Consider the following 43,288-nt stretch of genomic DNA (forward strand, 5'->3'; position numbering starts at 1 on the left):
CCGCCGCCCGTCCGCCCGCCCGTCGGCCCGCCGACCGCCCCGCCGACCGCCCCGCGGGCCGCGACCCGCCGGGGGCCGCGCTGACGGGCCGCCAGTAGGCCACGCTGCGTGGCGACTTCACGCCACAGCGAGAAGTCGCCAGGTCCAATGGTCGAAGCGGGGCCGGGGATGGGGCAGTCTGGTGTTCAGCGCGGAACACGTACCGGCTCCGCGCACCAGCGACAGATCGGCGGGCTCGACCAGCGTCGTTCGATCCCACGGGCCCCCGGAGCGTTACCCCGCTCCGGGGGCTCTCGCCGTGCCCGCGGGCCGTGTGCGGTATGCCACACGGGGGTGCTTCATGGCATGAACTTTGCCCGCGCTAGCGTTGTCCCCCGTTGCAGCTGCTCCCCCCGGGCGTGCTGGAGGGAGAGACACCGTGGATCCGAATGCCGTCATCGGGCCGGCCTGGTACTGCGCGCTGGCACTGGCCGCGGTCCTCGGCGACGCCTTCCTGCCCTTCCTGCCCAGCGGGACGCTGGTGATCCTGGCCGTGCTGAAGACCGGGCAGGTCGGCGGCTCGCCGCTGCTGCTCGCCGCCGGGGTCGCCGTCGCCTCCTTCCTGGGCGACCTGCTGCTGCTCAACCTGGCCCGGCGCGGCGCGCCCGCCGTGCACCGCCGACTGGCCCGCCGCCCCCGGCTGGCCGAGAGCGTCGAGCGGGTGCAGCGGGCCCTGACCGGCCGCCACACCAGCCGGGCCGCCGCCGCGATCGTGATCATCGCCCGCTTCGTCCCGGCCGGACGGACGGTGCTGGACCTGGCGGTCGGCCACTCCACCCACCACCGGCCGTGGACCTTCCTGCGCTGGTCGGCGGTGGCCGCCGTGGTGTGGGCGGCCTACATCGTCTCCCTGGGCTGGCTCAACCAGCACTGGTTCGACACCGCCTGGCTGAGCCTGGCCATCTCCTGCCTGGCCGCCACCGCGATCAGCTCCGCCGTGGTGCAGCTGGTCCGGCGCCGCCGCCGGCTGGCCGTGCTGGTCGAGGGCGACTGACCGGGGGCCACCTCCGCGACCTCGGCGTTCTCTGTCTCAGGACGGCAACAAGACCCCCGCCCCGGGAGCCGACCGAAGCTTTACCGCGTGATGACCGGTTGAGGGCGGACGGCGTTGGACCGGCCCCCTCGGGCGTGCCATCCTTGCGATGGCGATACCGTCAAATTGTCCGATTTTGCCAGAAGTTGACCTCCGGGACCGCGCGTCGGCACCCGGAGTTCCTTCTGTATCGCGCCCACCGTGGCAGGGGAGACCATGAGCACCATCTCGCGCAGGACAGTGCTGACCGCCACCGCGGCGACGGCGGCCCTCGGCGCCGTCGCGGCCTGTTCCAGCGGGGGCGGCTCCGCGAACCGCCCCGGCTCGGACGCCAGGTCGGCCGGCGGCTCCGGTTCGCCGCAGCCCCCGGTGAAGGCGACCCCGCTCGGCGACGGCTCCACCGCCGACACCGGGACCCAGCCGCACCAGCCCGCCGTCGAGAAGCTCAAGCCCGGCGAGGCGCCGCCCCAGTTCGTGGTCTTCTCCTGGGACGGCGCCGGCGCCACCGACGACGGCCAGTTCAGCCGCTTCCTCAAGCTCGCCGACGAGCACAGGGCGAGCATGACCTTCTTCCTCTCCGGCATCTACACCCTGCCGAAGGAGAAGTCCTCCCTCTACCACCCGCCGCAGCACCCGGCCGGCGCCTCGGACATCCCCTTCCTGTCCGACAACGCCGTCCGCAACACCATCAAGCTGATCAGCCAGGCGTGGCTCTCCGGCCACGAGATCGGCACCCACTTCAACGGGCACTTCTGCTCCACCCGCTCCGACCACAACGGCGTCAACAAGTGGAGCCCGGAGGACTGGGAGAGCGAGATCCAGCAGGCGGTCTCCTTCGTCACCGAGTGGCGCACGAACACCGGCTTCACCGACGTCGACCCGCTGCCCTTCGACTACAAGAAGGAACTGATCGGCGGCCGCACCCCCTGCCTGGAGGGCCAGAAGGCCCTGCTGCCGACCGCCGCGAAGCTCGGCTGGAAGTACGACGCCAGCTCCCCCGGCGGCCTGCAGATCTGGCCGCAGAAGGTCCAGGACGGCAAGATCTGGGACTTCCCGCTCCAGGGCATCCCCTTCCCCGGCCACAGCTTCCAGGTCCTGTCGATGGACTACAACATCCTCGCCAACCAGTCCGGCGGCTCCACCAAGGGCGACCCCGGCAAGTACGGCCAGTGGCGCGACCAGGCCCGCGACGCGTACCTGGCCGGCTTCAACCGCGCCTACACCACCAACCGGGCCCCGTTCTTCGTCGGCAACCACTTCGAGCAGTGGAACGGCGGCATCTACATGGACGCCGTCGAGGAGACCCTCAAGCAGATCGCCGACAAGCCCGACGTCCGCCTGGTCTCCTTCAAGCAGCTGGTCGACTGGCTGGAGGCCCAGGACCAGTCCACCCTCCGCAAGCTCCGCACCCTCAACGTCGGCCAGGCCCCGAAGGACGGCTGGCAGGCGTTCCTGGGCGCGTAGCGGAGCGCACCGCCGAGGACGGCGCCCCCGAGCGCGTCGACGGGCCGACCCGGCCCGCCGACGGCGTCACCCTGGCCGGCGTGCGCGCCGCCACCGGGCCGCCGGTCCTGGCCTGACGGCACCGGCCCCGAACGGGCCCGAGGGGCCCGGCCGTTCGACGGCCGGGCCCCTCGGCGCGTGGCGCTCAGCCCTTGGTGTTCGGGATCTGCCAGTCGATCGGCTTCTGGCCGAAGCCCTCCAGCGCCGCGTTGATCTGCGAGAACGGCTTGCTGCCGAGGAACAGCTTCGCGGACAGCGGCGAAGGGTGCGCGCCCTGCACCACCACGTGCCGCTCGGTGTCGATCAGCGGCAGCTTCTTCTTCGCGTAGCCGCCCCACAGCACGAACACGCAGGGCTCCTCGCGGGCGCTGACCGCCTTGATCACCGCGTCGGTGAACTTCTCCCAGCCCTTGTTCTTGTGCGAGTTGGCCTCGTGCGCGCGCACCGTGAGCACCGCGTTGAGCAGCAGCACGCCCTGCTCGGCCCACGGCATCAGGTACCCGTTGTCGGGCACGGTCAGGCCGAGGTCGGTGCCGAGCTCCTTGTAGATGTTGCGCAGCGACGGCGGGGTCTTCACGCCCGGCAGCACCGAGAAGCTCATGCCGTGCGCCTGGCCGTTGTCGTGGTACGGGTCCTGGCCGAGGATCAGGACCTTGACGTCCTCGTACGGCGTGGCCTCCAGCGCGGAGAACTCCTGCCCGGCGGGCGGGAACACCTCGTGCTCGGCGCGCTCGGCGGCCAGGAACTCCGTCAGCTGCGCGTAGTAGGGCTTGCCGGTCTCCTCGGCGAGCACCGCCCGCCAGGACTCGGGCAGTTCCGGCGCGCCGCCCGTGGACGTCTCGGCCAGCTCCGTCACGTTGTACCTCCCACCGGCCGCGCCGCACGGCGGCCGCTCTCGCTCGTCCCGTTGCGCGGGCCCGTCCCGGACCCGCCGCGGTGAACGCTACACAGTCGGGCCGACAGCCCGCCCGGCCCGCCGGCGGCGGGGGCGCGGATCACCCCTGCCGGGCGTCCTGCCGGGCCGCTATCTTTGGGCGGGGCCGGAGCGGACCCCGGGGGAGCGGACGTCCGCGGCCCACGGGGAGGGGGAACGGCGGTGCTCGGAGCGTCCACGGACGGGAGCGGTGGCGGCAGCGCGGCCGCGGCCGCCGTCAGGGGGCGCTCTCCCGGCGGCAGTTGACGCCCGGCCGGGCCGGGGCTGCGGCCGGTCGACCCGGACGCGATCGAGTGACGGTCCGTTCGAAGGCCCGCCGCGGGGCGGCTGCTCCCCGGTCGGGCCGCACCGCGTGCCGGGAAGGCCCTGGTGGACGCGACACGAGCACGGAGGAGAGCGCGATGCGGCGATTGGGCAGGGCCGGGCGGGGGCGGCGACTCGCCGTCGCGGCGGCGGTCGGCGCCGTCCTGTGGGGCTGGGCGGCGGGGCCCGCGGCGGCGGAGAGCTCGATCCGCGCGCAGGAGTGGTTCCTGGACGCCATGCAGGCCGAGGAGATCTGGAAGACCAGCACCGGCCAGGGCATCGTCGTGGGCCTGGTCGACAGCGGGGTGCAGGCCGACGCCCCCGACCTGGCCGGCCAGTTGCTGCCCGGCACCGACCTGAGCGGGCTGCCCGGCGGCGTGCTGTCCGACCCGATCGGCCACGGCACCCACACCGCCAGCGACATCGCCGGCACCGGCAAGGGCCTGAACGGCAAGGGGGCCTACGGCCTGGCGCCCGGGGTCAAGATCCTCCCGGTCAAGAACACCACCTCCGACATGAACCCCGCGATGACCCAGGACCAGTACGTGGACCAGCTGTCCCGGGGCATCGTCTACGCGGCCGACAACGGCGCCAGGATCGTCAACGTCTCGCAGGGCACCAACGTGCTCACCCCCGCCAACCGCAGCCAGCTCCAGGCGGCCGTCAACCACGCCATCGAGCGCGGCGCCCTGGTGGTCGCCTCGGTCGGCAACGAGGGCAAGCAGGGCAACGCCCTGGTTTACCCGGCCGCCCTGCCCGGCGTCGTCGGCGTGTCCGGCAGCGACCGGGACGGGAAGTTCTGGGAGGAGTCGCAGCACGGCCAGCAGGTGGTGCTGGCCGCCCCGGCCACCGACATCTACGGCGCGTGCACCGGCCCGTCCGGGTACTGCAAGGGCAACGGCACCTCCGACTCCACCGCGCTGGTCTCCGCCTCCGCCGCGCTGCTCTGGTCGGCGCACCCCGACTGGACGGCCCACCAGGTGCTGCGGGTGCTGATCAACACCGCCAGCGACCCGCAGCACCGCAACGAGTTCCTCGGCTACGGCGTGGTCCGGCCCCAGGTCGCGCTGACCGCCCCCGGCGACCCCGGCCCGGCGGACGTCAACCCGCTGCCCACGGTGGCCTCCTCGCCGTCCGCCTCCCCCGGCGCGGACGCCCAGAGCCCCGGCGGTGCGGCGAGCGCCTCGCCCGGCGCGGCCCCCGAGCCGTCGGCCGCGCCGCAGAAGTCCTCGTCCGGCTCGGGGAGCCTGCCACTGGTCATCGGCGGCGTGGTGGCGGTCCTCCTGGTGCTGGCGGTGGTGGTGGTCCTGCTGGTCCGCCGCGGGCGCCGCTCCGACGCCGAACCGCTGCTGCCGGACGGCCCGCAGCCGTACGGCGCGCCGCAGCCCCCGTACGGGACGCAGCCGCCGCCGTACGGAACCCCCCGGCCGCCGTACGGCACCCAGCCCGGGTACGGCGCACCGCAGCCGCAGCCGTACGCCGCCCCGACCGCGCCGACCGCCCCCGCCGCGCCGTACGCCCCGCTGCCGCAGCAACAGCAGCCCCCGCAGCAACCGCCCGCCCCCCACGGGCAGCCCCCGCAGCAACCGCCCGCCCCCCACGGGCAGCCCCCGCAGCAGCCGCCCGCGCCCTACGGGCAGCCGCCGCAGCCGCCGCAGCAGCCGCCGGGCGGGGGCCCGTACGGGGGCTGACGGCGGGGCCGGTCCGGACGGCGGGCGGCCCGGGGTGTCCCGGGCCGCCCACCGTCGGCGTCCGGGCGGGCGGCGGGCGGTCACCGGCGCCGGACGCCCCTGTGTCCGTCCGGCCCGGACGACTAGGCTGACGGCGTTGGGGCAGCCTGTGGCGCCCGACCGGCCAGTGGTGTCCGGTCGGAGCGATCACGAAGATCGTTCGACCTGTGCAAGACCAAGGAGACACCCACGTGGCAGACCGCAAGCCCATCGAGACCTGGCTGACCGACATGGACGGAGTCCTCATCCACGAGGGCGTGCCGATCCCCGGGGCCGATGCCTTCATCAAGCGGCTGCGTGAGTCCGGGAAGCCCTTCCTCGTGCTCACCAACAACTCGATCTACACCCAGCGCGACCTGCACGCCCGCCTGGCCCGGATGGGCCTGGACGTGCCCGCCGAGCACATCTGGACCTCCGCGCTGGCCACCGCGAAGTTCCTCGACGACCAGCGCCCGGGCGGCACCGCGTACGTGATCGGCGAGGCCGGCCTGACCACCGCGCTGCACGACGTCGGCTACGTGCTGACCGACACCGCCCCGGACTTCGTCGTGCTGGGCGAGACCCGGACGTACTCCTTCGAGGCGATGACCAAGGCCGTCCGCCTGATCAACGACGGCGCCCGGTTCATCGCCACCAACCCGGACGAGACCGGCCCGTCCGCCGAGGGCGCGCTGCCCGCGACCGGCGCGGTGGCCGCGCTGATCACCAAGGCGACCGGCGTGGAGCCGTACTTCGTCGGCAAGCCGAACCCGCTGATGATGCGCGCGGGCCTGAACGCGATCGGCGCGCACTCGGAGAACAGCGCGATGATCGGCGACCGGATGGACACCGACATCGTCTCCGGCATGGAGGCCGGCATGTCGACCTTCCTGGTGCTGACCGGCCTGACCCAGGCGGCCGAGGTCGACCGCTTCCCGTACCGGCCGACCCAGGTGGTCAACTCGATCGCCGACCTGGTCGAACTGGTCTGACCCCGCTCCCCGCAGGGCCCCCGGCGCGCCGCGCCGGGGGCCCTCGCCGTGCCGGGCCGCGGGCGCCGGCGCCGCCCCGTCCGCGAACCGGGCGTGACCGCCCGGCCCCGGACCGTCGCCCCCGGTCCGGGGCTCCTCAACACGGCCTTAAGCCGCCCGTAACTACCCTGACGTACCGTCAGATCGGCCGCTCCGAGTGGCTAGCGTCCCGGACACACCCTCTCTCCGCACGACGCAAGGGAGCCCTCGATGGCCTCCGTCCGCCGCACCGCCCTGCCCCTGCTGGCCGCCGCCGCCCTGCTCGGCGGCCCGGCCGCGCTGCCCGCCGCCGCCGACGCCCCGCCCCCGGCCCCGGCCCCGGCCGGATCGCCCACCGCCCCGCCCGCGCCCGCGCCGTCCTCCTCCGAGCTGGCCAGGACCGGCGGCGACGCGACCACCGACGGCGTGCTGCTGTCGCTGGGCTCGGTGCTGCTGCTGGGCGGCGCGGCCTGCGCGGTGCTGCGCCGGCACCGCCCCGGGGACGACGGCTGACCGGCCGGGGCTCGCGGACCGGGTGGCCTCCGTCGCTCCGGCGGACCGGGGTGGTTGAGTTGAGGGCATGAGCAGCACGCCCTCCGCCCCGTTCCGCGTCGGCCTGATCGGCTACGGCCTGGCAGGTTCCGCCTTCCACGCCCCGCTGATCGCCACCACCCCCGGACTCCAACTGGACGCGGTGGTCACCGCCAACCCCGACCGCCGCGCCCAGTTGCACCGCGACCACCCCGGCGCCCGCGCCCTCGACACCCCCGAGCAGCTGTTCGAGGACGCCGACCGGTTCGACCTGGTGGTGATCGCCTCCCCCAACCGCACCCACGTCCCGCTCGCCCGCACCGCCCTGCTGGCGGGCCTGTCCACCGTGGTCGACAAGCCGCTCGCCGCGACCAGCGCCGAGGCCCGCGACCTGTGCGAGTTCGCCGAGAAGTCCGGCCTGCTGCTGTCGGTGTTCCAGAACCGCCGCTGGGACGGCGACTTCCTGACCGCCCGCCGGCTGATCGAGGAGGGCCGGCTCGGCCGGGTGCACCGCTTCGAGTCCCGCTTCGAGCGCTTCCGCCCGAAGCCGAAGCCGGGCTGGCGCGAGCTCGCCGACCCGGCCGAGGTCGGCGGCACCCTGTACGACCTCGGCAGCCACCTGGTCGACCAGGCGCTCACCCTGTTCGGCCCGGTCGAGACGGTGTACGCGGAGATCGACGTGCGCCGCGACGGCGCGGTGGTCGACGACGACGCCTTCCTCGCCCTCACCCACACCGGCGGCGTCCGCTCCCAGCTGTGGACCAGCGCCCTGGCCCCGCTCGCCGGGCCCCGCCTGCGCGTCCTCGGCGACAGCGCCGGCTACGTCAAGTTCGGCATGGACCCGCAGGAGGCCGACCTGCGGGCCGGCCGCCGCCCGGGCGGCCCGGAGAGCCACTGGGGCGACGACGACCCGGCCGCGTACGGCCTGCTCGGCAGCGACGGCGACGCCGAACCGGTCACCACCGACCCCGGCGACTACCCCGCCTACTACGCGGGCATCGCCGCCTCGCTGGCCGACCGCACCCCGCCCCCGGTCGACCCGCGCGACGCCGTCGCCACCCTGGCCGTCCTGGAGGCCGCCCGCGCCTCCGCCGCGACGGCCTCCGTGATCCGCCTCCCCTGAAACCCGCCGACGGCGGGGCCGGACGCCGGTAACCACCGCCTCCTGCCCCGCCGTTGGCACACTCCCGGTTCGGGCACCGCGAACCGCCCTTGTCGACACCGGCGTTGACGCACCGCTCGCCCCGGGCACCGGTGAACACCCGCCGCAGCACAGCCGTTGGCACACCGTCCGGCCCCGACACCGAGAACACCCCTTGCCCACAGCCCCGTTGGCGTCCCACTCACCCCAGGCACCGGTAACCACCCGGCCCCGCACCAACATTGACACGCCCCGCCCCGGAAGCCGCGAACCACCGCCTCCCGGCCCGCCGTTGCCGCACCTCCCGACCCGCGCCCCGGGAACCATCCGGCCCCGTCCGGCCGTTGTCGTACCGCCGGATCCGAACACCCCGCCCCGAGGAGGCCCGCCCCGTGCCCGTCGCGCCGCTCCTCCTCGCGCTGTTCCAGGTCCTCACCGGCGACCTGCTGACCGGCCCGGGTGCGCTGACCACGGCCGCGCTGCTGCTGTTCGCCGCCGCCGTCGCCGGCACGCTCACCGCGGCCCGCCGTTCCGGCGCCCGCACCCCCGCGGCCGTCCACGCGGGCGTCCTGCGCCGCCGCGCCTACCGGACCGCCTACCTGCGTCCGCGTGACCCGGACGCCGCGGGCCGCGCCCGCCCCCGCGCCCCGGGACGGCTGCCCGCGGCCGCCTGAGGGGCCCGTCCGCCTCCGCAGTCCCGCGAACCTCCCCGACCCCGCCGGAACCGGGAGCCCCGTGCTCCCCGGACCGGGGCCGGGAGTCCGCCGCTCCCGCCGTCCCCGTCGGGGGCGCGGGGAACTGCGCGAGCCACCGTCCGCCGTCCCCGCCCCACCGGGCCGGGACGCCCCCTCCGCGCGTCCGCCCTCCGAGCACCGTCGCCCTGCCCCGCCGACTCCCGGAGAGCCCGCCGTGTCCGTCCTGAGCGTCCTCGACCCCGCCGTCCGCCTCGCCCACGCCGCCGTCGCGGCCCTCGCCACCGCCGTGCCCACCGCGGTGGCGATCGTCCTGTTCACCCTGGCCGTCCGCGCGGCCCTGCACCCGCTGGCCCGTTCCGCGGCCCGGGCCGAACGGGCCCGGGCCCGGATCGCGCCGCAGGTCGCGCGGCTGCGCGAGCGGCACGCGAAGGACCCGGCCCGGCTGAACCGCGAACTGCTGGCGCTGCAGCGCGCCGCGGGCACCGGCCCGTTCGCCGGGCTGCTGCCCGCGCTGCTGCAGGCGCCGTTCTTCTCGGTGATGTACCGCCTGTTCACCACCGCCCCGGGCCACCTGCTGGACGCGACCCTCGCGGGCGTCCCGCTCGCCACCCACCCCGCGGCGGCCCGCACCCCGGCGCAGTTCGCGGTGTTCGCCGTCCTGGAGGCGGCGCTGCTCGCGCTGGCCTGGTTCAACGTCCGCCGCGCGCAGGGCGCGGGCACGCCCGCCGCCGGCACGCCCGCCGCCGGGCCGCTGCGCTGGCTGGCCTTCGGCACCCCGCTGTTCGCCCTGCTGCTGCCGCTGGCCGGGCAGCTGTACCTGCTGGCCTCCACGGCCTGGACGGCGGCCGAGCGGTGGTACCTGCACCGCCCGGCCGCCGCCGCGGCCGGTGCTCAGGCGGTGGGCCGCCAGGCCGCCAGGTGAGCGTCGATCTCGCCGGTCAGCCGGCGCTTGCCCGCCGCGTCCAGGAAGGACGCCTCGACGGCGTTCCGGGCCAGCGCCGCCACCCCGGCCTCGTCCAGGCCGAGCAGCTTCGCGGCGACCGCGTACTCGGTGTTCAGGTCGGTGCCGAACATCGGCGGGTCGTCGCTGTTGATGGTGACCAGCAGGCCGGCGTCGACCATCTGCCGGAGGGGGTGGTCCTCGATCCGCTCGACCACCCGGGTCGCCAGGTTGGAGGTCGGGCAGACCTCCAGCGGGATCCGGTGCTCGCCGAGGTGGTCGACCAGGGCCGGGTCCTTGACCGACTGGGTGCCGTGGCCGATCCGCTCCGCGCCGAGCACCCGGATCGCGTCCCACACCGTCTCGGGGCCGGTCGACTCGCCCGCGTGCGGCACGCTGTGCAGTCCGGCCGCCCGGGCCCGGTCGAAGTACGGCTTGAACTGCGGGCGCGGCACCCCGATCTCGGGGCCGCCGAGCCCGAACGAGACCAGCCCCTCGGGGGCCAGGTCCAGGGCCAGCCGGGCGGTCTCCTCGGCGGAGGCCAGCCCGGCCTCGCCGGGGATGTCGAAGCACCAGCGCAGCACGATGCCGAGGTCCTTCTCGGCGGACAGCCGGGCGTCCTCGATCGCCTCCATGAAGGCGACGTCGGGGATGCCCCGGCTGACCGACGAGTACGGGGTGACGGTCAGCTCGGCGTACCGGATGTTCTGCCGGGCCATGTCCTGCGCGACGCCGTAGGTCAGCGCGCGGACGTCCTCGGCGTCCCGGATCAGGTCGACGACGCTCAGGTACACCTCGATGAAGTGCGCGAAGTCGGTGAAGGTGAAGTACTCGGCGAGCGCCTGCGGGTCCACCGGGACCCTGCTGCGACCGGCGTGCCGCGCCGCCAGCTCGGCCACCACCCGCGGCGAGGCCGACCCCACGTGGTGCACGTGCAGCTCCGCCTTCGGCAATCCGGCGATGAACGCCTCGATCCCCTGGACACCCTCGACCACGGCACGCTCCCGTCTACTTCACCCGGACCCGGACAGACCTCGCATGCTAACCCGCGCGCCCGGCCCGGCCCGTCACCAGCGGGTGGCCATCGTCGCCAGCGCCGACTTGGCGTCGTCCTTGGCCATCTGCGGGTTCCAGGTCGGGTCGCCGGCCACGAACACCGTGATCTCGACGGTGCCCTTGCGCGCCAGGTAGTAGGTGTACGGCGCGGGGGCGTAGGAGCCCTGGTCGTCGGGGGCGAAGGTGACCTTGCCCTCCTCGGCGTAGACCTCCTCGGCGCCCGGCACGGCGGGTGCCTGGACGGCGTGCACGCCGGTGAACTTGCTGCCGTCGTCGGTGCTGTAGGTCGGGCAGCGCTGGGAGTCCGTCCTGGCGGTCTGGATGTCCTTGTGCGCGGTGGCCACGGTGGCGTACTGGCCCGCGCTGGTGCTCAGGAACATCGAGTGGCTCTCGTGGTCCTCGCGCAGGTAGCGCTGCACGTAGGCGGTCAGTCCGTCGATGGTGCCGTCCTTCTTGGCGAAGCAGGAACCGTCCATCGGGTAGTCGTCCAGGTCGGTGCTGTCGTCCCCGTTGCTGACGTAGCCGGCGCCCGCGTCCTCCGGGTTCAGCACCAGCTTGCTCAGCTTGGCCTGCGCCGCCTTGTCCCCGCCCGCCGCGGCACCGCCCGCCGCGGGGCTGGACTTGCTGCCCCGCTCCGGGTCCTTGGGCTTGGCCTTCCCGGTCGGGCTGGCGTGGGCGGTCGGGCTCGCCGCCGTGCTGTGCGGCGCGGACGCGCCGGAGAGCCCCGGGTCGGACGAGGCCCCGTCGTCGTTGCAGGCCGTCAGCACCAGCGCGGCCGCCCCCAGTGCCGCGATCCGCAGAGCGGTCTTTCGCGCACGCACCGTCATGTCCGTCAACTCCCCCGTGGAAAACAGGCGTTCGACCCCCCTGGCCACGCCGATCGGTCGCCCACCCTAGTCCAGGCGGCCGGGCGCACCCGCACCAGGACGAATCACCCCGGACCGGCTCCCGTCGCCCGTCCTGACGGCCCGTCACGACCGTGCGCCGCCGCCGGGACCCGCAGGTCAGCGCCGTGCCGGCGCTCCCGCCCGGGCCCGGCGGACGGACCCGGCGGGCGGGCGCCAGTTTTTACCCGGAATTTGCCGCCGGGAGGGGGACGCCGGGCCGGGCCCGGGGTCCGGTCAGCCGCCCAGGGCCGTGCTGACGGTGTGGATGAGCAGGCCCGCCAGCGCGCCCACCACCGTGCCGTTGATCCGGATGAACTGCAGGTCGCGGCCGACGTTGGCCTCGATCTTGCGGGAGGCGTCGGCGGCGTCCCAGCCCGCCACGGTCTCGGAGATCAGCGAGGTGATCTCCTCCCGGTAGGTGGAGACCACGTACTCGGCGGCGTCCAGCAGCCAGCCGTCGGTCTTCGCCTGGAGCTTCGCGTCGGTGGCCAGCCGCCGGCCGAGGGCGCGCAGCCCCTCGGTGAGGCGGCGGCGCAGTTCGCTGTCCTCGTCCTCGGCGGCGTTGAGCACCAGGGCGCGGACGGCCGCCCAGGAGGAGGCGATCAGGTCCTGCACCTCGGGACGGGCCAGCAGGTCGGCCTTGGCCCGCTCGACCCGGTCGATGGTGGCGGGGTCGTGCTGGAGTTCCCGGGCGAAGTCGGCGAGGAAGTTGTCGAGGGCGCCGCGGGCCGGGTGGACCGGGTCGTCGCGGACGTCGGTGACGAAGCGCAGCAGTTCCTTGTAGACGCGTTCGCCGACCTGCTGGTCGAGGAACTTGGGCGTCCAGCCGGGGGTCTTGGCGGTGACCCGGGCGACCACCTCGCCGTGGTGCTCGACCAGCCAGTCGTGGCCGCGCACCGCGACCAGGTCGACCAGGCCCTTGTGCCCGCCGTCCGCGACGATCTTGCCGAGCAGCCGTCCGGCGGGTTCGGCGACCGAGGTGGCGGCGGCCCGCCGGGTGACCGCCTCGGCGACCACGGCCTGCACGTCCTCGTCGCGGAGCACCGCGAGCAGGCCGCGCAGCGCGGCGGCGGCCTCCCGGGTGACGCGTTCGGCGCTGCCGGGCGCGGAGAGCCACTCGCCGAGCCGCCGGGCCACCCCGATCCGGCCGAGCCGGGCCCGGACCACCGGGGCGGACAGGAAGTTGTCGCCGACGAAGTCGCCGAGCGAGCGGCCGAAGGCGTCCTTCTTGGTCGGGATGATCGCGGTGTGCGGGATCGGCAGCCCGAACGGGCGGCGGAACAGCGCGGTGACGGCGAACCAGTCGGCGAGCGCGCCGACCATGCCGGCCTCGGCGGCGGCCGCGACGTACCCGGCCCAGGCGCCCGCGCCGGACGCCTGAGCCCAGGTGGCGAGGGCGAACACCAGCGTGGCCAGGGCGAGCAGCCCGGTCGCCACGCTCTTCATCTTCCGCACACCGCGCCGCTTCTCCTCGTCGGCGGCGGTGAAGCTGACTCCTGGGGCCGTCTGGTCCGTGCTCACCCCGTCAGCCTGGCACACCGGGCGGGCGAAACGGCCGCCACCCCGCGAAATCCGCGGCCCCCCGTGCCTCAGCCGCCCCCGCCGAGCACGATCCGCCGCACGCCCTCCCAGCGGGCCGGGTCGGTGACCCGGCGCCCGTCGAGCAGCACCCGCACGCCCGGGAAGTCGGCCGCGCCGAGGTCCCGGTACTCGGGGTGGTCGGCCTGGACGACCAGCGCGGCGGCGGGCTTGCCCTGGTCGGGCGGCAGGCCGAGCGCGGCCAGTTCGTCCGGGGGGTAGAGCGGGTCGCTGACGCCGACCTCGGCCCCGGCCGCGCGCAGCGCCTCGACCAGCGGGAACACCCCGGAGTAGGCGGTCTCCTTGACCCCGCCCCGGTAGGCGGCGCCGAGCACCGTCACGGCGACGCCCTCCAGCGGGCCGAGCGCGCCCTCCAGCAGCCCGACCGCGTACGCCGGGACCCGCTCGTTGGCCTCGCGGGCGGCGCGCACCACGGTGGCGTCCGGGTCGTTCCACAGGTAGAGCCGGGGGTAGACCGGGATGCAGTGGCCGCCGACCGCGATGCCGGGGCGGTGCAGGTGGCTGTAGGGCTGGGAGTTGCAGGCGTCGATCACCTCGGCGAGGTCGACGCCGACCCGGTCCGCGTACCGGGCGAACTGGTTGACCAGCGCGATGTTGACGTCCCGGTAGGTGGTCTCGGCGAGCTTGGCGAACTCGGCGGCCTCCGCGCTCGACAGCTCCCACACGCCGTTGCCGCGCGGCAGGTCGGGGCGCGGGTCGAAGTCGAGCACCGCCCGGTAGAACTCGGCGCCGCGCCGGGTGGAGTCCCCGTCGATGCCGCCGACCAGCTTGGGGTAGCGCCGCAGGTCGGCGAAGACCCGCCCGGTGCGGACCCGTTCGGGGCTGAACACCAGCGCGAAGTCCCGTCCGGCGGCCAGCCCGGAGCCGGCCTCCAGCCGCCGGGCGAAGCGGCCGCGCACGGTGCCCACCGGCAGGGTGGTCTCGTAGCTGACCAGGGTGCCGGGGCGCAGTCCGGCGGCGACGGCGTCGGTGGCGGCGTCCAGCAGCCCGAAGTCCGGGGTGCCGTCGGGGCCGGTGACCAGCGGGACGACGATCACCACGGCGTCGGCCCCGGCGGTGGCGGCGGCGGTGTCGGTGGTGGCGCGCAGCCGTCCGGCGGCGACGGCCCCGGCGAGCCGCTCGGCGAGGTGGGCCTCGCGCGGGAAGGGCGGCCGTCCGGCGTTGACGGCGGCGACCGTGCCGGGGGCGATGTCGGCGCCGGTGACCAGGTGGCCCCGGCCGGCGTACTGGACGGCCAGCGGCAGGCCGATCTTGCCGAGGCCCACCACGCAGACGTCCAGCACGCGGACGTCCGGCCCGCGGACGTCCGACTCCCGGACGTCCGACTCCCGGACGTCCGGCTCCCGTTCGGGGCTCACCGGGCGGTCCCCTTCAGGGCGGCGGCCAGGCCGTGCCGCCGGGCCCGGCGCAGCGCGCGCTTGACGGCCCACCGGGCGCGGCGCAGCGGTGCGGGCACCAGGCGGCGCCAGCCGTCCGGGCCGGGGGCGCGGCCGGTCTCGAACAGGGCGTCGGGCAGGCCGAGCCGCCGGTCGCGGAACATCGGGTAGGCGGCGTAGAGCTTGGAGCCGCGGCGGACGGGGGCGGCCTCGCCGTGGTCCTGCTCCCAGGCGATCAGGTCGCACAGGGCGAGCAGTTCGCCGCGCCGGGCCAGCGCGAGCCGCAGCCGGGCGGGGACGGGCAGGGTGCGGAACACGGCGGGCGAGCAGTGCCGTTCGGTGAACCGGCCGATCTCCTGGACGATCCGCCGCTGCATGGCGGGCGGCTCGTCCAGGAAGGGTGCCTGGAGCAGTTGCGGGACGTCCCAGCTGAAGTAGCGGGCCCGGACGGCGTCCCGGGCGGGGCCGGGCAGGGTGGACCGGTCGAGCACCTCGTGGGCGGCGGTGAAGCCGCGCAGCCGGTCCATCGGCCCGGCCCGGTGGGTGACGTTGGAGCGGTCCCGGCGCAGCACCAGGTGGTAGTAGTCGTAGTCGGCGAGGACGGAGACCTTGCGGGCGTGCAGCAGCGCGCCGAGGGTGAACGGCTGGTCGGAGTGGATGACCAGGTCCTCGCGGCGGCGCAGGCCGTGGTTGGTGACCAGGTCGCGGCGGAACAGCTTGGTGTCGCCGAGCGCCCAGGCCAGCGCGGAGTCGGTGAAGCCGACCCGTTCGGCGGTCCGGTCGAAGATGCCCTGCGGGACGATCCGGCCGTGCTCGCCGACCTGCTTGGGGATCAGCACGTCGGAGTCCCAGCGGTCGGCGGCGTCGACCATCCGCTCCAGCGCCTCGGACCCGAGCCAGTCGTCGGCCCCGAGGTAGAGCAGGTAGCGGCCGCGGGCGAGTTCGGTGCCGCGGTTGGTGGGCTTGGCGGGGCCGCCGGACGCGGGCTGCCGCAGGGTGCGGAACAGCCCGGGGTGGGCGGCGGCGTAGCGGGCCAGCTCCTCGGTGCTGCCGTCGCTGGAGCCGTCGTCGACGGCGACCACTTCCATCCGCTGGCGCCCGATGCTCTGGCCCACCAGCGAGTCCAGGCAGGCGGTGAGGTAGGGCATGGTGTCGTGGACGGCGATCACCACGCTGACGTCCGGTACGTGCTCGGTCACGAGGTGTCAACTCCCGTACCGGCCGACTGGTCACTGTGCTGACTCGAACGAGTGAGGGCGGGCCGGCCGGGGCGGGTCAGGCCACCGGCGCGGCGGGGGCCGTGCCGCTGCCGGCGTAGATCCGGGCGATGACGTCCTCGATCGCGGGTTCGCGCACCGACAGGTCGACCAGCGGGTAGCGCTCGGCGACGGCGGCGACGATCGGGGCGGCGCTCCGCTTGGCCGGGAAGGCCAGCCACTGGCGCGGGCCCTCGGTGCGGGCGACCCGGACGCCGGGCAGGTCGATCGGCGGGTGCGCCTCGGCGAGGTCGACCACCAGGGTGCGTTCGCTGCCGCCGATCTCGTGCAGCCGCTCCAGCGGGCCGTCCAGGACGAGCCGGCCGTGGTCGATCACCATCACCCGGCCGCACAGCTGCTCGATGTCGGTGAGGTCGTGGGTGGTGAGCAGCACGGTGGTGCGCCGCTCCCGGTTGGTCTCGCGCAGGAACTCGCGGGCCTTCGCCTTGCTGACGGTGTCCAGCCCGATGGTGGGTTCGTCCAGGTACAGCACGCTGGGGTCGTGCAGCAGGGCGGCGGCCAGGTCGCCGCGCATCCGCTGGCCGAGCGAGAGCTGCCGCACGGGGGTGTCCAGCAGTTCGCCCAGGCCCAGGAGTTCGACGCACCGGTCGAGGTTGGCCCGGTAGCGGGCGTCGGGGATCCGGTAGATCCGCCGGGCCAGTTCGTAGCTGTCGCGCAGCGGCAGGTCCCACCACAGGGTGGTGCGCTGGCCGAACACCACGCCGATCCGGCGGGCGAGTTCGGCCCGCCGGGCGGCCGGGTCGACGCCGGCCACCCGCAGCCGGCCGCCGCTGGGCACCAGGATGCCGGTGAGCATCTTGACGGTGGTGGACTTCCCGGCGCCGTTGGGCCCGATGTAGCCGACGCACTCGCCCTCCTCGACGGCGAAGGTCAGCCCGTCGACGGCCCGCACCTCGCGCTTCCCGCGGCGCCAGCGGCCTTCCCTGGTGCGGACGGTGAAGCTCCGCCGGACGTCCTCGACCTCGATCACGGCCATGGTTCCCCTTCCCTCAGTTTCCGGTGGAGCGGTAGGCGCGCAGCCCGGTCCGCCAGGCGAGCCCGGCCGCCAGCACGCACAGCGCGGCGGCCAGCGGCGAGGCGAACCGGAAGGCGACGGGCAGCCCGAGCGGGTCGGGCCGGCCCAGGACGTGCAGCGCGGGCAGCCAGTTGACGAAGGCCAGCGGCACGCCGAAGACGGTGCCGGCGACGAGTTCCCTGGCGAACACGGTGGGCGGGTACTGCAGGACGGTGGCGCCGCCGTAGGTGACGGCGTTCTGCAGCTCGGCGGCCTCGCCCCACCAGAACTGCACGCAGGAGCAGCCGACGAACAGCGCGCAGAAGATGACGGTGCCGCACAGCAGCAGCACGGGCACCATCAGGACGCGGTCCCAGGTCCAGTGCACGTCCAGCGCGGTGAGCGACCAGCCGAGCACCGCGAAGGCCTGCAGCAGCCGGCCCAGGCGGCGCAGCGAGAAGCGTTCGGCGGCGAGTTGGGCCAGCGCGGGGGCGGGCCGGATCAGCATGGTGTCCAGGCTGCCGGAGCGCACCCGCTCCCCCAGCCCGCCGACCGAGCCGACCAGGACGTTGGCGGCGCCGAGCGCGACCGAGGAGGTGGCGTACAGGAACCCGGTCTCGGCGAGGGTCCAGCCGGCCAGCTGCCTGGTGTGGGCGAACATCAGCAGCAGCACCGCGAAGTCGAGGAAGGTGATCAGCGTGTTGGCGGCCAGCGAGAGCGCGAACGAGGCCCGGTAGGCCATCGTGGAGCGGATCCACATCCCGGTGATCAGCCACCAGGAGCGCACCGCCCAGCCCGCGCGCGCCGCCGCGCCCCGGACGGCTTCAGCCACCCTGGACCACCACCCGGCGCACCGCGAGCGCCTGCCCGACCCGGCCGAGGGCCAGCAGGGCGGCTCCCCAGGCGAGTTGGAACCCGTACAGGCCGAACAGGGCGGTGCCGGTGCGGCGTTGCAGCAGTACGTCGGAGGGCAGCTGCACCATGGCCGAGAACGGCAGCACCCGGGCCAGCTCGCCGAGCAGGCCGGGGAAGAGCGCCAGCGGGAGGAGCATCCCGGAGAAGAACATCGACACCACCGTCATCGCGGCCCGCACCCCCTCGGACTCGTGCAGCCAGAAGCCGGTCAGCGTGGCCAGGAAGCGCAGCCCGAAGCTGACCAGCACCGCCAGCGCCACCGCGAGCAGGAACTCGGCCCACACCAGCGGGTCGGCCGGGAGGGTCAGGTCGAACAGCGCCGCGCCCGCCAGCATCGGCAGCGCGCCCCGGGTCAGCAGCTGGTAGCCGGCCCGGCCCAGGTCGGTGGCCAGCCACCAGCCCTGGAAGTCCACCGGCCGGTACAGGTCGACCGCGATGTCCCCGCTGCGGAAGCGGGCCTGCAGCTCGTCCTGGAAGCCGCCGCCCCAGACCGCGACGGTCACCAGGAGCCCCTGGCTGATCCAGACGTACGTGACCGCCTGCGCGGCGTCGTACCCGCCGAGGCCGGGCCGGGCCCGCCACAGCGCGAGCATGGTGGACGCCAGGATCACCCCGAACACGGTGTTGGTGACCGTCCCGGCCACCGTCGCCGCCCGGTACGTCGAGTAGCGCCGGAACGCCCCCCGGGCCACCGGTAAGTAGACCGCTCCGCGCATACTTGTCTCCTTGTCGACAATCACCCGCACGTGGACGCGACCCACCAAGCTATGCCCGCCCCCCGCCCGCCCGCACCTGATTTCCGGCGGCGCCCGAGGCACGGCAGCGGGCGCACGCGGCACGAACGAGGGCGCCCGCGGCGTGCACCGGCCCGCCGCGGGCGCCCTCTCGTCGTTCCGTACCGCTGGTCGTCCTACAGGTACAGGCCCGTCGACCCCTCCAGGTCGCCGAAGCGCCCCGCCGCCACCGCGTGCAGGTCGCGCTCGCGCAGCAGCACGTAGGTGGCGCCGCGCACCTCGACCTCCAGCTTGTCCTCCGGGTCGTACAGCACCCGGTCGCCGGGTTCGACGGACCGGACGCTCTGGCCGACGGCCACCGCCTCGGCCCACGCGCAGCGCCGCGACAGCTCGGCGGTGGCCGGGATCAGGATGCCGCCGGTGGAGCGCCGCTCGCCCTCGCCGGTCTCGGTCCGCACCAGCACCCGGTCGTGCAGCATCCGGATCGGCAGCTTCTCGCCGAGCCGGTCGTGCCGCCCGTGCCGGTCGTCCTCGGGGCCGGCGGCCGTGTTCTGGGTGTCGTTCTCGCTCACGCCCCGACCGTACCGGACCGGGGAACGGCCGCGGGGCCCCGGGCACCTGCCCGGGGCCCCGCCGCGAGGTGCCGTCAGCCCTTGCGCCGCCGCCGGGCCGAGGCGATCAGCAGCACCACGCCGACGCCGACCAGCGCGGCCGGCACCACCCGCTCGGCGCGCGGCCGCCCCTCCTCGTCCACGAACTTCGACCGGACCTGCTCGACGGCCCCGCTCGCGGCGACGTACGCCCGCCCGGCCTTCTGCTCGACCGCGGCCCGGACCTTGGCCTTGGTCTGCGCGGCGACGGTGGCCGGGTGGACGCGCATGGCGAGTTCGTCGAGGGTCGCGGCGAGCCGGTCCCTGCTCCCGGCGATGTCCGCCTCGATCTGGGCGGTCGTCCGCGGTGCCGACGTGTCCTTGCTCGATGCCACTGGGGCCACCCCATCTCTGTTACCGCTAGGTACTGCTTCTCCTCGGACAGTCTGTCAGCTCGCCGCCGCACGCGCGCAGCGCCACCCACCAACGGGAGTAGGTTGAACCAGCAGCACGACCACCCGTCCACTCCCGAGGAGAGCCCCGATCGTGAGCGAGCGCCTGCAGCCCGGCGACACCGCCCCCGCCTTCACCCTGCCCGACGCCGACGGCAAGGAGGTGTCGCTGGCCGACCACCTCGGCCGCAGGGTGATCGTCTACTTCTACCCGGCGGCGCTCACCCCGGGCTGCACGAAGCAGGCGTGCGACTTCACCGACAACCTGGAGGTGTTCGCGGGCGCCGGGTACGACGTGATCGGCATCTCGCCGGACAAGCCGGAGAAGCTCGGGAAGTTCCGCGAGGCCGAGGACCTGAAGGTGACCCTGCTGTCCGACCCGGAGCACCGGGTGCTGGAGGCGTACGGCGCGTACGGCGAGAAGGTCAACTACGGCCGCACCTACCAGGGCGTGATCCGCTCGACGATCGTGGTGGACGAGCGGGGTGAGGTGGAGCGGGCGCTCTACAACGTCCGGGCCACCGGCCACGTCGCCAAGCTGCTGAAGGACCTGAAGGTCGGCCAGTAGCCCGGCGGGTGCGAAAAGGAGCGGTGGCGGCCGACCCCCCGACCGGGTCGACCGCCACCGCCGTTCATGGGCTCGGGATCAGCCTCAGCAGGCCCCGAGGTCCGTCCAGACGCCCCAGGCGCCGCTCAGCGAGGGGTCCTCGCCGGTGGTCCACCACTTGTTCTGGTAGTAGTGGCCCTTCCACGACACCTTGGTGGTGGTGGCGTAGGCGGTGCCCGCGACCCAGCTCGGGGCGCCCGAGCAGGTGCCGGCGGTGACCGACGCGGACGGCGAGGCCGACTGCGAGGCGGAGGCCGAGGCCGACGGGGACGCCGACTGCGAGGCGGAGGCGCTGGCCGACGCGGACGGCGAGGCCGACTGCGAGGCGGACGCGGAGGCGCTGGCCGACGGCGAGGCGGTGGCCGCGGTGGTGCCGCGGGTGAAGTCGCCCTTGATGCCGTACAGGGTGCCGCCGACGTTCACGGTCCAGTTGGACGGGGTGGAGACCGGCAGGTAGTAGACGAAGGCGACGTCCACCGAGGCGCCGGGCGCCAGCGTCTGCCAGGTGGGCAGCTTCAGCGAGACGCGGTTGTAGGTGCCCTTCAGGCCGCCGACGTTGCTGCCGGTGTGGTCGGCCCGGATGACCTTGGAGCCGAAGCCGGACTGGTCGGCGGCGTTGCCGGGCGCGGAGACCGAGTAGTCGAACTGGAACTCGGTGCCGCCCGGCAGGGTGGTGGTCGAGTTGTTGACGATGTGGATCTTCGGGTTGATCGGGTAGTTGTTGTCGCCCAGCGCGAAGTCGGTGAAGGACACGTCGATCGGCAGGGTCTGCTGCGGCAGCGCGATGGTGGAGCGGGTCGCGCCGTACGCCGAGGCCGACTTGAACTTGTCGTACAGCAGCGAGGTCATGGTGTTGCCCTGGACGTACTCGCCCTTGCCGCCGTTGGCGGTGGCGTCCCACTTGTAGTCGCCGGCCAGCTCCCAGATCATCGCGCCGCCGACGCCCTGGTTGACCACGTAGTCGGCCTTGGCGCCGATCGACTGGTCGTCCTCGGTCGACAGGAAGACCTTCTTGTCGGCGTTCCACAGCCACGGCGCGACCAGCGACGAGCTGTAGTTGCGGGCGTAGGTGCCCTTGAGCGCGGTGTCGGTCACGCCGTACTTGGACAGGTAGTCCGGGACGACGCCCGCTTCCAGGTTCTTGGCGTGCCACATCGGGTTGGAGCCGGCGGGCGACTCCTTGCCGTTGTCGTCCAGGTCGTGCCAGATGTTGTCGATGCCGACGGCGCCGTCACCACAGGTGGTCAGGCCGGAGCCGGCCGGGCAGTTGGTGGTGGAGGCGGTGCCCCACAGGCCGTTGGTGCCGCCCTGGACGTTCTGGAAGCCGCGGGTGTAGTACGGCACGCCGAGGTTGATCCGGCCGGCCGGCATCGCGCCGCGGAAGTAGTGGACGGCCCAGTCGGTGTTCAGGTAGCCGATGCCGCCGTACTGCGAGGTGCCGTACACGTTGGCGGCCGCCAGCTCGGCGTCCTTGCCGTCGTCGTACAGCGCGGCGTTCGGGCCGACGTACTTGTTCCAGGCGCCGTGCAGGTCGTACGACATGATGTTGACGTAGTCCAGGTACTGGGTGACCTGGAAGGTCTCCATGCCGCGCAGCAGGTAGCCCGAGGACGGGGCGGCGACCGACAGCAGGTAGTACTTGCCGTCGGCGGCGGAGGCCCGGTCGAGCTTCTCGCGCATGGTCTTCATCAGCGCCGCGTAGCCCTTCATCAGGGAGGCGCGCTTGGCGTTGCTGATGCTGTAGTCGAGCGGGTTGCCCGCGTCCTTCATCGAGGTCGGGTACTCGTAGTCGAGGTCGACGCCGTTGAAGCCGTACTTCTTGATGAAGGTGACGGCCGAGTCCGCGAAGGTGTTGATGCCGGCCTGGTTGACCGACCCGTCCGCGTTGACGGTCATCGAGTAGAAGCCGCCCGAGTTGACCCGCTTGCCCGAGTCGTCGAAGTAGCCGCCGGTCTCGGCCCAGCCGCCCACCGAGACCATGGTCTTGACGTTCGGGTACTGCTTCTTGAACTTGCTGAGCAGGTTGAAGTGGCCCTTGTACGAGTACGCCGGGTCCATCTCCGCGCCCGCCACGCCGGGGAAGGTCATCCCGGTGGAGGCGTTGTTCGGGCCGTCGGCGCCCACGGACAGCGTGTTGTCCGAGGCGACGTGCGCGAACGCGTAGTTGAGGTGGGTGACCTTGTCCCAGGGGATGTTGTTCACCAGGTAGGCGGGCGTGCCGTCCTTGCCGGTGCGCCAGCTGGTGAAGTAGCCGATGACGCGGCGCTGGTGGTCGGCGCCCATCTGCTCGCGGCCGCTGGTGTCGTAGACGTTGCAGTACGGGACGTCGACGCCGGGCGTGGTGTACATGCCGTCGGGACGGCACGCCTGGTTGTCGACGGCGGCGGCGGACGGGGCGACGCCGAGCGTGCCCATCAGCAGGCCCGCCAGCCCCGCGGCCGCGGCGGCGCCGAACGCCACCTTGCGGCCCTTGAGGTGGCGGCCCGCAGCGGTGGGACGCTGCTCCGCCTTGTTTCGGATCAACACTCGGTCCTCCTGGAGGGAGTGTCGTGCGCACGGCCGTGGGAAGCCGCGCACCTGTGGGGGAAGTTCCGCCGAACCTAAAAGGTCTGGACCATCCACGTCAACAGGTCTGTACCAACTTGATATGAAGGGCCGGACCGTCCGCACTCGGACGATCCGGCCCTCCCTAAGGGAAGTTGACGCTACTTCATGCTGCCGGTCATCGCGTTGACCAGGGTTCCGGACGGGTCGTCCGCCTCCAGCGAGTAGGCGAAGATGCCGCCGAGGCCCTTGGAGGTGGCGTACGAGCCGCGCGCCGCGATGGCCTGCGGGGTGTCACCGGTCCACAGGTTGGTGCCGTCGTAGATCCACGAGCTCTGCGTGGTCGGGTCCCAGTGCACCGAGGAACCGGTGGTCTTGCCGGCCGCCGCCAGCTCCTTCCAGAACGCCACGCCCGCGGTCTGGCTGGTGCCCTGCGCCGCCGCCGGGCCGGTCGCGGTCTGGTACAGGCCGTAGTTCGAGCCGGCCGGCACGCCGGTCCACCCGCGCATGTAGAACGGCACGCCCAGCACCAGCCTCTTGGCCGGGAAGCCGCCCTTGATCCCGTACGCCGGGGCGCCGTTCAGGTAGGCGTTGACCGCGTTGTCCACGGTGTACTTCTGGGTGCCCGGGGCGACGGGGTTGCTCGGGTCGTTCGGGCTGTCGTACAGCGGGTCCTGCAGGTTGGTCGGACCGGTCGCGTCCCAGGCGCCGTGCATGTCGTAGGACATCACGTTGCCGTAGTCCAGGTACTTGCCGATCTGGTCGGTCTGCAGCAGCGCGATCTTGTCCTGGCCGGACGGCAGCGCCGCGGTCAGCAGGTACTTCTTGCCGACGGTCTGCCCGTACGCGTCCAGCTGGTTGCGGAACTCGGCCAGCAGCGCGGTGAAGTTGGCGGTGTCGGCGGCCGCGTAGTGGTTGCCGGTGTGGCCGCCCGCGGAGGCCGGGTACTCCCAGTCGATGTCGATGCCGTCGAAGATGCCCATCGCCGCGGCGGCGCCGCCGGTCGCGTCGCCCTGGATCGAGGGCAGGTTGCCCTTGATGAACATGTCGATGCAGGAGGAGACCAGCTTCTTGCGCGAGGCGTCGGTGGCCGCCGCGTCGGAGAAGTACTTGGAGTACGTCCAGCCGCCCAGCGACATGGTGATCTTCAGGTTCGGGTACTTCGCCTTGAGCTCGCGCAGCTGGTTGAAGTTGCCCTTCAGCGGCTGGGTCCAGGCGTCGGTGGTGCCGTCCACCGCGATGTCCGCGGTGTAGCCCTTCTGGTAGTCCGCGAACGCGTCGCCCGCACCGTCGCCGGCGCTCGGGTTGTTGTCGTTGGTGTCCGCGGCCTTGATGGTCTCGAAGCAGCTCAGCGTGGACGGGTTGATGTTGGCGAACGCGTAGGTCATCGTGTTCAGCCCGCTCGCCGCGCCGGTGGCGGCCATCGTCGACGGGTAGTACTTGTTCCCGTAGATGCCCCACTGCGCGAAGTACGCCGACTTGAGGGCGCCGGTCGGGGCCGCCCCGGTGGTGACGGTCACCGGCGCGGTGAACCCGCTGCTGTGCCCGTCCTTGTCGTAGCCCTGCACGGTGAAGGAGTACGAGGTGTTCGGCAGCAGCGAGGAGATGGTGACCGCGGTGCCCATCGAGGTCGCGGTCTGCACCGTGGTGCCGCCGGTGAAGATCCGGTAGACCGCGCTGTTGCCGTTCTGCGCGTTGTCGGTGGAGGCGTTCCACTTCAGCGTCACCGCGGTGCCCGCCACGCTCGCGGTCAGCCCGGTCGGCGTGGTCACCACCCCGTCCCCGCCCGGCGTCCCGGTCTGCGAGGCGCTGGCCGAGGGCGAGGCGCTCTGCGAGGGCGAGGCGCTGGTCGAAGCCGACGCGCTCGCCGAGGCGCTGGCCGACGCGCTGGCGCTGGCGCTCGCACTCGAACTCCCGCTCGCCGAGGGGCTGCTGGAGCCCGACCCGCCGGGGCCGGTGAGGACCAGGTCGTCCGCGTAGTAGGTGCCCTGGCCGTACCAGCCGTGGGTGTAGACCGTCACCGAGGTGGTGGCGGCACCGGTGGTGAAGGTGGTGCTGCGGTTGGTCCAGTCGGCGCTGGATCCCCAGGCGCTGGTGTCGGTGGTGCCCGTCCCGGTGACGCCCAGGTAGGTGTAGTTGCCCTTCAGCCAGCCGCTCAGGCTGTACGTGGTGTTCGGGCTGACCGTGACGGTCTGCGAGCACTGGGCGCTGTCCGACGCGGAGGCCGCCGCCTGCAGCGCCTTGGTGCCGCCGTGCGGGGCGGTGGAGGTGATCGAGCCGAGGCCGGCCGAGCAGTTCCAGCCGCTCAGTGTGCCGCTCTCGAAGTCGCCGTTGGCGAGCAGGTTGACGGTGGCGGCCGAGGAGGCACCGCCCATCGCGGTGACCAGTCCGGCGGCACCGGCCACCAGGGCGGTCGCGGTCGCCAGCGCGGTGCCGGCCTTCAGCGGACGCCGCCCGGTGCGGGCGGCGGAGCGCGCGGCTGTGGCGCGTTCGGGCATGGGTCGCTCCAATGCTCGCGCCCGGGGTGGGGGGCCGGGCGCCGTGGGGGAGGAAGACGTGCCTGGGCCCGGCCGTTGCGCACCGCCCGGGACCCGGATTTCCGCGGATCGGCGCGAACGTACGTGGTCTGGACCACACTGGTCAATAGGTCTGTACCAATTCTTGAACAAGCCGGGACGCCCCGAACCACCGCCCGAAAGGGTGGTGCACGCCCGTGCGACGGGCCAGTAGCATGGCGGGAGTCACACATCGGCGGTCTTGGCGGAATTGGCAGACGCCCGGGTTTTAGGTGCCCGTGAGAGAGATCTCGTGAGGGTTCGAGTCCCTCAGGCCGCACCGGCGTTCACGCGTGAAGAGGCCCGCCCCGGATCCTCCCGGGGCGGGCCTCTTCACGCTTCCGCCGCAACTACGCGACTGTGCGACTGCGCGACTGGCCGAGCAGTTCGGCGACCACCGGCGCCAGCGAGCGGAACGCCTGGCCGCGGTGGCTGATCGCGTTCTTCTCCTCGGCGCTCAGCTCCGCGCAGGTGCGGCTCTCGCCGAGCGGCTGCAGGACCGGGTCGTAGCCGAAGCCGTTCGTCCCGGCCGGCTCGGTGCGCAGGGTGCCGTGCAGCCGGCCCTCGACCACCCGCTCGGTGCCGTCCGGCAACGCGAGCGCGGCGGCGCAGGCGAACGAGGCGGCCCGGTGCTCGGCGGCGATGTCGCCGAGCTGGGCCAGCAGCAGGTCCAGGTTGGCCCTGTCGTCGCCGTGCCGCCCGGCCCAGCGCGCGGAGAAGATCCCGGGCGCCCCGCCCAGCACGTCCACGCACAGCCCGGAGTCGTCGGCGACGGCCGGCAGCCCGGTCGCCCTCGCCAGCGCGTGCGCCTTGAGCAGCGCGTTCTCGGCGAAGGTGACCCCGGTCTCCGGCACGTCCGGCACCTCGGGGAAGGCGTCCGCGCCCACCAGTTCGACGTCCAGTCCGGCCGCGCCGAGGATGTCGCGCAGCTCGGCGACCTTGTGCTGGTTGCGGGTGGCGAGAACGAGTCGCTTGGTCATGCCGCCCAGCCTAGTGCCGCGGCCCGGTTCAGCCGGTGCACACCTTGCTGACCCGCCCGGCCGCGCTGCCCAGCGGCCCGAGGTCGGGCGTCTGGTTGCTGTCCACGGCCTTCTGCACGTTGTCGAGCTGGGCCTGCAGGTCGGTGACGGCCTTGGCCAGGTCGGCGTCGCTGGAGTTGCGCCCGAGCTTGTCCACGTCGCCCTTGAGGCTCTGCAGCGCCTTCCCGGCGGCGGCCGGGTCCTGGTCGGCGTTGTTGTACGCGTCGCCGAGCTGGGCCACGTGCGTGCTGATCTGCACCGCGGTGTTGGCGCAGCTGAGCGCCTTCTCCGCGGCGGAGCAGCTGACCGCGCTCAACGGCAGGACCAGGGCCAGCGCGGCGACGGCGAGCGCGGTGGTGCGGTTGATGCTCAGCGGCTGCTGCATCGGCGAGTCCTCCAGGAGGGTGTGCGGGCTCACCCCGAACGTTAAGGCTCGGCCCGCGTGCCTGTACAGCACTCCGGTGCCCGCCCACCCTTCCTGACGGCCGTTCAGCCCACCGCGGTTCCCTACAGCTCCAGGGCCTTGCGCTGGATCTCGTCCAGCTCGGCGCAGCCCAGGCTGCCGAGGTCGAGCAGCTGGTCGAGCAGGGCGCGGTCGAAGGGGGCGCCCTCGGCGGTGCCCTGGACCTCGACGAAGCGGCCGTCGGAGGTGCAGACGATGTTCATGTCGGTCTCGGCCCGGACGTCCTCCTCGTAGCGGAGGTCGAGCATCGGGACGCCGCCGATGATGCCGACGCTGACCGCGCTGACGCCGCCGGTGATCGGCTGGCCCTTGGCGCGCAGCAGCTTCTTCTCGCGCGCCCAGGAGACCGCGTCGACCAGGGCGACGTACGCGCCGGTGATCGCCGCGGTGCGGGTGCCGCCGTCGGCCTGCAGGACGTCGCAGTCCAGCACGATGGTGTTCTCGGCGAGCGCCCGGTGGTCGATGACGGCGCGCAGCGAGCGGCCGATCAGCCGGCTGATCTCGTGGGTGCGGCCGCCGATCTTGCCGCGGACGGACTCGCGGTCGCCGCGGGTGTTGGTGGCCCGGGGCAGCATGGCGTACTCGGCGGTGACCCAGCCCTCGCCGCTGCCCTTGCGCCAGCGCGGGACGCCCTCGGTGACGCTGGCGGTGCACAGCACCTTGGTGTCGCCGTAGGAGACCAGGACGGAGCCTTCGGCGTGCTTGCTCCAGTTCCGTTCGATGGTGACGGGGCGGAGCTGGTCGGGGGTGCGGCCGTCGATGCGAGACATGTCCCCGAGCGTATCGGGTCCGTGCCCGGCCCCCGGCCGGGGCGCACGTGCGACGGCCCGCCGGCCGGTGGTCTCCGGCGGCGGGCCGTGCGGGGCGGAGCGGGCCGCGGGGGCTCAGCTCACATCATGTCCTCGATCTCGGCGGCGATCGGGTCTGCGTCGGTGCCGATGACGACCTGGATGGCCGTGCCCATCTTCACCACGCCGTGGGCACCGGCCGCCTTGAGCGCCGCCTCGTCGACCTTGGAGGCGTCGTGGACCTCGGTGCGCAGCCGGGTGATGCAGCCCTCGACCTCGTCGATGTTCTCGATTCCGCCGAGACCGGCGACGATCTTCTCAGCCTTGCTGGCCATGGTCTTTCTCCCTCTGTCTCGGCGCTTCGGCGGTCGGTCGCCGGGTGCCGTACTGCGTGTGCGGTGGTGCCGGCCGGAGGTGACCGGGGATCAGTTTGCCGCGTCTTCCGACGGCGCGACCAGCATCACCCGTTTCCGACCGATATGCCACGTTAGTCCACTTTCGGGCTATCTCCGCGCGCGGCCCTCTCCGGAGCCGCCGGAGGATGACGATCATCGGGTTCTCGAACCCGCGGACCGCCACTGCCCCGGAAGTGGTCTACACCAATCCTAGGTGTACTCGGGACAACGCAGGACGGTCCGCCGGTGTTCCTGGCCCCGCGCACGGATGAGCCCCCAGCGGGGAACGGGAACGGCAGCGGAGGGCCGACGATGAGTTCACCAGGCGCCACGGCGCACCAGTCCACGTGGTGGCACACCTTCTACGGCGGCCTGCAGAAGATGGGCCGCAGCCTCCAGCTGCCGGTGGCGGTCCTGCCCGCCGCGGGCCTGCTGACCCGGCTCGGCCAGGACGACATCTTCGGCAAGGACGGCCTCGGCTGGGACAAGGTCGCCGCGGCGATCGGCGCCGCCGGCGGGGCGCTGCTCAACCCGGCGCTCGGCCTGCCGCTGCTGTTCTGCATCGGCGTGGCGATCGGCATGGCCAAGAAGGCGGACGGCTCGACCGCGCTCGCCGCGGTGGCCGGCTTCCTGGTCTACTACACCGTCCTGCAGGCGTTCCCGAAGGACTGCCCGACCGGCTCGACGCTCGACCACTCGATCTGCGTCAACTACACGGACAAGACCGTGGAGTCGGCCGACTTCCAGAACCCGGGCGTGCTGGGCGGCATCCTGATGGGCCTCTTCTCGGCCTGGCTGTGGGTGCGCTACCACCGGGTCAGGCTGGTCGACTGGCTGGGCTTCTTCAACGGCCGCCGCCTGGTCCCGATGATCACCGCCCTGGTCGGCCTGCTGTTCGGCTCGCTGATGGTGTGGATCTGGCAGCCGATCGGCGACGGCCTGGCCGACTTCTCCAAGTGGCTCTCCGACCTGGACGCCATCGGCTCCGGCATCTTCGGCGTCGCCAACCGCGCCCTGCTGCTGATCGGCATGCACCAACTGCTGAACACCTTCGTCTGGTTCCAGTTCGGCGAGTACAGCAACCCCGAGACCGGCAAGTCCGGCACCGGTGACATCGGCCGCTTCCTGGCGGGCGACCCGTCGGCCGGCCAGTTCCTCTCCGGTTTCTTCCCGATCATGATGTTCGCGCTGCCCGCCGCCGCGATGGCCATCGCCTCCTGCGCCAAGCCGCACCGGCGCAAGGAGATCTACGGCCTGATGTTCTCGGTCGCGCTGACTTCCTTCGTCACCGGCGTCACCGAGCCGATCGAATACTCCTTCGCCTACGTGGCCCCACTGCTGTACGGCATCCACGCGATCCTCACCGGCGTCTCGATGGCGGTCACCTGGGGGCTCGGCGTCCACGACGGCTTCAGTTTCTCGGCCGGATTGATCGACTACCTGCTCAACTGGAACCTGGCCACGAAACCGTGGCTGATCATCCCGATCGGCCTGTGCTTCGCGGTGGTCTACTACGTGGTCTTCCGGTTCGTCATCGTCAAGTTCAACCTCAAGACCCCCGGCCGCGAGGACGACGACGAGGTCGAGGACGTGACCAAGGCCTGATCCCGGGCCGGCGCGGCCACGGAGCCGCGGCGCCCCCGGCGGGAGGAATTCCCGCCGGGGGCGCGGCTTTGTTTCCCGACGATCCAAAAGGAGTTACCGCCAGGTCAATTGATCCGGCGTCAACCAGTCCAAGGTTTCGATTCCGCAGCGCTTGTCCCCCGCGAACCTTAAGAGGGTTCCGGAGCCCGTTCGGCCCGTGCTAGAAAGCTGAACGAGACCTTAAGTGGTCTAGACCAGGATCGCGCTGCCGTGAGGAACCACCGCTATGAGTACGACCGCGCAGAACTCCCGGCCCGCGGCGGCACCCGGCGGACGGGAGCTGCGCTCCCGGGTCTTCGCGTCCCTCCAGAAGATCGGTCGCAGCCTCCAGCTCCCGATCGCCGTGCTGCCCGCCGCGGGCATCCTGCTGCGGCTCGGCAAGGAGGACGTCTTCGGCGACCAGGGCCTCGGCTGGACCAGGGTCGCCGAGGTGTTCTCCGCCTCCGGCCACGCCGTCTTCGACTGGATGCCGCTGCTGTTCTGCGTGGGCATCGCCATCGGCTACGCCAAGAAGTCCGACGGCTCCACCGCGCTCGCCGCCCTGGTCGGCTTCCTCACCTACCACCAGGTGCTCACCGCCTTCCCGAAGACCGGCTACCAGGAGCTGCCCGGCCGGGACATCGAGGCCACCTACCAGGACCCGGGGGTGCTCGGCGGCGTGGTGGTCGGACTGCTCACCGCGATCCTGTGGCAGCGGCTGCACCGGACCCGGCTGGTCGACTGGCTGGGCTTCTTCAACGGGCGGCGGCTGGTCCCGATCGTGATGGCCTTCGTCGGCACCGCGCTGGGCGTCCTCTTCGGCCTGTGCTGGGGCCCGATCGGCGGCCTCGTCGACCGCTTCAGCACCTGGGCGATCGGCCTGGGCGCGCTCGGCTCCGGCATCTTCGGCCTGATCAACCGGGCCCTGCTGCCGTTCGGCCTGCACCAGTTCGCCAACACCTTCTTCTGGCAGCAGGCCGGCACCTACACCGTCGGCGGCCAGGACTTCCACGGCGACCAGACCCGCTTCTTCCAGCACGACCTGCACGCCGGCCAGTTCATGTCCGGCTTCTTCCCGATCATGATGTTCGGCCTGCCCGCCGCCGCGCTCGCCATCGCCCACTGCGCCCGTCCGGAGCGCCGCAAGGCCGTCCTGGGCATGATGTTCTCGCTCGCCCTGACCTCCTTCGTCACCGGCATCACCGAGCCGATCGAGTTCGCCTTCCTGTTCATCGCCCCGGTCCTGTACGTCCTGCACGCCGTGCTCACCGGCCTGTCCATGGCCGTCACCTGGGGGCTCGGGGTGCACCACGGCTTCACCTTCTCCGCGGGCGCCATCGACTACGTGCTGAACTGGAACCTGGCCACCGCACCCTGGCTGATCATCCCGATCGGGCTGTGCTTCGCGGTGGTCTACTACACGCTCTTCCGGTTCGTCATCCTGCGCTTCGACCTGAAGACACCGGGCCGCGAGGACGAGGACGCCTTCGAGGACGGGTAGCCCCCGCCCCCGCCCGGCCCGCCCCCGCCCGGCCCGCCCCCGTCCCGGACCTAGATCCAGCCCAGCCGGGCCGCGTGCACGCCCGCCTGGAAGCGGGACTGCGCGCCCAGCGCCGTGGTCAGGTCGGCGACCAGGCGGCGCACCGTGCGGTCGGAGATCTCCAGCTTGCGGCCGATCGCCTGGTCGGTGAGCCCGGCCGCGAGCAGCCGCAGCACCTCGCGGTGGCGGTCGTCGGGGGTGGTGCGGCCGAGCAGTTCCGGCGGGACCCAGCTGGACGCCCAGAAGTGCTCGAAGAGCTCGCGGACCACGCCGACCACGGCCGGGTCGCGGACCACCACCGCCGCGCTGCCCGGCGGCTCCCCCGGCGCGGGCAGCACGGCCAGGCCCGCGTCGACCACGATCAGCCACAGCGGCAGGGTGTGCGCGACCCGGATGTGCGCGCCGGCCGCGGTCAGCGCCTGGACGTGGGCCAGCACCGGGCCCTGGTTCAGGGCGGCGGCGGGGTAGATGGTGCGCAGCACGACCCGGTGGGCCAGGGCGATCCGCTCGCGGGCGAGCTTCTCGGCCAGGCCGCTCTCGGACTGGTCCTGGCCGGGCCGCAGCGACAGCGCCTCGGTGCGGGCGGCCCGGGCGGCGTCCTCCAGCAGCGCGGCGACCCGGTCGGTGCCGCGGACCAGCTCGTGGGCGGTGCCGGTACGCAGCGGCAGGTAGTGGGCGTGCAGCTGCTCGACCCGGTCCCGGGTGCGGCGGGCCTCACCGAGCAGCGCGGTGAAGCGGCGGTCGGAGTCGGCCAGCAGTTGGCGCACGGCGGTGTCGATCGAGACGGCGGCCACCCCGCTGACCGTCGCGGTCGTCCGCTGGAGCAGTCCTAGGCCGCGCAGTTCGCCGATCGCCTGCTCGAACTCCCGTTCCTCGCAGCCGAGTTCGTCGCGCAGGGAGTCCAGCGGCAGGCCGGGTTCGGCGAGCAGTCGGGCGTACAGGGCGGTGCTGGTCTCCACCCTCCGGGAGCCTAGGGCCGGGACCGGGGGACGGACGGTGGTTTTCAGCATGCGAGACGGCGGCGGGCGGCGGTACCGGGTGGCGGGCGGGGCGGGGCCGGCATGCGAGACGGCGGCGGCGGTGGCGGCCATGGCCTGATCCGGCGCGGCCGGGGGGCTTCGCGGGGCGGGCCGGGGTCCCCAGGATGGGCGGCATGGCGATTCCCGAGTCTTCCGTGATCTGGTTCGACGGCGCGCTGGTGCCCTGGCAGGAGGCCCGGGTCCACGTGCTGACGCACGCGCTGCACTACGGCACCGGCGTGCTGGAGGGCACCCGGGTGTTCGAGACGGCCGACGGGCCCGCGGTGTTCCGGCTGGACGAGCACCTGGCCCGGCTGGAGCGCAGCGCCCGCATGCTGCGAATTGAACTCCCGTACACCCGAGAGGAGTTGGCCCAGGCGACGGTGAGCCTGGTGGCGGCGAACGGCCACCGCTCCTGCTACCTGCGGCACCTGGCGTTCCTGGGCTACGGCTCGATGGGGCTGGACATGCGGCACTCCCCCACCAGCGTGTCGATCGCCTCCTGGGAGTGGCCGGCCTACCTGGCGGCGGAGCGCGGGCTGCGGCTGATGACCAGCAGTTGGCGGCGCACCGACCCCAACTCCGTCCCCCCGGCGGCGAAGGCCACCGGCCCGTACCTCAACTCGGCGCTGGCCCGGCGGGAGGCGAGCGACGCGGGCTACGACGAGGCGCTGCTGCTGGCCCCGGACGGGACGGTCAGCGAGTGCAGTTCGGAGAACGTGTTCGCGGTCCGGGACGGCGTGCTGCGCACCCCGCCGGGCAGCGCGGGCGCACTGGAGGGCATCACCCAGGACACCCTGCTGACGCTGGCCCGGGACCTGGGCGTCGAGGTGCGGGTGGAGAACCTGCTGCGCTCGGACCTGTACGCGGCGGACGAGGTGTTCGTCTCCGGGACGGCGGCCGGGGTGGTGCCGGTGGCCTCCCTGGACAACCGCGAACTACCGTCCTGCGAGGGTGAGTTGACCAAACTCCTGGGCGAGGCGTACCGGGCTGCGGTGAGCGGCGCCGACGCCCGCTACCGGCACTGGCTGACGCCGGTTCAGAGCTCGTAGACGGCCCCGGCCCGGGCCAGTTCGACCGGTCCGGCGAAGACCGCGGCGGCGTCCGCGCGGTTGCGCTCGGCGTCGGTCCACGGCGGGATGTGGGTGAGCACCAGCCGGGCGGCGCCCGCGCCGGCGGCGTGCTCGCCGGCCTGGGTGCCGTTCAGGTGGATGGAGTCGTAGGTCTCCTTGCCGTCCGTGTAGGCCGCCTCGCACAGGAACAGGTCGGTGCCGCGGGCGAGTTCGACCAGGTCGGGGCAGACCCCGGTGTCCCCGGAGTAGACCAGGCTGCGGCCGCCGGCCTCGATCCGGAAGCCGTACGCCTCGCAGTCGAGGTGGTTGACCCGGACGGCGGTGACGGTGAACGGGCCGAGCCGCAGCCGGGCGCCGCCGCCGAGGTCGCGGAAGTCGAACACCTCGGTCATGCCGGGCTTCTCCGGCATGTCGTAGGCGCGGGCCAGCCGCTCGGCCGTCCCGGCCGGGCCGTACACGGGCAGCGGGTCGGGGCAGCCCTCGACCCGGTAGTTGCGGGCCACCCAGTACGCGCACAGGTCGACGCAGTGGTCGGCGTGCAGGTGGCTGAGCAGGACGGCGTCCACGTCGTACAGGCCGGCGTACTTCTGCAGCGCGCCGAGCGCGCCGTTGCCGAGGTCGACGACCAGGCAGTAGCCGTCGTGCTCCACCAGGTAGCTGGAGCACGGGGAGTCCACGGACGGGAAGCTCCCCGAGCACCCCACCACGGTCAGTTTCATGCCGAGCCCTTCCCGCCCAGTCGGGCCGTCGTCCGCGGCCGTCCGCACCGCCGGCGGGCGGGCGGGGTCCTTCGGCTCCGTCGGTGCTTTGACTGTCGAGGGTAAGGGCCGGGCGGCACTTTGCCCCCTCTCCCGTGCCGGGCTGTGGGCGGAATCACCAGGACGGGGCGGGGGCGTTCGAACGCGCGCCGGACGGGGCGCTAGCGGCGGCCGGGGCGGGCCAGGGCCCAGGCCCGGATGGTCTCCGGGTACCAGCGGGGGTGGCCGGCCGGGTCGACCAGGTCGGGTTCGGGCAGCAGGCCGTGCCGCCTGTAGTTGCGCACGGTCTCGGTCTGCACGCGGATGTGCAGGCCGATCTCGACGTAGGACCAGAGCTCTCGGCCGGGCATCGCGCCCACCTCCGGGTGACGGCGAACCAGTGGTGCGCGGCCAGCCTGGCGGGGCGGGGCGCGGCGGTCGGGGCGCGACCGGCGCGGTGGCCGTTCCGTGACGGACCGGTCATCGGGAACGGACAAATGCCGTGCTGTCACAGCGGATCGATGATCGGACAAGCGGACGGCGCGGCACCCGTGGGGGTGCCGCGCCGTGGTCCTGCCGCGTCCGTCAGGCCCAGAGCTGGCCCTGCAGCGCCTCGACCGCCGCCTCGGTGGTCTCGGCGGTGTAGATGCCGGTGGACAGGTACTTCCAGCCGCCGTCGGCGACCACGAACACCACGTCCGCCCGCTCGCCGGCCTTGGCGGCCTTGCGGGCCACGCCGATCGCGGCGTGCGCGACCGCTCCGGTGGAGACGCCCGCGAAGATGCCCTCCTGCTGGAGGAGTTCGCGGGTCCGGGTGACGGCGTCGGCCGAGCCGACCGAGAAGCGGGTGGTGAGCACCTCGGCGTCGTACAGCTCGGGGACGAAGCCCTCGTCCAGGTTGCGCAGGCCGTAGACCAGGTCGTCGTAGCGGGGCTCGGCGGCGACGATCTGCACGCCCGGGACCTTCTCGCGCAGGTAGCGGCCGATGCCCATCAGGGTGCCGGTGGTGCCCAGGCCCGCCACGAAGTGGGTGACGGTGGGCAGGTCGGCGAGGATCTCCGGGCCGGTGGTGGCGTAGTGCGCGCCGGCGTTGTCCGGGTTGCCGTACTGGTAGAGCATCACCCAGTCGGGGTGCTCGGCGGCGATCTCCTTGGCGATCCGCACCGCGGTGTTGGAGCCGCCGGCGGCGGGCGAGGGGATGATCTCCGCGCCCCACATCCGGAGCAGCTCGCGGCGCTCCTCGCTGGTGTTCTCCGGCATCACGCAGACCATCCGGTAGCCCTTGAGCTTGGCCGCCATGGCGAGCGAGATGCCGGTGTTGCCGCTGGTGGGCTCCAGGACGGTGCAGCCCGGGGTGAGCCGGCCCTCCGCCTCGGCGCGCTCGATCATGCGCAGCGCCGGGCGGTCCTTGATCGAGCCGGTCGGGTTGCGGTCCTCCAGCTTGGCCCAGAGCGTGACCCGGCCGTCCTTGTTCCCCGGGATGCCGGCCGAGAGCCTCGGCAACCGCACCAGGGGCGTGTTGCCGATGGCCTCGATCGGGCTGTCGTAGCGCATTACTTCATACCGCCGGCCACGGCCGGGAGGATGGTGACGCTGTCGCCGTCGGAGAGCGCGGTGGAGATGCCGTCCAGGAAGCGGACGTCCTCGTCGTTCAGGTAGACGTTGACGAAGCGGCGCAGCTCGCCGCCGTCCAGCAGCCGGGCGGCGATGCCGGGGTGGCGGGAGTCGAGGTCGGTGAAGAGCTCCCCGAGGTTGGCGCCGTTGCCGTCGACGGCCTTGGCGCCGTCGGTGTAGGTACGGAGGATGGTCGGGATGCGGACCTCGATGGCCATGGCTGCGCTCCTGTGGAGTGGGGTTCGGGTTGCCGGGCCGGGCGGGGCGCGGCAGGGGGGAGGGCCCCGGGGCGCCGGGGCGGTGCTGTCTGGGCTTGCCGGTCGGTGCCGCCGGTCAGTGCGCGGCGGTGCCGGGACAGATCGCGCTGGCGAGCCGGCACAGGTCGACGTGCAGGCGCGCCACGAGGCGGGTGCCTGGGGCCTGATTGCTCACATCGACGGAACGCATGGACTCATCGTATAGATTCCCGGCCCCGCTTTGACATGCGTGTCTCGGCATCCGGTCGATGGCGTTCCGAGGCATGAGAAAACGGGCCGATCCGCCGCGTGGGCGCGGTGCGGACCGGCCCGTCCCCGGGCGGGCGGCGTCAGGCGGCGTACGCCTCGACCACCTCGACGTCTTCCTCCGTGATCACGCCGTCCACGATGCGGAACGAGCGGAACTGGTAGGGGTCCGCCTCGTCGGTGCCTTCGGCGGTGGAGACCAGCACGTAGTGGGCGAACGGCTCGGAGGCGTAGCTCACGTCGGTGCGGGAGGGGTACGCCTCGGTGGCGGTGTGCGAGTGGTAGATCACCACCGGCTCCTCGTCGAGGTCGTCCATCTCGCGGTAGAGCTTCAGCAGGTCGCCGGAGTCGAACTCGTAGAAGGTGGGCGAGCGGGCGGCGTTGAGCATCGGAACGAACCGCTCGGGGCGCCCGGTGCCGGCCGGTCCGGCGATCACGCCGCACGCCTCGTCCGGGTGGTCGGCGCGGGCGTGGGCGACGATCCGGTCGCGCAGTTCTCGGGTGATGGTCAGCATGCGGCCAGGATAGCGAGGCGTCAGACGCCCTCCTCCGGGCGGAGGTCGGCGTCCAGGGCGGCCGGGTCGCGGCGGCGCAGCACCGCGTAGCCGACCACCAGGAACAGCGCCCAGCCGGGCAGGACGTACAGCGAGATCCGGGTGTCGGGGTCGACGCCGATCAGGACGGCGACCAGGACGAGGAAGGCCAGCGCCAGGGCGCGGCTCCAGTTGCCGCCGGGGGCGCGGAAGGTCGGGGCGGGCAGCCGTCCGGAGGTCCAGGCGGTCCGGTAGCGGATCTGGCTGGCCAGGATGGTGCCCCAGGTCCACAGGCCGCAGACGGTGGCGACCGAGGTGATGTACTGGAAGGCCCGTTCCGGGACGCAGTAGTTGAGCACCACGCCGGCGCCCATCAGCAGGCAGGAGACGGTGATCGCGGCGGCGGGGGTGCGGCGGGCGTTGAGCCCGGTGAGCCGCCCGGGGGCCTGTCCGCGCAGGGCCAGGTCCCGCAGCATCCGGCCGGTGGAGTACATCCCGGAGTTGCAGGAGGAGAGCGCGGCGGTGAGTACCACGAAGTTGACGATCCCGGCCGCCGCCGGGATGCCGATCTTCCCGAAGGCGGCGACGAACGGGCTGACGCCGGGCTGGAACTCGCTCCACGGCACCAGCGAGAGGATGACCACCAGCGCGCCGACGTAGAACAGCGCGATCCGCAGCGGCAGGGTGTTGATGGCCCGCGGCAGGGTCTTCTCCGGGTCCTCGCTCTCCCCCGCGGTGACGCCGACCAGTTCCACGCCCACGTAGGCGAACATGACGATCTGCAGGGTCATCACGGTGGCGCCGACGCCCTTCGGGAAGAAGCCGCCGTCCTGCCACAGGTGGGTGACCGAGGCGGTGTCCCCGGCGTCCGAGAAGCCGAGGGTGAGCACGCCGACGCCGATCAGGATCATCCCGAGGATGGCGGTGACCTTGACCATCGAGAACCAGAACTCGATCTCGCCGAACACCTTCACCGAGATCAGGTTGGCGGCGTACAGCACCAGCAGGAAGACCAGCGCGGTGGCCCACTGCGGGACGCCGGGCGCCCAGAAGCGGACGTAGACGGCGGCGGCGGTGGTCTCGGCCATGCCGGTGACCACCCAGAACAGCCAGTACGTCCAGCCGGTGGCGAACCCGGCGAACGGGCCGAGGAACTCCCGGGCGTACTCGGCGAAGCTGCCGGACACCGGGCGGTAGGTGAGCAGTTCGCCGAGCGCCCGCATGATCACGAAGATCACCACGCCGGCCACCGCGTAGCTGAGGACCAGGCTGGGGCCGGCCTTGGAGATGGCGGTGCCGGCGCCGAGGAACAGGCCGGTGCCGATCGCGCCGCCGATCGCGATCATCTGGATCTGCCGGCCGCCCAGCCCGCGCTGGTAGCCCTCCCCGTCCGGGGCCGGCCCGACCGCCTCGTCCGTCACCTGCTGCGTCATGCGCCCGCCTCGCCTCCCGGTCCGCGCCGGCCGGTCGGCCGACGGGCCCCGTGTTCCCGGGGAGGCAGCAGTGAACCACGCGGAAGGCCCGGCGGCGCCCATAAGCGGGCAGCACCGGATCAATCGGACAATAGGAAGGCGGCGGGGGCGGTCCGGGTCAGCCCGCCATCGCCTCCAGCAGGCTCTCCTGCAGCCCGCCCAGCCACAGGTAGGCCACCACCAGCGGCTTGCGCGGGTCGGAGTCGGGCAGCCGGTACAGCCCCTCGGTGTCCTCCTCGGTGACCTCCAGCCGGGTGGCCAGGGCCAGCCGCAGGTCGTTCAGGGCGCCCAGCCAGCGCTGGAGCTCGTCCGGCCCCACCTCCAGCACCCCGCCTCCGGCCAGCCCGTCCAGCGTCCGGACCACCGCCAGCGCGTCGTCGCGCTTGCGGGTCCGCAGGTCGAGTTCGGTGTAGCGGCGGAACTCGGCGGCCATCTCGGCGGTCCGCGGGTCCTCGGGCGCGCCCGGGCCGCCGTACGCGTCGGGGAACAGCCGGTGCAGCACGGGGTCGTCCGGGGCCTCGCTCGGACCCTCGGCGAACAGCGCGGCCAGCGGGTCGTCGCCCTGCCCGCCGGGCGGCGGCCCGATCAGCTCCAGCATCTGCACTTCCAGCGTGCGCAGGATGGACACCTCGAACTCGTCCAGGTCCATCGCCGCGCCGCCGTCGCCGGTGCTCTCGAAGAAAGTGGCCATGTTGGTGGGATCAGCCCCTCGTGGGTGGTGGGTGACGGTCCGTCAGTCGTGCTGCAGGGTGGCCCACAGGCCGTAGCCGTGCATCGCCTGCACGTCGCGCTCCATCTCCTCGCGGGTGCCGCTGGAGACCACCGCCCGCCCCTTGTGGTGCACGTCCATCATGAGCTTGCGGGCCTTGTCCTTCGGATAGCCGAAGTAGCTCTGGAAGACGTACTGGACGTAGCTCATCAGGTTGACCGGGTCGTTGTGGACGATGGTCACCCACGGCGTGTCCAGCTCCGTGACCGGAACCCCCTCCACCTCCGGGCGCTCGATCTCCACCGGCGCGACACTCACAGTCCGTCTCTCCTCGTCGACCTCGGAACTCCCCCGTCCCATGCTTCCATCCGAGGGACCCAGGAGCGAATCAGGATGTCCGCGGCGGCGCGGCACGGCCCGACACGGACCCGCCGCGAGAGAAATCGTCAAACTGACGCTAAGTGGTAGTAGCATCATCCCCATGGACGCCATCACCGCGCACCGCAGCTCCGCGCTGCTCACCGACCGCTACGAACTGACCATGCTGCAGGCCGCGCTGCGCAGCGGCGCCGCCCACCGCCGCTCGGTCTTCGAGGTCTTCACCCGCCGCCTGCCGGACGGCCGCCGCTACGGCGTGCTGGCCGGCACCGGCCGGGTGCTGGACGCCATCGAGGACTTCCGCTTCACCGCGCCGCAACTCGACTGGCTGGCCGACCAGCGGGTGGTGGACGAGGAGACCCTGCGCTTCCTCGCCGACTACCGCTTCACCGGCGACGTGCACGGCTACCCCGAGGGCGAGGTGTACTTCCCCGGCTCGCCGCTGCTCACCGTCGAGGGCAGCTTCGCCGAGGCGGTGATCCTGGAGACGGTGATCCTGTCGATCCTCAACCACGACTCGGCGATCGCCGCCGCCGCCTCCCGGATGACCGCCGCCGCGGGCGGGCGCCCGGTGATCGAGATGGGCGCCCGGCGGGCCCACGAGCGGTCCGCGGTGGCCGCCGCCCGGGCCGCCTACCTGGCCGGCTTCGCCGCCACCTCCGACCTGGAGGCGGGCTTCACCCACGGCATCCCGACCACCGGCACCGCCGCGCACGCCTTCACCCTGCTGCACGACAGCGAGAAGGACGCCTTCACCGCGCAGATCGACTCGATGGGCCGCGACACCACCCTGCTGGTGGACACCTACGACCTCGCCGAGGCGGTCCGCACCGCCGTCGAGGTGGCCGGACCGCAGCTGGGCGCCGTCCGGATCGACTCCGGCGACCTGACCCTGCTGGCCCACCGGGTGCGCCGCCAGCTCGACGAGCTCGGCGCCACCGACACGAAGATCATCGTCACCTCCGACCTGGACGAGTACGCCATCGCCGCGCTGGCCGCCGCCCCGGTCGACGGCTACGGCGTCGGCACCAGCCTGGTCACCGGCAGCGGCCACCCGACCTGCGCGATGGTCTACAAGCTGGTCGCCCGCGAGTCGGTGCCCGGCGGCGAGCTCGTCCCGGTCGCCAAGCGCTCGGCGGGCGGCAAGACCAGCGTCGGCGGCCGCAAGTGGGCCGCCCGCCGCCCCGACCGGGACGGCGTCGCCGAGGCCGAGGTGGTCGGCACCGGCCCCGTCCCCGCCGAACTGGCCCCGCACCTGCTGCACGTCCCGCTGGTCACCGGCGGCGAGGTGGTCGGCCGCGAACCGCTGGAGGCCGCCCGCGAGCGCCACCTCCGGGCCCGCGCCGCGCTGCCGCTGTCGGCCACCCAGCTCTCCCGCGGCGAGCCGGTGATCACCACCGAGCGGCACGCCGGCTGACCCCCGGCCGGCCCGGGGACCGGACCCGGCCCTGCCCGCCGGTACTACCGCGTCCGCCCCGGCTCTGCCTAGAGTGCCAACCGCCGTACCGTCCGCACCCCGCTCCCTCCCGGAGCAGCGGCCACCGAGCCCCCGCGCTCCCGAGCCCACGAGAGAAGAGAAGAGCCATGCACCGGGCCCTGATCGTCGTCGACGTGCAGAACGACTTCTGCGAGGGCGGCAGTCTTCCCGTCGCCGGCGGGGCCGAGGTCGCGGCCGCGATCACCGACCTGATCGCCGAGTCCGCCCCCGGCTACGCCCACATCGTCGCCACCCGCGACCACCACATCGACCCCGGCCCGCACTTCGCCGCCGAACCCGACTACGTCCGCTCCTGGCCCGCGCACTGCGTGGCCGGCACCGAGGGCGTCGGCTTCCACCCCAACTTCGCCCCCTCGGTGACCTCCGGCGCGGTCGAGGCGGTCTTCTCCAAGGGCGCGCACGCCGCCGCCTACAGCGGCTTCGAGGGCTTCGACGAGCACGGCGGCACCCTCACCGACTGGCTGAACGAGCGCGGCGTCACCGACGTCGACGTGGTCGGCATCGCCACCGACCACTGCGTCCGCGCCACCGCCCTGGACGCCGCCCGCGAGGGCTTCGCCACCCGCGTCCTGCTCGACCTGACGGCCGGCGTCGCCCCCGCCACCACCGCCACCGCGCTGGACGAACTGCGGGCCGCAGGAGTCGAGTTGACCGGCACGCCGGTCGTCCACGGCTGACCGGGCGGCGGCCCCCGGGCGCTCAGCGCCCGGTGACCAGCAGCTCCACCACGTCCTCCCCGCCGAGCCGGTACGCCTCGGTCAACTCGCCGCCGACCGCCTCCCGTTCGGCGGCGAGCCGGGACGAGCCGACGTACAGCACCCGCACGCCCAGGTACTCCATCCGGTGCTGGCCGCCGCGCACCCAGGCCGACTCGCCCTCGCTGACGCAGCGCAGCTCGGAGTCGACCTCCACCGCCACCGCCGCCTCGGGCCAGTACAGGTCCGGCACCGCGACGTAGGTGCCGCCGCGCATCCGCAACTCGGGTCCGGTCAGCGGCAGCGGCAGGCCCGACTCCGCGGCCAGCTCCAGCAGTTCGGCGAACGCCGCCTCCCGGCGCGCCGCCAGCAGCTCGTCCACCGCGGCCCGCACCCGGGGCAGCTCCAGCAGGTCCGCCTCGGCCAGCTCGGCCAGCAGCTCGGACGCCGCGCAGCCGCCGCCGCGCCCGGTGAGCGCCTCGCGCAGCAGCGCCCGCAGCAGGCCCGGACCGGTCCGACCGGACCCGAAGGCGCCCTGCTCGTCCCACTCGCGGATCGCGTCCGCCACCGCCCGGGCCACCGGCGCGACCGCCAGCCCGTGCACCGACCGGGCCTCCAACTCCCGTTCGGTGCGCCGGATCCGCACCTGCCCGGCGTCCCGCAGCCGGCGCTGCCGGGGCACCAGCACCTCCACCCCGAGCACGGCCGGCAGCCGCGGCACCGACACGAACCCGTACAGCGCCAGCGCCGCCGCGCCGGTGATCACCGCCCCCTCGCGGGCCCCGTCCCCGGCCGGACCGTTCTGCGCCGCGTACAGCAGCGCGGCCCACATCCGCTGCTCGGGCGTCGGCTCGCCCTCCTGCAGCAGGTAGACCCGTGGCAGCAGGCGCTGCCACGGCCCCCCGCTGCGGCAGTGCTCGCTCACCATGCGGGCGGGCACCCCGCGGGCGCGGAGCTGACTGGCCGTCACCACGTTCTGCTGGTGCCGGGCGAGTTCTTCGAGGGACGCGGGCTGCTGCGGAATCCGGTGGCTCATGACATCCACGTTCCCCCGCGCTTCTGACAGTCGATGCCAGACCTGACGACCTGTTACGCAACCGTCGTCAAACCGGGACTGCTCCGCACTAAAGTCCCCATACCCTCACCCATTCGGCGGATCGGGTGTTCACTCCCTTGCCGTAATAGATCGGACTTGTTTTCTACTATCCGATTTTCATCGGATCGACACAGCATTGCGATCCCCCGGGACCCGCGCCCCCGACCTGCGCGATCTGACGGATGGTGATCGTCCGAACACCCGATGTCACACCCCCCGACACCGGCCACCGCCGCGAATTGCCTACCATCGGGCTCATGCCCCGCGACGAGACATCAGCCCAGCGCGCCGCCCGACTACGCCTCGGCCGCCTGCCCGGCTACGTCCGCCAACCGGATCCCGCCAGACGCGGCGGGGAGGACGGACGTACGTACAAGAAGGGCTGGGAAGTGCGTTTCACGGCGCGCAGCGAGGCGGAGATAACCGAGATCCGCGAACTCGTGGCCGCCGCCGGCTTCGCCCCCGCCCGGCCCTTCTTCAAGGGCCACCAGCTCATCCAGCCGGTCTACGGCATCGCCGCGGTGCAGGCGTACCTGGCCGCCCGGGAGAGCCTCGAAGCCGCCGAGACCGCCGTCCGCGGCGACCGGCGCAACGCCGGCATCCCGGAGCAGACCCGCCGCGAGCCCGACAGCGTGGCGGTGTAGATGCCGCTGAGGAAGAACGTCATGGTGGCGTCGAGGTCCTTGGCGAGCTTGCGGAACCGGCTGAA

General features: G+C 73.2%; 43 protein-coding genes and 1 tRNA gene. 16 read left to right on the forward strand and 28 right to left on the reverse strand.

Annotated elements, in window-relative coordinates; all coding sequences use genetic code 11:
* Positions 1–418: 418 nt before the first annotated feature.
* A complete protein-coding gene (locus tag ACWEO5_RS20730) occupies positions 419–1,033 on the forward strand; it encodes a hypothetical protein (RefSeq protein WP_344551310.1) in 615 nt (204 codons plus the stop codon).
* Between the two features lie 255 nt (positions 1,034–1,288).
* Positions 1,289–2,536 (forward strand): hypothetical protein, encoded by a 1,248-nt coding sequence (locus ACWEO5_RS20735; RefSeq protein WP_452163770.1) that lies wholly within the window; start codon positions 1,289–1,291, stop codon positions 2,534–2,536.
* Positions 2,537–2,720: 184 nt separating this feature from the next.
* Here the strand turns inward: ACWEO5_RS20735 and ACWEO5_RS20740 are convergent, their stop codons facing one another.
* On the reverse strand, positions 2,721–3,431 hold the full coding sequence (locus ACWEO5_RS20740) for a uracil-DNA glycosylase (RefSeq protein WP_452163771.1): 711 nt from the start codon (positions 3,429–3,431) through the stop codon (positions 2,721–2,723).
* Between the two features lie 479 nt (positions 3,432–3,910).
* Between ACWEO5_RS20740 and mycP the strand changes: the two genes are divergently transcribed.
* The 6 genes from mycP (at position 3,911) to yidC (ending at position 9,820) form a co-directional block, all read left to right on the forward strand.
* Positions 3,911–5,503, forward strand: coding sequence for a type VII secretion-associated serine protease mycosin (gene mycP, locus ACWEO5_RS20745; protein WP_452163772.1), 1,593 nt, complete (start codon positions 3,911–3,913; stop codon positions 5,501–5,503).
* 230 nt (positions 5,504–5,733) lie between these two features.
* Positions 5,734–6,513, forward strand: coding sequence for an HAD-IIA family hydrolase (locus tag ACWEO5_RS20750; protein ID WP_452163773.1), 780 nt, complete (start codon positions 5,734–5,736; stop codon positions 6,511–6,513).
* Between the two features lie 249 nt (positions 6,514–6,762).
* Positions 6,763–7,044 carry a hypothetical protein gene (locus tag ACWEO5_RS20755; RefSeq protein ID WP_452163774.1) on the forward strand — a complete coding sequence of 94 codons (282 nt, stop codon included), beginning with the start codon at positions 6,763–6,765 and terminating at the stop codon, positions 7,042–7,044.
* A 67-nt stretch (positions 7,045–7,111) separates the two neighbouring features.
* On the forward strand, positions 7,112–8,185 hold the full coding sequence (locus ACWEO5_RS20760) for a Gfo/Idh/MocA family oxidoreductase (RefSeq protein WP_452163775.1): 1,074 nt from the start codon (positions 7,112–7,114) through the stop codon (positions 8,183–8,185).
* A 410-nt stretch (positions 8,186–8,595) separates the two neighbouring features.
* Positions 8,596–8,877, forward strand: a complete 282-nt coding sequence (locus ACWEO5_RS20765) for a DUF6412 domain-containing protein (protein ID WP_452163776.1) — start codon at positions 8,596–8,598, stop codon at positions 8,875–8,877.
* 235 nt (positions 8,878–9,112) lie between these two features.
* Entirely contained in the window at positions 9,113–9,820 is a 708-nt protein-coding gene (gene yidC, locus ACWEO5_RS20770) for a membrane protein insertase YidC (RefSeq protein ID WP_452163778.1), read from the forward strand.
* Here the strand turns inward: yidC and ACWEO5_RS20775 are convergent.
* The 10 genes from ACWEO5_RS20775 to ACWEO5_RS20820 all read right to left on the reverse strand — a co-directional run bounded on the left by ACWEO5_RS20775 (position 9,790) and on the right by ACWEO5_RS20820 (position 19,661).
* A complete protein-coding gene (locus tag ACWEO5_RS20775; protein WP_452163779.1) occupies positions 9,790–10,833 on the reverse strand; it encodes an adenosine deaminase in 1,044 nt (347 codons plus the stop codon). The two genes, yidC and ACWEO5_RS20775, sit on opposite strands and share 31 nt — an antisense overlap.
* Positions 10,834–10,905: 72 nt before the next feature.
* A complete protein-coding gene (locus ACWEO5_RS20780) occupies positions 10,906–11,721 on the reverse strand; it encodes a hypothetical protein (protein WP_452163780.1) in 816 nt (271 codons plus the stop codon).
* A 294-nt stretch (positions 11,722–12,015) separates the two neighbouring features.
* Positions 12,016–13,302 (reverse strand): DUF445 domain-containing protein, encoded by a 1,287-nt coding sequence (locus ACWEO5_RS20785; protein ID WP_452163781.1) that lies wholly within the window; start codon positions 13,300–13,302, stop codon positions 12,016–12,018.
* Positions 13,303–13,370: 68 nt separating this feature from the next.
* Positions 13,371–14,660, reverse strand: a complete 1,290-nt coding sequence (locus tag ACWEO5_RS20790) for a nucleotide sugar dehydrogenase (protein ID WP_452163809.1) — start codon at positions 14,658–14,660, stop codon at positions 13,371–13,373.
* 74 nt (positions 14,661–14,734) lie between these two features.
* On the reverse strand, positions 14,735–15,955 hold the full coding sequence (locus ACWEO5_RS20795) for a glycosyltransferase family 2 protein (protein ID WP_452163782.1): 1,221 nt from the start codon (positions 15,953–15,955) through the stop codon (positions 14,735–14,737).
* A 76-nt stretch (positions 15,956–16,031) separates the two neighbouring features.
* Positions 16,032–17,009, reverse strand: coding sequence for an ABC transporter ATP-binding protein (locus ACWEO5_RS20800; protein WP_452163783.1), 978 nt, complete (start codon positions 17,007–17,009; stop codon positions 16,032–16,034).
* 13 nt (positions 17,010–17,022) lie between these two features.
* Positions 17,023–17,859, reverse strand: coding sequence for an ABC transporter permease (locus ACWEO5_RS20805; protein WP_452163784.1), 837 nt, complete (start codon positions 17,857–17,859; stop codon positions 17,023–17,025).
* Positions 17,852–18,658 (reverse strand): ABC transporter permease, encoded by an 807-nt coding sequence (locus ACWEO5_RS20810; protein WP_452163785.1) that lies wholly within the window; start codon positions 18,656–18,658, stop codon positions 17,852–17,854. The genes ACWEO5_RS20805 and ACWEO5_RS20810 overlap by 8 nt, the downstream gene beginning before the upstream one ends.
* 194 nt (positions 18,659–18,852) lie before the next feature.
* The gene (locus ACWEO5_RS20815) at positions 18,853–19,155 is read right to left on the reverse strand and encodes a GroES family chaperonin (protein ID WP_051732111.1); all 303 of its coding nucleotides are present in this window, start codon (positions 19,153–19,155) and stop codon (positions 18,853–18,855) included.
* A 167-nt stretch (positions 19,156–19,322) separates the two neighbouring features.
* Positions 19,323–19,661 (reverse strand): DUF3618 domain-containing protein, encoded by a 339-nt coding sequence (locus ACWEO5_RS20820; protein ID WP_452163786.1) that lies wholly within the window; start codon positions 19,659–19,661, stop codon positions 19,323–19,325.
* Positions 19,662–19,812: 151 nt separating this feature from the next.
* On the opposite strand from ACWEO5_RS20820, the gene bcp reads away from it, so the two are divergent.
* A complete protein-coding gene (bcp, locus tag ACWEO5_RS20825; protein ID WP_452163787.1) occupies positions 19,813–20,286 on the forward strand; it encodes a thioredoxin-dependent thiol peroxidase in 474 nt (157 codons plus the stop codon).
* A gap of 84 nt (positions 20,287–20,370) precedes the next feature.
* On the opposite strand, the gene ACWEO5_RS20830 is transcribed toward bcp, so the two are convergent.
* Together ACWEO5_RS20830 and ACWEO5_RS20835 are read right to left on the reverse strand one after the other, a co-directional pair.
* Positions 20,371–22,785, reverse strand: coding sequence for a chitinase C-terminal domain-containing protein (locus ACWEO5_RS20830; RefSeq protein ID WP_452163810.1), 2,415 nt, complete (start codon positions 22,783–22,785; stop codon positions 20,371–20,373).
* A gap of 245 nt (positions 22,786–23,030) precedes the next feature.
* Positions 23,031–25,367 (reverse strand): glycosyl hydrolase family 18 protein, encoded by a 2,337-nt coding sequence (locus ACWEO5_RS20835; protein ID WP_452163788.1) that lies wholly within the window; start codon positions 25,365–25,367, stop codon positions 23,031–23,033.
* Positions 25,368–25,620: 253 nt separating this feature from the next.
* Here ACWEO5_RS20835 and ACWEO5_RS20840 point away from each other — a divergent pair.
* A tRNA-Leu gene (locus ACWEO5_RS20840) sits at positions 25,621–25,704 on the forward strand.
* A gap of 70 nt (positions 25,705–25,774) precedes the next feature.
* On the opposite strand, the gene rdgB is transcribed toward ACWEO5_RS20840, so the two are convergent.
* The 4 genes from rdgB to ACWEO5_RS20860 all read right to left on the reverse strand — a co-directional run bounded on the left by rdgB (position 25,775) and on the right by ACWEO5_RS20860 (position 28,029).
* On the reverse strand, positions 25,775–26,404 hold the full coding sequence (gene rdgB, locus ACWEO5_RS20845; RefSeq protein WP_452163789.1) for an RdgB/HAM1 family non-canonical purine NTP pyrophosphatase: 630 nt from the start codon (positions 26,402–26,404) through the stop codon (positions 25,775–25,777).
* 28 nt (positions 26,405–26,432) lie between these two features.
* Entirely contained in the window at positions 26,433–26,861 is a 429-nt protein-coding gene (locus ACWEO5_RS20850; RefSeq protein ID WP_452163790.1) for a hypothetical protein, read from the reverse strand.
* A gap of 89 nt (positions 26,862–26,950) precedes the next feature.
* Entirely contained in the window at positions 26,951–27,676 is a 726-nt protein-coding gene (gene rph, locus ACWEO5_RS20855) for a ribonuclease PH (RefSeq protein WP_452163791.1), read from the reverse strand.
* Between the two features lie 119 nt (positions 27,677–27,795).
* Positions 27,796–28,029 (reverse strand): glucose PTS transporter subunit EIIB, encoded by a 234-nt coding sequence (locus tag ACWEO5_RS20860; RefSeq protein WP_014135942.1) that lies wholly within the window; start codon positions 28,027–28,029, stop codon positions 27,796–27,798.
* A 372-nt stretch (positions 28,030–28,401) separates the two neighbouring features.
* Here ACWEO5_RS20860 and ACWEO5_RS20865 point away from each other — a divergent pair, with 372 nt between their 5' ends.
* Complete coding sequence (locus tag ACWEO5_RS20865) at positions 28,402–29,694, forward strand: PTS transporter subunit EIIC (protein ID WP_452163792.1); 1,293 nt, start codon at positions 28,402–28,404, stop codon at positions 29,692–29,694.
* Between the two features lie 265 nt (positions 29,695–29,959).
* Positions 29,960–31,213: a PTS transporter subunit EIIC gene (locus tag ACWEO5_RS20870; RefSeq protein WP_452163793.1), complete on the forward strand. Its 1,254-nt coding sequence runs from the start codon at positions 29,960–29,962 to the stop codon at positions 31,211–31,213.
* A 50-nt stretch (positions 31,214–31,263) separates the two neighbouring features.
* Here the strand turns inward: ACWEO5_RS20870 and ACWEO5_RS20875 are convergent, their stop codons facing one another.
* Positions 31,264–32,211, reverse strand: coding sequence for a LuxR C-terminal-related transcriptional regulator (locus tag ACWEO5_RS20875; protein WP_452163794.1), 948 nt, complete (start codon positions 32,209–32,211; stop codon positions 31,264–31,266).
* Positions 32,212–32,405: 194 nt separating this feature from the next.
* Between ACWEO5_RS20875 and ACWEO5_RS20880 the strand changes: the two genes are divergently transcribed.
* Positions 32,406–33,323, forward strand: a complete 918-nt coding sequence (locus ACWEO5_RS20880; RefSeq protein WP_452163795.1) for a branched-chain amino acid transaminase — start codon at positions 32,406–32,408, stop codon at positions 33,321–33,323.
* Here ACWEO5_RS20880 and ACWEO5_RS20885 read toward each other — a convergent pair.
* The 9 genes from ACWEO5_RS20885 to clpS all read right to left on the reverse strand — a co-directional run bounded on the left by ACWEO5_RS20885 (position 33,311) and on the right by clpS (position 39,272).
* Positions 33,311–34,063, reverse strand: coding sequence for an MBL fold metallo-hydrolase (locus ACWEO5_RS20885; protein ID WP_452163796.1), 753 nt, complete (start codon positions 34,061–34,063; stop codon positions 33,311–33,313). The genes ACWEO5_RS20880 and ACWEO5_RS20885 overlap by 13 nt on opposite strands.
* Positions 34,064–34,263: 200 nt before the next feature.
* Positions 34,264–34,452, reverse strand: coding sequence for a MarR family transcriptional regulator (locus tag ACWEO5_RS20890; RefSeq protein WP_452163797.1), 189 nt, complete (start codon positions 34,450–34,452; stop codon positions 34,264–34,266).
* A gap of 214 nt (positions 34,453–34,666) precedes the next feature.
* Entirely contained in the window at positions 34,667–35,635 is a 969-nt protein-coding gene (locus ACWEO5_RS20895) for a PLP-dependent cysteine synthase family protein (protein ID WP_452163798.1), read from the reverse strand.
* Positions 35,635–35,913 carry a MoaD/ThiS family protein gene (locus tag ACWEO5_RS20900; RefSeq protein ID WP_452163799.1) on the reverse strand — a complete coding sequence of 93 codons (279 nt, stop codon included), beginning with the start codon at positions 35,911–35,913 and terminating at the stop codon, positions 35,635–35,637. The genes ACWEO5_RS20895 and ACWEO5_RS20900 overlap by 1 nt, the downstream gene beginning before the upstream one ends.
* A gap of 115 nt (positions 35,914–36,028) precedes the next feature.
* On the reverse strand, positions 36,029–36,142 hold the full coding sequence (locus tag ACWEO5_RS20905; RefSeq protein WP_318552237.1) for a putative leader peptide: 114 nt from the start codon (positions 36,140–36,142) through the stop codon (positions 36,029–36,031).
* A gap of 139 nt (positions 36,143–36,281) precedes the next feature.
* Entirely contained in the window at positions 36,282–36,713 is a 432-nt protein-coding gene (locus tag ACWEO5_RS20910) for a Mov34/MPN/PAD-1 family protein (protein WP_452163801.1), read from the reverse strand.
* A gap of 20 nt (positions 36,714–36,733) precedes the next feature.
* The gene (locus ACWEO5_RS20915; RefSeq protein WP_452163802.1) at positions 36,734–38,164 is read right to left on the reverse strand and encodes an amino acid permease; all 1,431 of its coding nucleotides are present in this window, start codon (positions 38,162–38,164) and stop codon (positions 36,734–36,736) included.
* Between the two features lie 157 nt (positions 38,165–38,321).
* Positions 38,322–38,894, reverse strand: coding sequence for a DUF2017 domain-containing protein (locus tag ACWEO5_RS20920; RefSeq protein WP_452163803.1), 573 nt, complete (start codon positions 38,892–38,894; stop codon positions 38,322–38,324).
* A gap of 42 nt (positions 38,895–38,936) precedes the next feature.
* Positions 38,937–39,272 (reverse strand): ATP-dependent Clp protease adapter ClpS, encoded by a 336-nt coding sequence (clpS, locus tag ACWEO5_RS20925; RefSeq protein ID WP_452163804.1) that lies wholly within the window; start codon positions 39,270–39,272, stop codon positions 38,937–38,939.
* 121 nt (positions 39,273–39,393) lie between these two features.
* On the opposite strand from clpS, the gene ACWEO5_RS20930 reads away from it, so the two are divergent.
* Positions 39,394–40,707, forward strand: a complete 1,314-nt coding sequence (locus ACWEO5_RS20930) for a nicotinate phosphoribosyltransferase (protein ID WP_452163805.1) — start codon at positions 39,394–39,396, stop codon at positions 40,705–40,707.
* Positions 40,708–40,874: 167 nt separating this feature from the next.
* Positions 40,875–41,465 carry an isochorismatase family protein gene (locus ACWEO5_RS20935; protein ID WP_452163806.1) on the forward strand — a complete coding sequence of 197 codons (591 nt, stop codon included), beginning with the start codon at positions 40,875–40,877 and terminating at the stop codon, positions 41,463–41,465.
* Positions 41,466–41,487: 22 nt separating this feature from the next.
* On the opposite strand, the gene ACWEO5_RS20940 is transcribed toward ACWEO5_RS20935, so the two are convergent.
* Positions 41,488–42,519 (reverse strand): type IV toxin-antitoxin system AbiEi family antitoxin domain-containing protein, encoded by a 1,032-nt coding sequence (locus ACWEO5_RS20940; protein ID WP_452163807.1) that lies wholly within the window; start codon positions 42,517–42,519, stop codon positions 41,488–41,490.
* Positions 42,520–42,836: 317 nt separating this feature from the next.
* Here ACWEO5_RS20940 and ACWEO5_RS20945 point away from each other — a divergent pair, with 317 nt between their 5' ends.
* Positions 42,837–43,223: a hypothetical protein gene (locus ACWEO5_RS20945; protein ID WP_452163808.1), complete on the forward strand. Its 387-nt coding sequence runs from the start codon at positions 42,837–42,839 to the stop codon at positions 43,221–43,223.
* The last annotated feature ends 65 nt before the right edge of the window (positions 43,224–43,288 follow it).

The organism is Kitasatospora sp. NPDC004272 (assembly GCF_053603035.1).

Excerpts from the sequence above, each read along its gene's own strand:
- ACWEO5_RS20735 (WP_452163770.1), top strand. The coding sequence starts at position 1,289 with ATGAGCACCATCTCGCGCAGGACAGTGCTGACCGCCACCGCGGCGACG.
- mycP (WP_452163772.1), top strand. The coding sequence starts at position 3,911 with ATGCGGCGATTGGGCAGGGCCGGGCGGGGGCGGCGACTCGCCGTCGCG.
- ACWEO5_RS20755 (WP_452163774.1), top strand. The coding sequence starts at position 6,763 with ATGGCCTCCGTCCGCCGCACCGCCCTGCCCCTGCTGGCCGCCGCCGCC.
- ACWEO5_RS20760 (WP_452163775.1), top strand. The coding sequence starts at position 7,112 with ATGAGCAGCACGCCCTCCGCCCCGTTCCGCGTCGGCCTGATCGGCTAC.
- ACWEO5_RS20780 (WP_452163780.1), bottom strand. The coding sequence starts at position 11,721 with ATGACGGTGCGTGCGCGAAAGACCGCTCTGCGGATCGCGGCACTGGGG.
- ACWEO5_RS20800 (WP_452163783.1), bottom strand. The coding sequence starts at position 17,009 with ATGGCCGTGATCGAGGTCGAGGACGTCCGGCGGAGCTTCACCGTCCGC.
- ACWEO5_RS20810 (WP_452163785.1), bottom strand. The coding sequence starts at position 18,658 with ATGCGCGGAGCGGTCTACTTACCGGTGGCCCGGGGGGCGTTCCGGCGC.
- ACWEO5_RS20815 (WP_051732111.1), bottom strand. The coding sequence starts at position 19,155 with ATGCTGCACGACCGGGTGCTGGTGCGGACCGAGACCGGCGAGGGCGAG.
- ACWEO5_RS20835 (WP_452163788.1), bottom strand. The coding sequence starts at position 25,367 with ATGCCCGAACGCGCCACAGCCGCGCGCTCCGCCGCCCGCACCGGGCGG.
- rdgB (WP_452163789.1), bottom strand. The coding sequence starts at position 26,404 with ATGACCAAGCGACTCGTTCTCGCCACCCGCAACCAGCACAAGGTCGCC.
- rph (WP_452163791.1), bottom strand. The coding sequence starts at position 27,676 with ATGTCTCGCATCGACGGCCGCACCCCCGACCAGCTCCGCCCCGTCACC.
- ACWEO5_RS20860 (WP_014135942.1), bottom strand. The coding sequence starts at position 28,029 with ATGGCCAGCAAGGCTGAGAAGATCGTCGCCGGTCTCGGCGGAATCGAG.
- ACWEO5_RS20865 (WP_452163792.1), top strand. The coding sequence starts at position 28,402 with ATGAGTTCACCAGGCGCCACGGCGCACCAGTCCACGTGGTGGCACACC.
- ACWEO5_RS20870 (WP_452163793.1), top strand. The coding sequence starts at position 29,960 with ATGAGTACGACCGCGCAGAACTCCCGGCCCGCGGCGGCACCCGGCGGA.
- ACWEO5_RS20880 (WP_452163795.1), top strand. The coding sequence starts at position 32,406 with ATGGCGATTCCCGAGTCTTCCGTGATCTGGTTCGACGGCGCGCTGGTG.
- ACWEO5_RS20885 (WP_452163796.1), bottom strand. The coding sequence starts at position 34,063 with ATGAAACTGACCGTGGTGGGGTGCTCGGGGAGCTTCCCGTCCGTGGAC.
- ACWEO5_RS20890 (WP_452163797.1), bottom strand. The coding sequence starts at position 34,452 with ATGCCCGGCCGAGAGCTCTGGTCCTACGTCGAGATCGGCCTGCACATC.
- ACWEO5_RS20895 (WP_452163798.1), bottom strand. The coding sequence starts at position 35,635 with ATGCGCTACGACAGCCCGATCGAGGCCATCGGCAACACGCCCCTGGTG.
- ACWEO5_RS20900 (WP_452163799.1), bottom strand. The coding sequence starts at position 35,913 with ATGGCCATCGAGGTCCGCATCCCGACCATCCTCCGTACCTACACCGAC.
- ACWEO5_RS20905 (WP_318552237.1), bottom strand. The coding sequence starts at position 36,142 with ATGCGTTCCGTCGATGTGAGCAATCAGGCCCCAGGCACCCGCCTCGTG.
- ACWEO5_RS20910 (WP_452163801.1), bottom strand. The coding sequence starts at position 36,713 with ATGCTGACCATCACCCGAGAACTGCGCGACCGGATCGTCGCCCACGCC.
- ACWEO5_RS20915 (WP_452163802.1), bottom strand. The coding sequence starts at position 38,164 with ATGACGCAGCAGGTGACGGACGAGGCGGTCGGGCCGGCCCCGGACGGG.
- ACWEO5_RS20920 (WP_452163803.1), bottom strand. The coding sequence starts at position 38,894 with ATGGCCACTTTCTTCGAGAGCACCGGCGACGGCGGCGCGGCGATGGAC.
- clpS (WP_452163804.1), bottom strand. The coding sequence starts at position 39,272 with ATGGGACGGGGGAGTTCCGAGGTCGACGAGGAGAGACGGACTGTGAGT.
- ACWEO5_RS20930 (WP_452163805.1), top strand. The coding sequence starts at position 39,394 with ATGGACGCCATCACCGCGCACCGCAGCTCCGCGCTGCTCACCGACCGC.
- ACWEO5_RS20935 (WP_452163806.1), top strand. The coding sequence starts at position 40,875 with ATGCACCGGGCCCTGATCGTCGTCGACGTGCAGAACGACTTCTGCGAG.
- ACWEO5_RS20940 (WP_452163807.1), bottom strand. The coding sequence starts at position 42,519 with ATGAGCCACCGGATTCCGCAGCAGCCCGCGTCCCTCGAAGAACTCGCC.
- ACWEO5_RS20945 (WP_452163808.1), top strand. The coding sequence starts at position 42,837 with ATGCCCCGCGACGAGACATCAGCCCAGCGCGCCGCCCGACTACGCCTC.